Below are 47,026 nucleotides of genomic sequence, written 5' to 3' on the forward strand. Positions count from 1 at the left end.
CCAAGCTCGAACGGTGTCCCTTGCTCATCGATCCGACCGGCGTGTATTTCCGCCCGGAAGGAACGACCTACATTTGCGGGACCTCCCCGAGCGCCGATCACGATCCGGACGATCTGCCGCTCGACGAAGTCGACCACGCGCTGTTCGACGACGTGATCTGGCCGACGCTGGCGCATCGCGTGCCGCAATTCGAAGCGCTGCGCGTCGAGCATGCGTGGTCGGGCTATTACGAATACAACGTGTTCGATCACAACGCGATCATCGGCTACCACCCCGACATCGAGAACTGCGTGTTCGCGAATGGATTCAGCGGCCATGGATTGCAGCAAGGGCCCGCCACGGGACGTGGCGTGGCCGAGCTTATTCTGCAAGGGCGCTTCGCGTCGCTCGATCTGTCGCCGCTCGGTTTCGAGCGTGTGCTGGAAAACCGCCCGGTGGTCGAACGCAACGTTGTTTAATTTGCCAAGCGGCCAGGGCGATGCGCCGCCTTGGCGAGCAGCCAGCGGCGTAAGGCGTCGAGCGATTCGCACTTGCGCTATCGGCGCACCATACGTCGAAATGCGAATTCGAAGCAATCAGCGTGTCCTTAAATGAGGGCTTGCGTTTTGTATCCAATAAAAATAGCAGCCTACCTTAACGCCGCGCTGGAAGAGGGAGATGCCGATCTCCTCATGGCTGCGATTGCCGATGTCGCAAAGGCACGCGGCATCGCGAAAGTCGCATCCGATGCGGGTGTCGGCCGCGAAAGCTTGTATAAAACGCTTACACCCGGCTCTAAACCGAAGCTCGAAACGGTGTTCAAACTCATGCACGCGCTCGGCGTCAAACTGTCCGTCACGCCAGACAACGCCCACGCGTAAGCCGTTACCCCCAGTGACAAGCCGCCCCTAAGAACGGGGCGGTGGCTTCGCTCGCCCCACCCTGTCACGCCTCCGTCTTCTCAGCGTCACATTCCCGTCCCGCATGCGTCATCGTTGGCCGATATCCTGGCCAACGCAAAACGCTCGAACCAACCAGAAACAGATAAGGCGCGAAAGAGCGCCCCAACCACACCGCTACGCTTCGCTGTCCCCGCAGTCGGCTTCCAGTCAACGGAGATTTCAATGAAGCGAAACAAGAAAGCCAGAGGTGGTCCTGCTCTTACCCGCGCCGGTTTAACGATCGGCGCAGTTTCACTCGCGGCAATGGGCGCGTTGCTGCCCGCTATCGCCGAAAGCCAGCCGCAACCCGCGCCCGATCCGTCGATGGCAACCGTCACGCCGATCAAGCACGTGATCGTCATCGTCGGCGAAAACCGCACGTTCGACCAGGTATTCGGCGCCTTCAAACCGCGCGCCGGCCAAACGGTATCCAACCTGCTCTCGAAAGGCATCATCACCGCCGACGGCGCGCCGGGCCCGAACTTCGCGCTCGCCGCGCAAAACACCGCCCAGGCCGTCGATCCGGCTCGGTTCGAGATGAGCCCCGGCGGCAAGCAACCGTACAGCGTGTTGCCCGCCCCGAACACCGGCTCCGCACCGACGGCGGCGAGCGACACGAATCCGCCGCCGTTCGCCACGCTTGCCGCCGCGCAAGCCGCCGAAGGCGCTGTGCTCGAACCCCAAGACGTCCCGCAGCTGACGACGGGGGCCACCGGCCTGCCTCCCCATGTGCCGGATACGCGCTTCGGCGCAAACACGTTCACGCTGCCGAACGGGCCGTTCCAGATCTCGCGAGTGGGCCCGAACTACGATCAGTACATTGCAAGCCCCGTGCATCGCTTCTACCAGGCTTGGCAGCAGGCCGACTGCAGCGCGGCCCGCGCCAGTTGGAAAGACCCGAGCGGATGCGCGATGGACCTGTTCCCGTGGGTGGAAACGTCCATCGGCGCCGGCAGCAACGGTAAGCCCCAACCGCCCAACTTCACCGATCAGACAACCGGCGAAGGCTCGACCGCCCTCGGCTACTACAACGTGAACACGGGCGACATGCCGTACTTCAACGAGCTCGCGCGCAAGTACACGATCAGCGACAACTATCACCAGCCGGTGATGGGCGGCACGGGCGCGAACAGCATCATGATCGGCGCCGCGGACGCGTTCTACTACACCGACGGACAGGGCCACGCCGCCACGCCACCCTCGAATCAGATCGAAGATCCGCGCCCGCGCGCCGGCACGAACAACTGGTATGCGCAAGACGGCTACTCGGGCGGGTCGTACAGCAACTGCTCGGATACCTCGCAGCCGGGTGTCGGTGCGATTCGCAGCTATCTCGATGCGCTGCCGTACCATCCCAAGGCCAACTGCGCGCCCGGTGCGTACTACCTGCTCAATAACTACAACCCTGGCTACAACGGGGACGGCACCGTCAACACGAGTGCGTTCACGATCCCGCCGTCGCCGGTGCGCACGATCGCCGACACGCTGCTGGCCAAAGGCGTCTCGTGGAAGTACTACGGTGAAGGCTGGAATACGTTCGTTGCCCATTCGCCCACGAGCACGTATTGCAACATCTGCAATCCGTTCCTCTATGAAACGGCAATCATGACGAAGCCCGCCGTCGTCAAAGCGCACTTGCAAGATGCGACCGACTTGTACGCGGACCTCGCCAGCGGCAACCTGCCGGCCGTGTCGTTCGTGAAGCCAGGCGGGCTGCTCGATGGCCACCCTTCTTCGTCGAAGTACGGCTTGTTCGAAGCGTTCTCGCGCAAGGTCATCGATGCGGTACGTAGCAATCCGAAGCTGTGGGCGTCGACGGCGGTCTTCATCACGAACGATGAGGGCGGCGGCTACTATGATTCGGGCTACATTCAGCCCGTCGATTTCTTCGGCGATGGGCCGAGGATTCCGCTGATCATCGTGTCGCCGTATTCGCGCGGCGGCCGCGTCGTGCATCAGTACGGCGACCATGTTTCGCTCCTGAAATTTATCGAGCGCAACTGGCGGCTCGCACCGATCACGAACCGCAGCCGCGACAATCTGCCGAACCCGGTTCAACTGCGCTGGAATCCGTATGTGCCGGTGAACGCACCGGCCATCGGAGATTTGTTCGACGCATTCCGTTTCGATCACCGGCACCATGGTGACGGTGAGGGGGACAGCGACGACAACCAGGGCGATCAGGGCGGCGCCGGGTGGTCGCCGTTCTTCTGATGCACATCGAAGACGGGTCTGGCGATTCAAAGTAGACGGTAGACCCGCGAATGCGCGGCGTGAGGCGACTCGCGCCGCGCTGGATAGCTCGACGCCGAGCGGGCGGGTGATGTCCCGCTCGCCTCCTCGCCTCACAGCGTCAACGCACCGCACGCCCGGCACTCGCCCGCACGATGATTTGCGCCGACGTGTCGCGCTCGATGCGCAGGAGCGAACCGAGCATCGCGTCGAATCGCTTCGGCGTGCAAACCTGCGTGCCAAAATCCGCTCGCAGCCGGCGCGATATCTGAACGACACGCGAAACGGGATCGAATATATAGCGCGCCGCGTAATCGAGCGGGTCCGCATCGATCTCGACATCCGTCGGCAGATAGACGAGCTCGATATTGCGCGGCAATGTCACCGTCGCGTGTTCGACGAATGTGCCACCCACGCAAACGTACGATTGCGTCCTCACCGGCTCGGCCATCCAGTCCCCAACTTGCGAAGCAATGCCACCCGCGAGACTCGACCAGGCCGGAAGCGCCGTCATGCCGTCGGTCCACACGACATGCTCGAGCGAGCCTGTTACCGTGACGGCGAACGGGCCGCTCGTGGCGTTCACGTCGTCGGTCGCAATCGAAGCGGTCCCACGCAGGCCCGTGTGCCGCAACCGCTCACCGGCAATCTCCCTCGCTCGCGCCCGCGTGGCACGGCGAAACACGTTGCGTTCGAGCTCCGCAGTGAAACCATCGTCTTGCACGCGATAGCTGTAGTGTGCGCCGCCGCTTGCGTCGATCTCCATGTCCAGCCGCGCATCGCGCGTGCGCGCCTGCGCGGCCGGCGTGCGCGTCAGCGCCCCTTCGTCGACGAGCAAGGCCGGCCGGTCCATCGCGTCCGGCGGCAAGAACCCGAATGGCGTCCCGCCGCCCGCCGTCGTATCGGCGAACCGCTCCAGCACCGGAATCCAGACGATGATGTGGTTGATCGCCCCCGCGCCGTAGCCCGGCACGGACGGCAACGTGTAAACCGGACCGAGATTGAGCAGCGCGGGCTCGCTGCGGATGCCCACCGCGGCCAGCAAGGCGCCGTAGAGCGCCACATGATCTTTGCAGTCGCCATAACGGTTGCGCAGGATATCGGCCACACGATGCGGTTTAGCCGCCGTCTCGCCGAGAAACAGCGCCACATAGCGGATGTTGGCGCGTGTCCAATCGTAAAGACGGGCGGCCTTCGTCCAATCGTCGGGCGCATCGCGTGTCAGCGCCTGCGCCAAGGCGAGCACTTCGGGATCGCGCGCGGTCGGATCCACGGCATTGCGCCGGTATCTTTCCGCGAAGGCTGCATAGCTGGGCAACGTCGTCACCATCAAGCGATCGCCGTCGTTCGCCTCGCCCACCGCCCCATGCTCCCGGCGCGCGAAGGGGCCGTGGCGGTAGTCGAATTCGTAACGCATGCGTCCGTGGTCGAGCACGGGCTCGCGCGCCACATAGCCGCGCGCATCGGCATAAAGCGGCATGTCGGCCGGCAGATCGAAGATCAGACGCTGATCGAGCACGGGTTCGCTGGCCGGCTCCGCAAAGTACTCAAACATCCCGGCCTGTCCCGCCTTGCGCGATTTACGAAAAGTCAGATGCTCGCGCCATCCCGGCTCGATGCCAGGAAAAATGACCGTGCGCAATACGCCGTCCTCGAACGTCGGCGCGCCGGCCGCGCGAGGTTCTTCGATATCGCGGATCGCATCGGCGCCGACCGGGTGTGTGCCGCCTTGCGGATCGATCGATTCGGCCGATAGCGCGTCGATCCGCTCGATGTCCTTGTCGAACCAAACGTAACGTTGCGCGACTTCGTCTACGCCAGCTGCGGTATCGACGCGCAGCGTCGTATCGTCGTGCTCGACGATAGAACCGTCATGCGCCACCGTGAACACGTGCACATCGGATTCGATCGTGGCCGGGGCAGGATCGCCCGGTGCGAGCGCCGTCGCCGCCGCATGCGCGGACACGTCGGCTAACGCAATCGCGCAAACAAGCAAGCAGGCAGCCGCGCGATACACGATCGCACGATACCGGCCAAGGCGATTCGCACCGCGCGACATCGTCAAGCCCGCCAGGTTAGACGGTACGCGCGTGGATTGACGCCGAATTCGGCGCGGAACGCGCGATTGAAGTTCGATAGGTCGGCAAAGCCGCAATCGAGTGCGACGTCGATAATCTTCTCCGGAGCATCGGCGAGACGCTGCGCCGCAGCACGCAGCCGCGCGCGAAGAACGTACTGATGCGGTGTCACCCCGGTCGCGCGCTCGAACGTCCGCAAGAAATGATAGGGACTGAGGCCCGCCTGCCCGGCCAGCCTCTCGACGCCGAGTTCGGCATCGGGGGCCTCGTCGATCCACTGCAGCGTATCGATGACACGCTTTAGCGCTGCACGGGCAATGGGTCGGGCATCCGACGGCTGCGCACCCTCGACATGCCGCAGCACGCGGCTGGCGAGTGCCAGCGCCATCTCGTCCCATGCCATGCCGGACATACCGCGCCCAGTCGTCTCGCCCCTGGGAGCCGTGAACGTGTCATTGCACATCGTGGATACCTCAGTGCACGTCGCCGTCACGCGCGTGCACGCAGCCGCGACAAACGAGGCGAGCCCGCCAGACGGCGCGATCCGCGCGGCAGGAAACGAAGGGTTGCGGCCGACGCCGCCAACATCGGCAAACAGACGCTCGACATATTCCGGCCGATAGTGAAAGGCGACGCACCGATCGCCCGCTCGGTGCCGATGCCCGCACTCGAAACGTTCCCCGACGTTGCCGAGCATGACCGCGCCCGGCGTCATCAGCGCATGTCCCGTCTCCGACCGGTATTCGAAAGCACCGGCCACGACGAGCGCGATGCAAAACGCGTCATGGCGCTCTTCGAACGCGCGATCGCCGGGACCGCAGGTGCAGAGGACGTCGGCCACGCTCCATCCCTGGCCGCTGCCGAGCACACGGCGCGCCGTCGCACCCAAGGCCGCGTCTCGCGCACGCCGCGCCAGTGCATGTTCCAGATCGAGCGCAATTTTTGCCAAGATTCGCCTCGCTGCGGGCCGTATCGTCATCGGACCTCGCGGGTGTCTCGCTGTCTGCGATTCCCGCCATGACTTTTCACTCAGGAGACCCACGATGGCCCCGATCGAACATCGCGTGCCCCATGCCTTCCTATCCGCGCTCGCCACCACTGACCGCGCGCCGGACATCGACGAAGCCGACGATGTGTACGGCTGGCTGATCGGCAGTTGGTCCTTGCGGGTGCTGCACTACCGCGGATTCGATCTGCGCGGAGAGGGTTTGACCGGCGAGGTGCATGCCGGCTGGGTGCTCGAAGGACGGGCGATACAGGATGTCTGGATTATGCCCCGTCGTGAGGATCGACGCGCGGGCCGCTTCGCCCGCGATCCGCAAAACGATATGTACGGTACGACGCTACGCGCGTGGGACCCGGCATTACGCGCCTGGCGCATCACGTGGAACAACCCGGCGCGCGGCCATCGCGAAACGCAGATCGGCCGACGCATCGGCGAGGAGATTGTGCAAACGGGCGCGCGCGCCGACGGCCAGGCGACGCGCTGGCGCTTCACCGAAATCACCTCGAACGGCTTTCATTGGATCGGCGAAGCGCTGGATACGGACGGAAGAAGCTGGCGGCTCGAAGGCGAGTTCATTGCCGCACGGATCGATTCGTGATGCCCGGACGCTAAGCCGCACGCGCTGGGTCGAGCACCTTCGTTCCTTCGTCCAAGGCCCGGCGCAACGACAGCGCGATGGCCACCGCCGCCTGTTCGATCTGAGCCGGACTGGGACAGCTTGGCGCGATGCGCAGGTGCCGGTCGCGCGGATCGACCCGGTACGGAAACGCGGCACCGGCTGGCGTCAGCACGACGCCCGCCTGCGCCGCTAGTTCGACCGTCCGCCTGGCATAGCCGTCGGGGGTGAACAAGCTCACGAAATAACCGCCCTTCGGCCGGGTCCAGGAGACGTCCGGCACATCGCCCAACAACGCTCGCAGCACAGTATCGAGCGCGGCGAACTTCGGCTGCAAGATGGCGCGATGGCGCTCCATCAACTGCTCGAGCCCCGCTCGATCGCGAAGGTAGTGCACATGCCGCAGCTGATTGAGCTTGTCCGGCCCGATCGTCCGCACCGATACGCAACGCTGCCACCAATCGATGTTGCGCGGCGACGAGGCGAGCAAGGCAAAGCCCCCGCCCGCGAGCGTCACCTTCGAAGTCGAGGCGAATACGAGCGCGCGATCGGGGTGGCCGGCACGGGTGCACGCACCGACGATATCGGGCGACGCAGGGCGCTCGTCGGTCAGGTGGTGGAACCGGTAGGCGTCGTCCCAGAACAGACGGAAATCGGGCGCGGCCGCCGGCATGCGCGCGAGACGATGGACCGTCTCGGACGAGTAGATCGTGCCTGTCGGGTTGCTGTAGAGCGGCGTGCACCAGATGCCCTTGATCGTCGGGTCCGCCGCGACGAGCGCTTCCACGCGATCCATGTCTGGGCCGTCCTCGTGCATCGGCACGGCGATCATTCGAATCCCGAGCGCTTCGCAGATCGCGAAATGGCGATCGTAGCCGGGCACTGGACATAAAAACGCGACTTCTCCGCCTCGCGCCCACGGCTCGCCCTGTGGCATCCCATGCAGCATCGCGAACGCGAGTGCGTCGTGCATGAGCTCGAGGCTGGAATTGCCGCCGGCGACGACTTGGGCGGCAGGCAACCCGAGCCATTGCGCGCCCAGTTCGCGCGCCTCGGGCAAGCCCAGTACATGCCCGTAGTTGCGGCAATCGATGCCGTCGCGCGATAGATACCCGGCAGCGGCCGCATCGTCGATCAACGCCCGGGAAAGATCGAGCTGCTCGGGGGCAGGCTTGCCGCGCGTCATATCGATCGACAGACGCTGTGCCTTGAATTCGTCGTAAGTCATCGTCATCGTTGTTGTGCTCTCAGTGAATGGAATCAGCCCGGGCGTCATTGAGTATCGGCCTTATCGATCCTTCAGGCAAACGCGTTATATTGATTCTTATCTTCAGTTTTTCTGATCACCGGATCGCCGATGAAAACACTCGATTTGGATGTGCTGGCGATGGTCGTGGCTGTGGCCGATGCAGGCAGCTTCGTCCGCGGTGCCGCCCTCGTCCACCGCTCGCAATCCGCCGTCAGCATGCAGATCAAGGCGCTCGAGCAAGCGCTCGGCAAGCCGGTTTTCGAGCGGCGCGCGCGCAATGTCGTGCCGACACAGGAAGGGCTCGTGCTCGCCGATTACGCCCGCCGGATGCTCGCCCTGCGCGACGAAGCCTGGGCGGCGCTCGTCCATCCGGAGATCAAGGGGCGCGTGGTCATCGGCGTGCCCGACGATTACGCCTCGTCATTGCTGCCGCCCGTCCTGCGGAAGTTCTCGGCTACCTATCCGAAGGTGGAGATGCAAGTGATCGGGCTGCCGAGCCATGCGCTCGCCCCGCTCGTCAGAGACAACACGGTCGATCTGGCGTGCATGACCCGCGTCAAGGGCTTACGTGGCGAGCGCGTGCGGCTCGAGCCCACCGTGTGGGCCGGCGCGCCGCGCGGGCCGGCCGTCTGGCGCGAACGCCCGCTGCCGATCGCGGTGTTCGCGGCGGGCAGCGTCGCGAGAGAAAATGCGATTCGCGCGCTCAAACGCGCCCGGATCGCCTACCGCACCTCGTACGAAAGCCCGAGCCTGCTCGGCTTGTTCAGCATGGTCGAAGCCGGGCTCGCGGTGGCACCGGTGGCGCATTGCGCGCTGCCGGAACGTCTCGTCGAACTGGGACGCGCGCATGGGCTCCCCGCGCTGCCGCCGCTCGAGATCGTGCTCGCTCGCAGCGCACGGTCGAGCCGTCCCGAATGCGACTTTCTCGCCGAGCAAATCTTGCAGGAATTGAGGATTTGAAGGATGCGGGCCGATGGCGGCCGCATCCGATGCGGCGCGCCGGCGAGGCCCATCAAAACAGCGGACGCTGACGCTGCTGAGCCATGGAAACGACATCGAGCTCGTCCAGCCGCTTGCGCGCCTTGGCGAGATCGTGCACCAACTGACGTTGCAGCCACGTTTCCGCGCCGCCGCCGAACGCTTTGTCCAGACGTAGCGCCATCTCGGGCGAAATGCCCGCCTTGCCGCTGAGCAGGTTCGTCAGCGCCTGACGGCTCACGCCGAGCACCGCCGCACCTTCGGTCACGCTCAGGTTGAATCGCACGAGGCAAAGCTGACGCACGACGGCGCCAGGATGATTGTTGTCGGTATCGGCCATGGCCCGAAACCATAGCGGCGAAGCGTCAATCCGTCAATCGACAAGTGCCGATTGTCTATTCGACGCATCGCCTTATGTGGCGCCAAGTTGACAGATCGCAGGATTTCGAGGATCAGGCGAGCAAAGCCAGGTAAGACCGCCACGCGCCGTGCCGCCCGCCCCCTTCCCGGCTTCACTGACCTGCGCGCTCGTCGACGCGAGAAAGGACCGCGCTCCCGCGGGGGCCCTTCCACGTGGCTTTGGCTTATTCAACCTCGCGGCAGGCGTCCGAGCGCTTCGTCGATCAGGGCATCCAGCAGCGGCTCGACACGCGCAGCGAGCGCTTCGTCGTAGGCATACGGCCGAGTCTCCTGCATATAGGTAACTTGCGACAGTTCGAGCTGGACGGCATGTACGCCGTCGCGCGGCGCGCCGTAGTGCCGTGTGATGTACCCGCCCTTGAAGCGCCTGTTCGCCACAGCCGTGTAGCCGCCGTGGCGCCTCACGCACTCGGCGAGGGCCTCGGCGAGCCCGGATGCCGCGCTCGCACCGTTTGCCGTGCCGAAATTGAAATCGGGAAGCCGCCCTTCGAAAAAGCGCGGCACCTGCGAGCGAATCGAGTGCGCTTCCCACAGCAACACCGCGCCGTGCCGGGCTTTGAGTTCGGCCAAGTTCCTTGCCAGCGCGTCATGATACGGCTGCCAATACCGTACGACGCGGCGCGCCACTTCCGCTGCGGTCGGCTCGCCGCCAGGGTGATAAAGCGGGGTTTTATCGAACGTGTCGATGGGCAGCAGGCCCGTCGTGTCCTGCCCCGGGTACAGATTCGCGTTGTCGGGCGGACGATTCAGGTCGACGACATAACGCGCATACGAAGGAACAAGCAACCAAGCGCCGCGGCGGGCCGCGCATTCGTACAAGCGTTCAAGGTGCCAATCGCAGTCGTCGACATGACGGGCGACTTCCGTCATCGTCGCAGCGATGTCCCCGGGCACGCACGTGCCCACGTGCGGCATCGAGATCAACAGCGGCAAAGTACCGGGCCGGACGGAAAACACGGCGGGGTCGAGTGTAGCGTTCATCGGATCTTGCTCCGGCAAACCTCGGACGTCAGTCCGATGAGGAAAGGAGCGCCGCCGCGAGGCGGCATGCGTCGTAGGGAATCCTCCACCTTTCGGCAGACGAGGACGTCAACGTTCAGAATAACGCGCGCCGCGTTTCGCGTCATGCGCGCCCGCCTGGCAGGCCGCGGCCGCTCCGCACAGGCCGGGCGTCAGCCCAGCAAATGCGAGACGGCTTCACGATAATCGGCGTACGCCTGCGCTTCTTCTTCATGCCGTCCGTCACGCACCACGCAACGGCCGCCGGTGTGCACTTCGACGATCGGCGAGCCGCCGTGTTCGCCAAACACGACGCCCGCCAGCCAGTCGTCCGGTTTGCGCCCATCGATGCTCGGATGTGTGCCGTCAAGCACGAGCCAGTCGGCACGCTGCCCGGGGGCCAATGCGCCGACGGGCCGGCCGCTGGCACGTGCGCCGCCCGCAAGCGCCGCCGCGAACAAACGATCGGCCACCTGGGGCCGCGTCTCGGACGCGAGCACATTGCGCTGGCGCAGCGTAAGGCGTTGCCCGTATTCGAGCAGCCGCAACTCCGAGCGCCAATCGACGGCGATATGGCTATCCGAGCCCACGCCGATCCATCCGTTCGCGTCGAGATAGGGCCGCGCCGGAAAGAGACCGTCACCGAGATTCGCTTCCGTCGTCGGACACAGCCCCGCCACGGCACCGCTCGCAGCCAGCGCGGCCGTTTCGCCTTCGTCCACATGCGTTGCATGCACGAGGCACCAACGGGCGTCAACGTTGAAATGTTCGAGCAGCCACGCGACGGGCCGCGCGCCGGTCGCCGCCAGGCATTCCTCGACTTCCCCCGTCTGCTCGGCGATGTGGATGTGAACCGGCGCACCGGGAAGATGGGCATCGAGTCCGTCGAGCAGCGTATGCAACGACGCCGAAGAGACCGCCCGCAGCGAATGCGGCGCCACGCCGTACGTCAACGCGCCATGCCCGGGCCGGGCGCGGCGCAACGTCAGCAGCAGGTCCAGCAGCGATTCCGGCGTATTGAGGAAGCGCCGCTGATCGGGGCGCGGCTCGCGCTTGCCGAAGCCGCTGTATTGATAGAGCACCGGCAGCATCGTCATGCCGATACCCGCTTGCGACGCGGCATCGACCACACATTGACCCAGCTCAGCGGCGTTCCCATAGCGGCTGCCGTCTTGCGCATGATGCACGTAGTGGAATTCGCAGACGGACGTATAGCCCGCCTTGAGCATTTCGACGTAGAGCCATCGCGCGATCGCCGCCAGCCGCTCGGGCGTCATTCGGGCGGCGAACCGATACATCAGATCGCGCCAGCTCCAGAAATTGTCGCTCGATTGCGCGCGATATTCGGCCAGCCCGGCCATCGCGCGCTGAAACGCGTGCGAATGCAAGTTCGGCATCCCGGGGACGATCGGCCCGTTCGCCCGCGGCGTCCCCGCGGGCACAGGCGAACCGGGAGTGACGGCCACCAGCATGCCGTCCGCGTTCCATTCGAGCAGTACATCATGCCGCCAGCCTTGCGGCAAATAGGCGTGCGCGGCGAAGAGCACATGGCGGTCGGTCGTCACTGAGCGCTCCTTTGGAAGGCTTCGGCGCAGGTATCCAGGAAACGCCCCGTCCACGGCGAGACAGGAGCCGTATGCACCGTCGCACCCGCACGCACAACCCGTGCGGCGAGCGGACGGCCCATCCAGTAGGCGAGTTCGGCCAACGTGCTGACGGACCAGACGACGAAGTCGGCCGGCCGGCCCGGCGCCAGTTCGCCGTGACGATCGCCGCGGCCGAGCGCACGCGCGGCATGGCGCGTCACCCCTTGCAGCACTTCGGGGACGGTCAGCCGAAAGAGCGTGCAGCCCAGATTGAGCATTGCAAGCAAGGACGTGGCCGGCGAGGTACCGGGATTGCAGTCGGTTGCGAGTGCGATGGGCACATCGTAGCGGCGCAGCCATTCGATCGGCGGCAACTGCGTCTCGCGGATGAAGTAATAAGCACCCGGCAGCAGCACGGCAACGGCTCCCGCCTCTTTCATCGCCTGCACGCCGGCCTCGTCGAGAAACTCGAGGTGATCGGCCGACAACGCGCGATAGCGCGCGGCCAATGCCGTCCCACCCATCAGGCTCAATTGTTCGGCATGCATCTTCACGGGCAAGCCGCGGCGCTGTGCCGCTTCGAATACGCGCTCGCTTTGTGCCAGCGTGAACCCGATGCGTTCGCAAAAGACGTCGACGGCGTCGACGAGCCCTTCGTCGGCCAACGCCGGCAGCATCCGCTCGCACACTTCGTCGATATAGGCGTCAGCCCGCCCCGCGAACTCGGGCGGCAACGCATGCGCACCCAGGAACGTCGTATAGACGGACACCGGATAGCACCGCGAGAGTTCGCGCGCCACGCGCAGCATTTTGCGCTCGCTCTCGAGCTCAAGCCCGTAACCCGATTTGATTTCGATCGCCCCGACGCCCTCCGCGATCAGCGGCTCGAGACGCGCAGAGGCTGAAGCGAGCAACGCATCTTCATCGGCAGCGCGGGTCGCACGCACCGTCGACACGATGCCCCCGCCGCGCCGCGCGATTTCTTCGTAGCTCGCCCCACGCAGGCGCAATGCGAACTCGTCGGCGCGATGACCGCCGAACACCAGGTGGGTATGACAATCGACAAGACTCGGCGTGACCCACGCACCGCCAAGATTTGTGCTCGGCCACGCGTCGAACTCGCGCGGCAAGTCGCGCGCAGCGCCGAGCCATGCGATCGTGCCGTCGCGCACCGCCAACGCGGCATCCTCGATCGACGCATCGGGATCGCCGTTTGGACAAAGATTCAAATGGCGCCAAACGTGCTCGCTCATGATGACCTCGATAGATCGGCAAGAAACAGCGCCCGCATCGCGGGGCGCCTCACAGGTAATGCAAGAGCACGGCCAGCGCGGCACCCGCGCCCGTCACGTCGCAGGCAAGCGCACGCGGCGTGTCCAGCACGAGCGTATCCATCGTCGCCAGCGAGGCCACGGTCATCGCGGTCATCTCAGGCGTTTGTCCCGCCGAGGCACCGGCCGAACGTTGCGATGCGCTGTCGGAAAAACGAACGTCGAGCGCCCCGCGCGCGCAAAACAGGAGCGCAACATCGGCATCGAGCGTATGCCGGCCCGGGCCTTGCCACACGCGCAGTTCCGCACGCGCCCGATCGCGCCGCACCATGAGGTTGAAGTCACGCGTGGCACCACCGGCCAGCTGCGCGTCAAGCGCTACCTCGCCATCGAAGCGCGCCATCGAAAGCGGTTCAAACAGCGCGTGCGTCGTACCGTCCGGTTCGACCAGCCGCATCCCCTGCCCCGCCAGCAACACCAGCGTGCGGTCGACACCGGCGAACCGCGAAAATGGCCCTGGCCGTTCGACGTCGGCCACACTCACACGCCAGACAAAGGCATCCAGGCTCGCCCCCACCGGATAAGCGGCGACCTCCCGCGTCACGCCGCCGCCGTTCTTCCACGGCACCGCTTTCAAGGCATTCGCTCGAACGATCCGCAACGGCGCGGTCGACACACCAGACTCTGGCGCCCCCGGCGCTGTCGCGAACGCGGCTGGCTGCGCCGCAGGCGATGGCATGCTCATCCGCCTCAGCGTCCGAGCATCGGCAGCTTCAGGCCGACTTCGCGTGCCGTCTCGCGCGCCAGGTCGTAGCCGGCGTCGGCATGACGCATGATGCCGGTGGCCGGATCGTTGAACAGCACCCGCTCGATCCGGCGCGCCGCCGCATCGGTGCCGTCGCAGACGATCACCACGCCCGCATGCTGGCTGAAGCCCATGCCCACGCCGCCGCCATGGTGGATCGACACCCACGTCGCGCCGCCGGCCGTGTTCAGCAACGCATTGAGCAATGGCCAATCGGAGACGGCGTCGGAGCCATCTTTCATCGATTCCGTTTCGCGGTTGGGACTCGCAACCGAACCCGTATCGAGGTGATCGCGGCCGATCACGATCGGCGCCTTCAACTCGCCGCGCTTGACCATCTCGTTGAAGGCGAGGCCCAGACGGTAGCGATCCTTCACGCCGACCCAGCAAATGCGGGCGGGCAGCCCTTGGAATGCGATACGCTCGCGTGCCATGTCGAGCCAGTTGTGCAGATGCGGATCGTCGGGGATCAGCTCCTTGACCTTCGCATCCGTCTTGTAGATGTCTTCCGGATCGCCCGAGAGCGCGACCCAGCGGAACGGCCCCTTGCCTTCGCAAAACAGCGGACGGACATAGGCGGGCACGAAGCCGGGAAAATCGAACGCATGCTCGACGCCCATATCGAGCGCCATTTGCCGAATGTTGTTGCCGTAGTCAAGCGTGGCCGCGCCGCGTGCCTGCAGCGTCAGCATCGCCTGCACTTGCCGCGCCATCGACTGCTTCGCCGGCACGACGATGCTCTGCGGATCCGTCTTTTGGCGCTCGCGCCATTGCTCGACGTTCCATCCCTGCGGCAGATAACCGTTGATCGGATCGTGCGCGCTCGTTTGATCGGTTACGCAATCGGGCGTGATGCCGCGCGCGACGCACGCTTCGAAGACATCCGCCGCGTTGCCCACGAGGCCGACCGAAACCGGCTTGCCGCTCGCCTTCGCGGCTTCGATCATGGCCAACGCCTCATCGAGCGTCTTCGCCTTTTTATCGACGTAGCGCGTCTTCAAACGGAAATCGATGCGCGTCTCGTCGCATTCGACGGCGATCATCGAGAAACCCGCCATCGTCGCCGCGAGCGGCTGCGCGCCGCCCATCCCGCCGAGCCCGCCCGTCAGAATCCAGCGCCCTTGGGCGTCGCCGTTGAAATGCTGATTGGCCACGGCGTAAAACGTTTCGTACGTCCCTTGCACGATGCCTTGGCTGCCGATGTAGATCCAGCTGCCTGCTGTCATCTGGCCATACATCATGAGGCCCTTGCGGTCGAGCTCGTGGAAATGCTCCCACGTCGCCCAGTGCGGCACGAGGTTCGAGTTCGCGAGCAGCACGCGCGGCGCGTCGACATGCGTGCGAAATACACCCACCGGCTTGCCCGATTGAATCAGAAGCGTTTCGTCGTCTTCGAGATCCTTCAGCGACGCGAGGATTTGATCGAAACACTCCCAGTTGCGCGCGGCGCGGCCAATCCCGCCGTAGACGACGAGCGCATGCGGGTGCTCGGCCACCTCGGCATCGAGGTTGTTCTGGATCATGCGATAGGCGGCTTCCGTGAGCCAGCTCTTGCAGGTCTTTTCAGCGCCGCGCGGCGCGCGGATCGTGCGCGTCGGATCGAGGCGCGGATCGAAGGGTTTCGGATCGTTCATGGGGGTCCTCGGTGGTACGGCTCGGTTCGGTTCGGCTCAAAAATGTCCAGTGAAGCGATAACGGCTGCCCGGATGCCACAAGTCGACCACGGACGCCACCTGCTCGCGCGACCAGGTGCGCCGATGCAGCACGAGGCAAGGCTCGGTGTCGTCCATGTGGAGTGGAATACGCGTGTCGGGCTCGGGCTGCGCGGCTTCGATGCGGTACTCGACCCGCTGCAGCGGCGCGACGCGCGTCAGGTATTGATTCGGTGTGACCGCGGCGAAATCCTGCAGCGCGTACTCGGGTGCGACGGCCGGATTGACCCAGCGCGCCTCGAGCTGCACAGGCTCGTCGTTCTCGAGATGCAGCACGCGCGAATAAAACACGGGGCTGCCGGCCGCCACTTGCATCTCGTCGGCCAGCGCCTCGCTTGCAACCGCCGCGCCGAGTTCGAGCACCTTCGGCTGATAACGGTGGCCGCGAGCGGCGATTTCGTCGGAAATGCTGCGAATCGCCACGAGCGTGGATTCGTACTTGGGCCGGGCGACAAACGTGCCCGCACCATGCACGCGCGTGAGCACTTGCTCGGCCGTCAGCTCGCGCAGCGCACGGTTCACCGTCATCCGCGCCACCTTGAACTCGCGCGCGAGTTCGTTTTCGGACGGCACCTGATCGCCCTCGGCCCACTCGCCCGCGTGAATCCGCGCGAGGATGAAGTCCTTGATACCCTGATACGCGGGAGCATTCATGTCTTTGATGTCACGCATCGTTTATGCGTTGGCGCTCGCTTCCGACGCGAACGACAGCGGGCTGGCCTGAGCGATCGCGCCATCCGTGACGAGCCGCGCGATGCTGGCGATATCGGGAGCGAAGTAGCGGTCGAGGTCGTAGTGCGGCACGTGCGCGCGCAGCGTGTCCATCACGCGTTGCAGCGCGCCGCTCGTACGGTGCGGGGCACGCAGATCGACGCCTTGCGCCGCCGCCAGCAGTTCGATGGCGAGGATATTGGCGGTGTTTTCGGCGATATCGGCGAGCTTGCGCGCCGCGAAGGTCGCCATCGATACGTGATCTTCCTGATTCGCGGAAGTCGGCAGCGAATCGACCGACGCCGGATGGGCCAGCGTCTTGTTCTCCGAGGCCAGCGCGGCCGCCGTCACGTGCGCGATCATGAAGCCGGAGTTGACGCCGCCGTCCTTGACGAGGAACGGGGGCAGTCCGGACAGCGTCGCGTCGATCAGCAATGCGATGCGGCGTTCGGCCAGCGCGCCGATTTCCGCCGCGGCCAACGCGAGATTGTCGGCCGCGAACGCCACGGGCTCGGCGTGAAAGTTGCCGCCCGAGAGCACTTCGCCCGTATCCGGGAAGACGAGCGGATTGTCCGACACGGCGTTCGCTTCGATCAACAGGATATCCGCTGCATGCCGCATCTGGTCGAGACAAGCGCCCATGACTTGCGGCTGGCAGCGCAAGCTGTACGGATCTTGCACCTTGTCGCAATCGCGGTGCGAGAGATTGATCCCCGAGCCGTCCAGCAGCGTGCGATAGGCCGCGGCCGCGTCGATCTGACCGCGATGGCCGCGCAGCGCATGAATACGAGCGTCGAATGGCTTGACCGATCCCGCGGCCGCATCGACCGAGAGCGCACCCGCGACGAGCCCCGTGCGAAAGAGATCTTCGATCGCGAAGAGGTTGAAAAGTGCGAGAGCCGTCGACGCTTGCGTGCCGTTCAGCAGCGCAAGCCCCTCTTTCGCTTGCAGCGAGAGCGGTGCGAGGCCCGCAAGCTTCAGGCCCTCGGCGGCACTCATGCGCTCGCCGCGAGCGCTCACTTCGCCGATACCGAGCAGGGCGGCCGACATATGCGCGAGCGGAGACAAATCGCCCGACGCGCCCACCGAACCTTTCACGGGGATGATCGGCAGGATATCCGCGTTGAACAGCGTCACGAGCGCGTCCATCACCTCGCCGCGAATGCCGGAATGGCCGCGGCCGAGACTCGAGAGCTTCAGCGCGATCAGCAGGCGCACGACGGGCGCCGCCATCGGTTCGCCGACACCGACTGCGTGCGACAGCACGAGATTACGTTGCAACAACTCCAGCTGGTCGTGCGGAATGTGCGTGCTCGCCAGACGGCCGAAGCCGGTATTGATGCCATAGGCCGGTTCGCCCTTGGCGGCGATGTCGGCAACGGCCTTCGCGCCCGCATCGATGACGGCGCGGCTGGCGGGATCGAGCACGAGCGTCACGCGCTCGCGTGCAATACGGCGCAGTTGGGGAAGCGTCAAATGGCCCGGCGTGAGAATCATCATGAAGGCGTCCTGTCTTATGCGATTGATGCGGTTGGGTTCGCCAAGCGGCCATGGCGGCGGGCCGTTGCCCGCGCACTAGGCTCTGCGATCTGAAAGCGAGTCTAGTTCGCTCAGCTTGTATATACAAGTTGTTTCTGGCACCGAAAGATAAGGGATTTCCATTAGACGGTATGGCCCGATGCGACCGCCTTTTGGACGGGCCCTAATAGGCCCTAATAGGCGTGAACGCTCGATCAAGGGAGTTTGCCGTCACGGACGATGGATCGAGACCTGCTGTCGAGGGGCATCGTTGTTGTCTATACAAATCCGTCTATGCGCCGCCCGTGAGCGGCTTTTGCAATATCGGGCATGTCGATGTTCGGCGAAACCGGGCCCCTTGCCGCTCCCGCTGAGCGCAGGCCGCGCCGTTCAGGCTGCGGGGTACCGGGACGGCAATGAGGTGCGGCGTTCATCTTGGGTACGCGTCGTGCTTGAAGACGAGCGGGAGCGGGATCGGGCGCGAGCAGTTCGCACTCGGCGTGGGGCCGCGGCAGCCGGCGCGGCACGAACGCGAGTCCCGGCATCACCGATTCCTCGGACGACCATGAACAAGACACAAGGACAACACCAGCGGATGGACCTCATCGAGCTCGCACGCGAGTCGGGCATGGCAGTCCTGCTCGATGCGAAGATCGGCCGCGAACAGTACGTGAGTGTGAGCGGGTCGCTCGCCGCGCTCGCGAGGTTCGCGGACGCCGTCCGCAGCGAACCGGAGACCGACGGTTCCGACGATGGCGATCGCTGACGCACAGTGAAGGCGCGCGGGCACCACTTGCCGCGCTCCTTCGCCACCGCCGGGCCATCCACCGCGCGCCGCCTCCTCGAAGCGGGATGCTCGCTCCCTGCGCGAGCGAGCCGCTCAAGACGCATAGGACAGGCTGGCCCGTCGCGTCGCGCTAACCCACCGGGACCGCGCCGTGCCCTTGCCCAGCCGGGGCCGCAGGCAGACCACCCTCGTGGTGCCCCATGCGCCTACCAACTGTGCCAGTTACGGTTTCGCATAAGAGTCGCTTAAATCCGGCACGACCACCCGATGCGTTCCTGGCGAACGCATTTCCCGTAACTTCAGCATGAGGTAGACGCATGGCCACGCCTCTCGTTCGACTTGCACCGCTCGATCTGATCCGCGGGTTTGTCGCTGTCGGCCGCCGCATGAGCGTGACGCTCGCGGCGGAGGATCTATGTCTGACGCAATCGGCCGTCAGCCGGCAGATTCACTCGCTCGAAGACGCCCTCGGCGTCTCGCTGTTCCATCGCGGCTACCGCTCGATCTCGTTCACACCGGCCGGCGAGCGGCTGTTCCGCACCGCCGATGGTGTCGTGCGCCAGCTCCAGGACGCGTTCGAGACGATCACCCGTCCGCTCGAGCGGCAGCCCGTCACGATCACGGCCAGCATCGGCGTGACGGCACGCTGGCTGCTGCCGCGGCTATCCGAACTGCAGCGCCGCCACCCGGCGCTCGATGTGCGCGTCGCGGCCAACGACAAGCTGCTCGATTTGCGAGCCGAGGGAATCGATCTGGCCATTCGCTATACGGGTTTGAAGGACCCGGCGCCCGGCGCGACGCGCTTGTTCGACGACACGGCCTTGGCGCCAGACGGCGACAACAGCAAGACGGGCGGCAAGACGAGCGGTCACGCGTATTGGCTCGTGCAGGCCGATGCGTCGGCGCGGCAAGACGTGCGCGATGTCGCGCAATGGATTGTCGAGCAAGCGCAATCGGCCGCCGAGCCCGTTCCGGGTGCGAGCCTCGCGGCCCGCCCTGCACCCGCCGCCGTCGGCCCCTTGTCGCATTCGGCCGAGCCATCGCTGGCGCGGGACGAGACCGCCGCACTGTCGCTGGCGGAAGCCGCGACGACCCGGGAGCGGATCGAAGTTTCTTGACGCGAAAGGCATCCGGCCGGCGCCCCACCATTTGTGGTAGTTGCCGCCAACCGGCTCGGCAGGTGAAATCTACGGCGTTCGAGTGCGGCGTGCTACGTAGCGCGCCGCGCTCGTTTCCGGAGGTGACACCCGATGCGCATGCCTTTGCTGCAAATCGAATCGCTCGCCGCCGGTTACGGCAAGGGCGACGTTCTCGACGATGTTTCGTTCGCCCTCTCCGCCGGCAGCCTCGCCTATGTGCTTGGGCCAGGCGGCGCGGGCAAGACGACCTTATTCATGGCGATCGCGGGCCTCGTGCGTCCGAAGCGCGGCGTCATCCGCCTCGACGGCGAAGATATCCGCCGCAAACGGCCAACCGAACTCCTGGCGCGCGGCATCGCCTATGTGCCGCACAACCGTCTGCTGTTCAGCTCGCTATCGGTCCGGGACAATCTGCTTGCGGCGGTATGGCGCGACACGGATCGGCCGCGTATCGAGGAACGCCTCGATCGCCTGGCGCAGCGGCTTCCCTTTTTGAAAGCCTGTGAGCATCAAAGCGCCAGCCGCCTCACGAACGGCGAACGGCAACTGCTCGCGATCGCACGGGCGTTGATGTCGCAACCGCGCCTGCTGCTGCTCGACGATCCATTCGACGCTTTGGTGCCCGCCGAAGCCGAGCGCGTGGCCGTGCTCGGGGCGGAACTCGCCGGCGAGGGAACCGCTGTGGTAATCGCGCAACGAAGCGCGACGCAGAAGGGCTGCACCGACGTGCCGGCCTTCCTGCTCGACAGGGGGCGCTTAAGCCGCTCGGAGAAGCACGCTACGCCATGCGGGGCAAGGCGATCGGCGGCGTCGTGAATGTCGGCTCGACGATGCGCGGCGGTTGCGCACCGGGCACGCGTTCCGAGCGCTCGATTCGCGCCAATTCAGACGCGACGAGCCGTAAATGCCATAGGCAAATGGAGGGGAGCCGGTTACCGCCCAGCCCAGTTAATTGGAGCGTTGCAAGTTTTCACGCATTTAACTGAGCCCGGATACGGCAATACGATTGACGCATACTCGAGCGAGCGAATCAGGCCAGCCCGGCGGGTCGCGGAATGCGCGTTCGATATGCCCCGACAGGGCCGCGTCAATCAGACAGACGATTCATTGCAGCAAACCGAGCATGGCGGCTCGCACGACGGCTGCCGTCTTGTTCGTCGTTTTCAATTTCGTCACGGCATTCTTTACGTGAAAATTAACCGTATCGACCGAGATCACGAGGATTTTGGAAATTTCCCCCGACGTCTTGCCGTCAGCCGCCCATTTGAGCACTTCAACCTCGCGGTCAGTCAGCCCCCGCTCCGGGTCATCCATCAGCGCGGGCATCAGCACACGCTTGAGCGACAGGTGCGCCGTACTGACGAGCCAGCGCATTTTCACTTCGTTTTCGGACAGCTCTTGCGCCGTGAGCGGCCCCGCCGAGCGCGCGAGCGTCAGCATGCCGCCTACGCCGCAGCTGTCGAACGCCGACTGCGCCCAGCCGTGGCGCAGCCCGTGCGATTGCGCCTCGTGCCAGAATTCGGGCACACCGCTGAACAGCGCATCGCTCCAGACGATCGGCGACTGCGACCGGCGCGCGTGCTGAACCGTCGGGTCGATATCCAGGTAGCGCGCTTCCAGATAGCGCTTCTTCCATGCCTCCGGATAGTTGCTCATCCAACGCGTCTTCGGCTTGGACAGCGGCCACGGCGCCCGCAAACCATACGAGCAGAATTCGAAACCCAAACCCTTCGCGGCGCCCTCGATCTTGCTGAAAATCTCGGAATCGGAGCTCGTGCGATTCAATTCATGCAACAGTTCCTCGGCCCAGCTTTTCATTTATGCCTCCTTGTCGTCGCGCAGGCCCTCGCAGCGACTTGCGCGATACCGAAACGGCCACGCCCAGCGGCCGGAGCATCGACATCCCGGCACACGTCTCCCCCAGCCCGGCACGCGCCGGGCCACGGCTCTCGAACGAGACGCACGCCAAAGGCTCTTCTTTATTTCAACGCTGACACTTCGATTAGCAACGGCTTGATTTCCGCCATTTCACATCGTGCGGCGTTCACCGATCTCAACGCCACTGCCCCGATCGTAATGGTGGAAGAAAAGGCTGCACTTACCGCGGGCCAGTCACGCCAGCGATTATCTCCGCAGTGCGGATCGCATCCTGATGCTTAAACCTCGCTTCCGGCCTAGTCGACACTCGCCCGCGTCGATTTAAGCGAACGCAATCATCTCACATTTTCGGCGTTTGAAAATCGAACCAAAGCTCGGTTAACCGTTAAACATGTTTAGCGGGAAATTAATACCGAAAGGATTTTTCCGCATGCCAGCCTGAATGTCATATTTACGGACAATTGCGGTCCGGTTCATGCTAATGCACCTTCAATGCACCGTTGCGGCTTCGGGGTTTCGGTTCGAGGCATCCTAAGGGGGCGAGCGCCCCGCCGGGCGTGAGCGTTGCTCGGGCAGGCGACACAGAGACACCGTTTCCGCTGCACGGCTCGAACGCGAAAAAAGGCATACGTGCGGCGGAACACATCACGCAGCCTGCACAGGCGTTCGGTGCGTGATTAAACTAGTACGAGCGTCGTCAGCGCGGTGCGACGCCGCCCACGGAGCCTCATCATGAATCGGCCGCTCGCTCGTCTGCCCTTGCGCTACATCTCGACGATGTCGCTTGGCGCGCGATGGAAATGGCTCGCCTTCGTCGGCATCGCCGCGCTCGTCGGCGTTCTCGCCTACTTCGTCTCCCTCGAGATGCAAACGTCGCGGCTCCAAGCGCGCTACTTCTCGGGTTTGGGGCGGCAGGTATCGTTTTCAGTGCAAGCCGGGCCTAGCGACTCGATCCGCTTTCCCTCGCCGGGCGGTCCCTACGACTGGCGTCTGGGCTACGCGCGGTTGCCCGATTTCGAAGCGCGCCTGCGTGCGCGCGGCTATGTCGTGACCGATCAAGCCCGCGACTCGTCGATGATGACCTCGCTTGCCGATCGCGGTCTATTCATCCCGTACGCCGAAAAAGACCAAGCCGGGTTGCGCTTGTTCGACACGCAAGGCACGCCGCTATTCGGCGCCGAGTACCCTGCCTTGGCGTATGCCGACTTCGCGTCGATCCCCCCGATCGTCGTGAGCGCGCTGACTTTCATCGAAGATCGCTACCTGCTGGATTCGAGCGAACCCGATCGCAATCCGGCCATGGATTGGGGCCGATTTGGCCGCGCGCTGTGGGACCAGGCCCTGCGCTTCGTCAATCACCATCAATCCACCCCGGGCGGCAGTACACTCGCCACGCAAACAGAAAAATTCCGCCACTCGCCGGGCGGACGCACCGCGACCCCGCCCGAAAAGCTGCGTCAGATCGCGTCGGCGTCGGTTCGCGCCTACCTCCGCGGAGAAAACACCACAGCAGCGCGTCAGGATATCGTCGTGCATTACCTGAACACGGTGCCGCTCGCCGCGCGCGCCGGGGTGGGTGAAGTACAGGGCCTCGGAGATGGGATGACCGCGTGGTACGGACGCGATTTCGACGAGGTCAACCAACTGCTGTCGCAAATCACCGCCGAAACGGGCAACGGGGCCACCGCGCCGGGCGTGCTCGCCAACGAAGCGCTCGCCTTCAAGCAGGCGCTCTCGCTGTTGATCGCGCAGCGGGCGCCGTCGTACTACCTGGTGCGCAACCGTTCCGCGCTGGAACGGCTGACCGATAGCTATATCCGCGTGCTCGCGGCCAACGGCATCATCTCCGCCCCGCTGCGCGACGCAGCGCTCGCGGCCCCGCTCGATTCGCGCAAAGGCGCCCCGCCGCAGCCGGCGGCCTCCTTCGTCGCGCGCAAGGCCGTCACGCTCGTGCGTTCGCGGCTGCAGCAAGCGCTCGGCGTGGATAGCTTTTACGATCTCGATCGACTCGACGTGACCGTGCATTCGACCTTGAACGATGCGGTGGAGCGAGCCGTTGCCGAACGGCTTGCGCAGGCCGCCACCGTCGACGGCGCCAAGGCGGCGGGACTGTACGGCTTCGAGATGCTGCGCCCCGGCGACGATCCGTCGAAGATCTCATTCAGCTTCGCGCTGTTCGAACATGAGCCGAGTGGCCATGATGTCGTGCGCGTGCAAACGGACAGTGTCAATCAACCCTTCGACATCAACGGCGGCGCGCGCCTGAACCTCGGCTCGACCGCTAAGCTGCGAACGATCATCACCTATCTGCAGATCGTCTCGGCCTTGCACGCGCGTTACGCGCCTCTCAGTGCGGCGGAGCTCAAGCATGTTCAGCTCGACCCGTTCGATGGCCTCTCCCGCTGGGCCGTCGATTACCTTTCGCATACGAACGATCGGTCGCTGCCCGCCATGCTGGAGGCGGCCGTGGAACGCAAGTATTCGGCAAGCCCTGGCGAAACCTTCTATACCGGCGGCGGCGCGCAAGGCTTCTCGAACTTCGACAAGTCCGACAACGGCCGCATCCTCACCGTGCGCCAGGCGTTCCAGCACTCGGTCAATCTGGTGTTCGTGCGGCTCATGCGCGATATCGTCCACTATGAAATGGTGCAGACGTCCGGCCCGTCCGCGCACTGGTTCGACGATCCCGCACTGCGCCGCAGTTACCTCAACGCGTTCGCCGATCAGGAAAGCCTCGTCTATCTGCATCGGTTCTACGTGAAGTACCACGGAAAGCCCTCCGACGAAGCACTCGATATGCTCATCGCCGATATGCGCAAGAGCCCGCCCAAACTCGCCACGGCACTGCGCAGCGTCGCGCCCGATGCACCCTTCCCCTGGTTTGCGCAGCGCATGCGCGCGGCGCTCAAGAATACGGCGAGCGCTTCGATTTCCGATGACGATCTGGCCAAGCTCTACGCCAAATACGCCATCGACAAGTTCAACCTGAACGATCGCGGCTACATCTCGGGCGTGCACCCGATCGCGTTGTGGATGCTCGATTACTTACGCCAGCATCCGAACGCGACGGAAGAAGAACTCCGCAAGGCCAGCCGCGCGGCCCGCCTCACGTCGTATTCGTGGCTATTCAAGACGCATCACCATCTGACACAGGATCGACGCATCCGCCATATGGTCGAGTTGCAGGCTTACGACGCTATCGGCAAATCGTGGCGCGCGCTCGGCTATCCGTTCGAGACCATCACACCGTCGTTCGCCGCCGCCATCGGCGCGTCTGGCGACCGGCCCGATGCGCTGGCGCATCTGATCGGCATCATCGCCAACGACGGCAAGACGCACGCCGCGCAAAGCATCGACACACTCACGTTCGCCGCGGGGACACCGTTCGAAACACGGTTCGAACGCGCGCCGAGCCCGGGCCGTCAAAGCATCTCGCCCGAGATCGTCACGGTCGCACGCTCGATGCTGCACGACGTCGTCGCGGGGGGGACGGGCGCGCGTCTAGCGGCCGGACTGCCGCTTGGCGACGGACGGGCGCTCGACGTCTACGGCAAAACCGGGACCGGCGATCAGCGTTTCGGTGTCTATGCGCGCGGAGGACGGCTGATCGAATCGCGCAAGGTCAACCGCACCGCCGTGTTTGTGTTCGTCATCGGCAACCGCTTCTACGGCACGTTGACCGCCTACGCACACGAGCCTTATGCCGCGCGGTACGACTACACGAGCGCAATGGCCGTGCAATTGCTGAAATCGCTCGGGCCCTCGCTGGCACCGATCCTCGCGACGGCCGACGCACAAGCGAAGCCCCTGGCCGACGCAGCGAGTGCTCGCCGGGCAGCGGCCGCCGACAACACGCCGTCCTTCTGAGGAGTTCATCTCACAGCGCTCCGATCCAAGCTTTTGTCTTCCGTCCCTTTGGCGTACCCAGGGGACGGCGGGCACGGCCGTTGCGTCTATCTCGATGTCGCACGTGCGGCATACGTAAAAGGAGAGCTCAGATGAACAAGGACCAAGTGAAGGGCGTAGCGGAAAAGGCGAAGGGCAAGGTGAATCAAGCAGTCGGCAACGTGACGAACGATCCGGCTCGCCAGGCCAAGGGGGATCTCCAGGAAGCCGCGGGGGATGTTCGCAAGGGCTACGGTGACGCCAAGGAAGACGTGAAGGACGAGCTCAAGCGCGACCGCGACGTGAAAAAGCACCACTAAAGGTAAGGCGCGCTCGCGCGCTTAGCTTCCAGCGGGACGGCCCGGCAAAGCACCGCCAGTCCGTCCCGCTTTTTTGGCCTGTTCGAGAATGAAGTCGATGAATGTAGCCGCGGCGCGCGTTTGATGACGGTCTGGCATGTAAAGCAGATACATGTGCGTGCCGAAGATGCTGAGCCGCCACGCATCGAGCGTGGTGACGACTTCGCCCCTCCGAATATCGTCCTGCACCACGTAATCGGGTACGATCCCCACGCCCAGCCCAGCCAATACTGCCTGGCGCAAAAACAGAAAATTCTCCGAGATCAGCGTCGGCTCGAGCAGCACCTCATGCCGCTCGTCGCGCAAATAGGCCGCCACACGCAATTGCCGGCCGACGACGGTCGCCGTAATGAGCGGCGTCGTACGCAAGGCGTCGAGTTCCGTCGGCAGCCCATGTTCCTCGGCGTAGAGCTTGGAGGCGCAGGCGACATAACGCACTGCCCCCATATCGCGCGCGACCAGGTTCTGCGGAGGCTCCGACATGACGCGTACGGCGATATCGACTTCGTCGCGCAATAAATCTTCGACGCGGTTTTCGAACATGACGTCCAGCACGATGCCCGGATGCCGCCGCTTGAATTCGAGCAGCCAGTCGGCCATCACGAGTTGCCCGTAACCGCTGGGGACCGACAACCGAACGCGGCCCTGCGGCGTCCGGCCGAGCGTCTCGGCCGTTTCCTGGGCGGCTTCCAGCGCCCGCCGGATCGCGCGGCCATGCTCGACCAGACGCAACCCCGCCTCAGTCGGTTCGACGCGCCGCGTCGTGCGCCGCACGAGTTGCAGCCCGAGCGAGCGCTCGAACTGATTGAGGTGATAGCTGACGTTCGCGCGCGTCATCTTGAGCCGGCGCGCCGCCTCGCTCAGATTGCCCGCCTCCAGAATTTCGACAAGCAGCGAAAGCGAATTGAGATCCATAAGTCCGCCGCACGGCGAGGCCGCAGGCACTGTCAAGGCAATTTTTACAGTCTGTCAACTCAGGCTTCAATTGTCAATTGCGGCTATCCGCTCGACAATCGCACGATCGTCAACTTGCCGCGCGCCCGCTATGAATGCCTCCATGCCCCAATCTGTCGTTTCCCGATCGCTGCACGGCAATGTGCTGGTCGTCACGATCGATCACCCGCCTGTGAATGCGTTGAGCGTCGATGTGCGGCGCGGGCTCGTCGATGCGATCGAGGCCGCGGAACACGACGCGGCGGTCGCCGCTGTGTTGATCGTCGGCGCGGGACGCAATTTCATCGCCGGCGCCGACATCCGCGAATTCGGCAAGCCGCCGCTGCCACCGGCGCTGCCGATCGTCTGCAATCGCATCGAGTCGTGCGCGAAGCCCGTCGTCGCGGCCATTCACGGCGCGGCGCTCGGCGGCGGCCTGGAAGTCGCGCTGGCCGCACACTATCGGCTGGCCGTGCGCGGCGCCAAACTCGGCTTCCCCGAAGTCCAGCTGGGCTTGCTGCCCGGCGCCGGCGGCACGCAACGCGCACCGCGTCTCATCGGCGCCGCGCCCGCCCTCGATTTGATGCTCTCGGGCCGGCACGCGCGTGCGGAGGAAGCACGCTCGCTGGGCCTCGTCGATCGCCTCGGCGCGACAGATGACGTACTTGGCGAAGGGCTCGCCTACGCGCGCGAACTGGTAGCAGCAAAAGCCGGCGTGCGCCCCACGCGGGCAGCCAAGGCACTCGCCGATGCCGGTGCGAACCGCGCAGCCGTCGAGGCCGCGCGCAAGGACACGGCCGCGCGGGCGCGAGGGCTCTTCTCGCCCTTGAGGATCGTCGACGCAGTGGAAGCCGCACTGACGCTGCCGTTCGACGAAGGGCTCGCACTCGAACGCAAGCTGTTCCTCGAATGCCTCGACAGCCCGCAACGCGCGGGCCTCATCCATGCGTTCTTCGCCGAACGCGAAGTGGCAAAGGCGCCGGAAACGCAAGCCGCCAAGGCGCGTCCCATCGCAGCCATCGGCATCGTCGGCGGCGGCACGATGGGTGCCGGCATCGCCGTCGCGGTACTCGACGGCGGGCTGCCCGTCACGATGATCGAGCGCGACGAAGCGGCGCTCGCCCGCGGCCGCGCGCATATCGAGCGTGTCTACGACGGGCTCGTCGCCAAAGGACGCATGAAGGCCGAAGCCAAGGACGCCGCCCTCGCCTGCTTCACGGGCAGCACCTCGTACGACGCGCTGTCGAACGTCGACCTCGTGATCGAAGCGGTGTTCGAAGACATGGCCGTGAAAAAAGCCGTCTTCGCCGAACTCGACCGCGTGTGTCAACCCGGCGCGATCCTGGCGACGAACACCTCCTATCTCGACATCGACGAAATCGCCGGCGTGACCTCGCGCCCAGCCGACGTCATCGGTCTGCATTTCTTTTCGCCGGCCAACGTCATGAAGCTGCTCGAAATCGTCGTCCCTGCCCGCGTCAGTGCCGATGTGGTCGCGACCTCGTTCGAATTGGCCAAGCAACTGCGCAAGGTGCCGGTGCGCGCGGGCGTCTGCGACGGCTTTATCGGCAATCGCCTGCTCGCCGTCTATCGCACGGCGGCCGATTACTTGATGGAGGACGGTGCCTCCCCCTATCAAATCGACCGGGCCATGCGCGAATTCGGCTACCCCATGGGCCCGTATCAAGTCGTCGATCTCGCGGGGGGCGATATCGGCTGGGCGGCGCGCAAACGCCGCGCCCCGACACGCGATCCGCGCATGCGCTACGTCGAAATTGCCGATCGCCTCTGCGAGCGCGGCTGGTTCGGGCAAAAGACGGGGCGCGGCTTCTACCTCTACGAACAAGGCGCGCGCGTAGGCACGCCCGATCCTGAAGTGGAGGCCATCATCGAGAGCGAACGCTTGCGCGCGGGCGTCTCGCCGCGTAGTTTCACAGACGATGAGATCGTGCGCCGCCTCATGTGTGCCGTCATCAACGAAGCCGCGAACGTCGTGCGCGAAGGCATCGCGCTGCGCCCACTCGATGTCGATGTCGCGTTGATCTACGGCTACGGCTTTCCGCGCTACCGCGGTGGCCCGATGAAATATGCGGACATGCTCGGGCTGCCGAACGTGCTGTCCGAATTGGAACGCCTATCGCAGGAGGATGCGTTCTTCTGGAAGCCGTCGCCGCTGATCGTGGAGTTGGTTCAGCGCGGTGCCGATTTTGCGAGCCTGAACGGCACGCCATCGTAACGCGCCGTCTCGTGCGGTGTTCAGCGCGCACGGGTACGTGCGCCGCCGCACGTTCGCCCCGGACACCGCACGGGCCGCGCACACACGAATTCGACTACGAGCACGACACGAGGCGCGTCGCGTCGCGCCATCTCATCACTCGATCGTCTGACGAGAGGTAAGCGATGGATCTGAGTTTCACGGCTGAGGAAGAGGCATTTCGCGGCGAAGTTCGGCGCTTTCTCGACGAACGGCTGCCGGCGCGGACGGCGCATAAAGTCAAGCATGGGCTTCGGCTCACGCGCGCCGATATGGCCGAGTGGCACGCGATCCTGAATACACGCGGATGGTTGGCAAGCCACTGGCCACGCGAGCATGGCGGCACGGGTTGGAACGCCGTGCAGCGCTTCATCTTCGATAACGAATGCGCGCTCGCGGGGGCACCGCGCATCGTGCCGTTCGGTGTGAACATGCTCGGGCCGGTCCTGATCAAATACGGCAGCGAAGCGCACAAGCGCCACTGGCTGCCACGCATCCTGGACGGCAGCGACTGGTGGTGCCAAGGCTACTCCGAGCCTGGCGCCGGTTCCGATCTCGCCTCGCTCTCGACGCGCGCGATGCGCGGGACAGACGCAGGGGGAGAGCATTACATCGTGAACGGGCAAAAGACGTGGACCACGCTTGGCCACTACGCGAACATGATGTTCTGTCTCGTACGGACAGCCACCGACGTACGCAAGCAAGAAGGCATCAGCTTCCTGCTGATCGACATGCAGACGCCGGGCATCGAGGTGCGTCCCATCGTGACATTGGACGGCGAGCACGAAGTCAACGAAGTATTCTTCACCGACGTGCGCGTGCCGGTCGACAACCTTGTCGGCGAAGAAAACCGCGGCTGGACCTACGCCAAATATCTGCTCACCTACGAACGCACGAACATCGCGGGTGTTGGGTTCTCCGTGGCGGCGCTGGAGCGGCTTCGACACGCGGCGGCGAAGATCATGCAAGGCGGACGGCCGCTTGCCGACGATCCGCTATTTGCGGCCCGGATGGCGCGCGTCGCCATCGATCTCGAGAACATGAAGACGACGAACCTGCGCACGATTGCGGCGGCCGCGGGCAGCGGTGCGCCGGGCGTGCAAAGCTCGATGCTGAAGGTGCGTGGCACGCTGATCCGGCAAGAAATTGCGGCGTTGATGCGGCGAGCGTTGGGCCCTTATGCGCAGCCGTTTATCGATGAAGCCTTCAACGAGGGCTACGACGGCGCCCCGTTCGGCGCGTTCGATGCGCCGGATGCCGCCAAGAGCGATTTCAACAACTACAAGCTGTCGATCTTCGGCGGATCAAACGAGATCCAGAAGAACATCATCGCGAAGGCCATGCTTGAACTGTAGTGTGCGCCGTCGCGCGTTGTCCTTGTTGTTCTCTGTTGCTCTACGTCGTTGGCGTGTGGCATCACGTGAGCCGGGACGCTCGTATGCAATCAAAACCTGAGAGGAGCCGACGATGAACTTCGCGCTGACCGACGAGCAACGGATGCTCGCAGACACGCTTGCGCGCTTCGTTGCCGAGCAGTATGGATTCGCCACACGCGAGCGGATCGCAGGTTCGCCCGAAGGATTCGATCGCGCGATGTGGCGGCGCTTCGGCGAACTGGGCGCCATCGGCGCGTTGTTCGCCCCCGAGGACGGCGGCTACGGCGGTACCGGCGACGAGATTGCCGTCGTCTTCGAACAACTCGGGCGCGGCCTCGTCGTCGAGCCGTTCCTGGGCGCGCTCGTCGCCGGACGTGCGATTGCATTGGCGGGCGCGACGGAGCAACGCGCATGGCTGGCTCGCCTGATCGACGGCGAAGCGGTGGCCGCGTTCGCGCACGGCGAGCCTGAGTCGCGCTACGAGTTGGCGCGGGTCGCCACCACGGCCGCGCGCACGAGCGATGGCTGGCGCGTGAACGGAATCAAGGCCGTCGTGCTATGCGGCGAAGCCGCCGACGGTTTCGTCGTATCGGCGCGAACCAGCGGAGCCGTCGATGCTGAGCACGGTATTTCGCTGTTTTGGGTACCTCGCGACACGCCTGGGCTCGCGCTGCGTGGCTATCCGTTGATCGACGGCGGGCGCGGCGCGGAACTGTTTCTGCGCGACGCGGCGTTGCCAGATAGTGCGCTCATCGGCCTGCGGGACGACGGCTTCCCTACGCTCGAGGCGGCGCTCGGCCTCGGCGTGCTTGCGCTGTCAGCCGAAGCATTAGGCGCGATGGAGACGGCGTTTGCCGCGACGCTCGAATACTTGCGCACGCGCCGTCAGTTCGGTGTGCCGATCGGCAGCTTTCAGGCATTGCAGCATCGCATGGCCGATCTCGCCATTGACCTCGAACAGACACGCTCGGCCGTCATTAATGCGGCCGCAGGGCTCGAAGGTCCACGCCTCGAACGCGAGCGTGCGCTGTCCGCGGCCAAGTACACGGTCGGGCAGGTCGGCACACGCCTTTCACGCGAAGCGGTGCAATTGCACGGCGGTATCGGCATGACATGGGAGTTGCCGCTGTCCCATTACGCGAAGCGGCTCGTCATGATCGATCATCAACTCGGGGACGAAGACTATCATTTGGCGCGATATATCGCACTCGGCCGCACACCGGCCGATGAAATCGAATCGAGCACGACCGCGGCACGCTGAGCAACTGCACCCATTGCTCGTCTACTGCTCGATCTTCGGCCACCGCAGCGGCGGACCCGAAGCAGCGTGCCCAGGTGACGACATCGTCATTCGTGGCAGATTCGTTCGGCGAGGCACGATGGCGAGTTTGACCGCTATCTTGGCGGTGCCAGCGGTAGAGCCAATTCATCGCATAAATTAGTCTGTGCCCGATGCCATTCGCCGAATGGTTGCCAGGGCTCATACCTGAGATATGAGCCCTGCTTCTTTTGGACACGGAGTGTCTGCAATGAATCAGGCAGCAACAGAGAGCGACCCGAGCCGCTTGTGTCGTTCGATGCCTCCGGCGCTGACGCCGATCGTTCTTGCGCTATCGCTCGCCGTGCCGATACTGGCTCAAGCGGCCGGACCGTTGCCGAGCGGTGGGCATTTCGTCGCCGGCGCAGGGTCGATCGCAGGCAACGGCACCACCTCGCTCACGATCAACCAAACATCCGGTCGCGGCGTCATCGACTGGGACAGCTTCTCGATCGGTAGCGGCAACCATGTCAACATCGACAATGGCACCGGCGCCACGCTGAACCGCGTCACCGGCGCGAATCCTTCGTCGATTCTCGGCTCGCTCTCGGCAACAGGGAGCGTCTACTTGATCAACCCGCAAGGCATCGTCGTCGGCCGAAGCGGTGTCGTCTCCACCGGCGGGCGCTTCGTCGCTTCCACGCTCGATACCGACAATACGGCGTTCATGAACGGCGGCGCGCTCGCGTTCGTGGGCGCGTCGAACGGCACCGTCGTTAATCTCGGCAACATTGCCTCGAGCGGTGGCGACGTGTTCCTCATCGCCAGCAAGGAAGTCGATAACGTCGGCACGCTCAGCGCATCGAAGGGAACAGCAGAGGTCGCGGCCGTTCAACAGGTCCTGTTGAACGATTCCGCGGCGGGCCAGCAGCTATTCGTCCAGACCGCCAGCGACGGAAAGATCGTCAATCGCGGCACCATCGAAGCGGCGCAGATCAGCCTGCAAGCGGCCGACGGCAATATCTTCGCGTTGGCCGGCACGCATTCCGTATTGCGTGCGACGGGCACCGCCACGCGCGATGCTCATGTCTGGCTCGTCGCCGATACGGGCCGAGTCTGGCTCGACGGCACCGTGCAAGCGAGCAACGCAAACGGCAGCGGCGGTACCGTCGATACCGAGGCTAAGACGTTACGAATCGCCGGGCGCCCCACCGTGCTGGCGAGCCAGTGGAACATCACCACGCCGAGCTTCACCGTCGACGGATTGGCCGCCCCCGTCTTCCAAAGTAATCTCGACCGTGGCACGTCGATCAATCTTCAAACAACGGGCACGGGCGGTGCAAGCGGCGACATCGATGTCGCGTCGAGCATTCGTTGGAGCGGCGCGGCATCGCTTACGCTCGGTGCTTATCGTTCGCTCACGATCGATACGGCCGCGCATTTGAAGAACAGCGGCGATGGTAATTTGACGTTGCGTGCCGATTCGCAAGCGATCGATAACGGCGGCAGCATCGCCAACAAGGGGACGGTGGATTGGTCAACGAGCCGAGGCATCGTCAGCTTGTTCTACGACATGAACGGCATGTACCGCCCGGGCAATCTGCTCACCAATCAATCGTGGACCTCACCGACCGACAGCGGTCTCGTTACGCAAATCACCAGCTATAAGCTCGTCAATTCGTTGGCGGACCTGGAACAGGTCAATGCCGATCTCGCCGGCAACTACGCACTCGGCAAGGACATCGATGCCAGTGCGACGAGCAACGGTTCGTACGCTATGCTAGCTGGGGGTACGGCAGCCTTCACTGGGCAATTCTACGGCCAGGGCCACGCGATCAACTCGCTGACCTTGCAAACGACGGGCCTATCCTTGGGTATGTTCGGAACGATCGGTGCAAGCGCTGTCGTACGCGACGTCAATATCAGCGGTACTTCATCGATCAACGCAGATCAAGCTGACCAGGTCGACGGTTGGGAGGGACTCTTGGCCGCCGAGAATGACGGGACTGTTTTGCGCGTGAACACGTCCGGTACCATCTCAAACGGCTCCGGCAAGAACGACAGCGTGGGAGCCGGTGGTCTGGTTGGCCTGAACCGCGGCACGATTATCCGCTCGAGCAGTTCCGTGGACGTTACCTCGGGGGGGGACGGCGGGCTCGTTGGCGTCAACCGCGGCCTCATCGAACAGTCCCATGCGACGGGGCAAGTCAACGGAGCGAGCACGTTCAACAGCTGGGGAGCGCCGGGCGGTCTCGTCGGTAGCAACTACGGAACGATCAGTCAATCGTATGCGACCGGGGCGGTAACGGGCGGGTGCTCCGCAGACATATGTGGGGATGCCGGGGGGCTCGTTAATTACAATGCCGGCACGATCACTCAGTCTTATGCGACAGGCACCGTAGCGGCAGGATGCCAGGGAACACCGGACACGTGCGGGAGCACGGGAGGATTGGTGGATACCAACGCCGGCACGATCAGCCAGTCGTTCGCAACCGGCAAGCAGTCCGGCACCGACACCACCAACTCGTTCGGACAGGTGGTCGGGCCCTACGGCATTGCCTCGTTCAATAGTGGCAAGATCGCAGGCGACGTCTATTGGAATACGGACGCGAGCCCCTTCCCCGGCGTTGGAGACGAGCGCGCGCAGTCGGGCGCCAGTGGACTGACGACTGCCCAAATGGGCACGGCCTCGTCCTTCGTCGGCTACGACTTTGGGTCCAATGGCGTCTGGGCGATGCCGGCCGGCGCGACGCATCCGGTGTTGCAGTGGCAGTTGGAATCGACAACGGGCGGTTGAGATCTTCGTGCGATAGGAGCCGGGGCATCCATCGGGCATCACCGTCACGCTCGACCATAGCTACATGACCGCCGGCGTACCCGTCATCAACTCACGCCCAATACGACGAACCCGGCTCACACCGGGTTCGTCTTTATCAGCTCGAGTCAATAAAACCAGCTTTGCGAAGGTGCTTCGGAAGCACTCGGATATGCAGAATCAAGAGTATGGCGAACAACGGCAAGCCTATCCAAAGGAACGCCGAATTCTCGTTCACATTGAGAGCCAAACGAAACACACTCGCGATCACAAAGGTATAGATTCCGCTCGAAGCAAGCGAAATACTTCCAACGATCGTTATCGTGCGTTCCGCCGCAAGAATTCTTCGCATGCTCATTTTTTGTCTCCCGCATTACGAATGTCGTCCGTAACGGCCACTCCCTTTGAACCGATGCCGTACAACAGAATGCCTTTCGTCGTACCGTGTGGCAGTGCTTGATTCACGAACGGTACCAACGTCGGGTTATTGATCCGAGGCACTGTCACACCGAACATAGAACCGGGACGGTTTAGACCATCTGCGACCCCCATCTTCAAGGGTACTTCGGCTCGCAATGCTCCAAGAGCAAAAAGAAGGCTCGCACCATCGTATGCCGTATCCCCCCACGTCGGAGACAGTTGATTTAGCCCAGAGCGCAATGGATTCAGCCCGGGAGAAGCGATCCCACTGTACCGGTTATACAGTCCGCCCGCACCCTCAGCCATATCGCTCAAACCGAAGAGCACCATTCCACCCCCACCAAGAGAACAGCCCACTCCGGTAGCAGTGCAAATCGTTGCACCAGTCTTCACCGCCACACCACCCACCGCGACTTTGAACGCGTCCTTCGCTACGCCCATCGGATCACGTTGAATCGCGTCACCAACCTTCTGAAGCGGCGTGTAATCGAACAGCCCCGCCTGTTTCTGATCCTCGACCCAATCAAACTCTGCCTGCAATTGCGACGCCTCGAGCTGACTCACATAATTCGCCGTGTACTCCGCACTACCGGGCTTGTACTGCGCCCAGCATTTCACCTCATAGCAGGCTGCTCTCGTCAGCCGCTTCTCGAAATCCTTGTCATCACCCGCGCCCTTCTTAATGGCCTTCTTCTCGTCGGGACTCAACTGCCGATTAAACCGATCCGTAACCGCCCCCGCCAACGCGCCCGTCGATTCGCCAGCCGCTGCGCCCACGCCACCCGCCAACACATTCGATATCACATTCCCGACCAACTGATCCACGTCCCCATTGCCAGTCGGTCCCGCATCCCTGACCGCCTGCGCGACTTCCTTCAACTGCGGCGCAAGCTTCGCCGACAACCCGGCTCCCACCGCCCCTCCGACCGCACCGCCCCCGCCTCCCGTCAATCCCCCGGTGAGCGCACCGCCGGCAATGTGCAATCCGGCGCGATAGTCACCGCCCTCGCCCCAATCCTTCGCCGCTTGCCAATAACGCTCTAGAAGGTTCGGATCGGTCTCCCGCTCCGCGGCCTCTAGCGCCTCGCGTTGCTTCTTGTCCGCATACGCTCCGATCTGCTTCGCAACCGTCTCCGCCGCCGCTCCCGCCGCATCGATCAAATCCGATTGATTGGCGAGCACACTCTGCAAATCCGGCAGATTGTCCACCGTGCCGTTCAAATTCGATGTATCGCGGCTCAGCATCGCGACATCCTGCTTCTGATTCGCCTCGTCGACGATCGTGATACTGCCTGCGCTAACCGCACTCTTCGTGAGCGCTTCACTGCTTCCGCTGTCATTCACAGCCATCGGCAGCGCGCCCCCTGCGTTTTTACCCCTCGTCGGCCCGTGCGTCGCGTAGTTATTGCCGCCATCGCCGACGCTGCCGCCCGCACTCACCCCGACGCTGTTGGCGTCGTATGCCGACCCGTTGCGGATATCCGAGAACGAAAGCGTTCCCGTCGTTAGCTGGTTTTTCTCCGGCTCAGCATCACTCGCGATATACGCGCCCTTTAAATCCGTATTGCCCTTGACCTTGATATCGAATCCGCCCTCTCCGGCCTGAATGCCCGACTGCTCGCTCACACCCGCGTACTTACCGCTCGCGCGGCCATTCTGCATGCTGAAGCTCGCACTCCCACCTCCCTGACTGATGCTGAAGCCGCCACCAACACTTCGCTGTTGCGCGACGCTATGAACCGTGTCTTGCACCGACGCAATATTCAAATTCCCACCGATGTCCGCTATCACCTTTCTCGCGCTGACGTTCGCACCCATGATGTCCGTGTCACCACCGCTCACGATCGTGACCGTGTTGCTCGCGGCGATATGCGTGTTGTTGCGCATCGTCGCATCCGAATTCGCGTACCCCTGCGCTCGAGACATAGCGGCCGAGACACCCCAGCCGTTCGAACCAAACGATACGCCCACGCTCCCGCTCTGCGACTCGTTCGTGCTGCGCACGCGTTCGGTATCCGTGCTGCTCGCTAGATTGACCTTGTTAGTTGCGCTTAGCACGACGTCTTTGGCCATCACATCGGAACCCTCGATCGTCACGTTCCCTTGACCCGCTTCCTTGTCGCCCGTCGCCACGAACGCAACCCTTCCGCCCGCCTTTACATGGCTGCCATTACTGAGCGTACTGTCCTGCGTGTACGTCGTCTTGCTACGCGACGAACCGAAGCTCAACTCGATCTTCCCCTCCGGTTTCCCACCCTGGGCGAGTGAACTCGCCATGTCGGCCCCCGCGCCGACCAGATCCGCCACCCCGCCCGCTGCTGCAATGCCATGCAGCGCGGCGGCCCGACCATCCTGACTCTGGCCCGCCCCTCGCGCCTGCTGATTAACGTTCTGCATCGCATCGGTCACCGATGACTTGGCCGCCAAAGTGAAACCCGAACTCTTTACCTCATGCGTTTCGTGGCGATGCCGATCCGTCTGCGACGCGTCGACCTTGACCTCCTTCGCGACTCCCGTCACATTTCCCGCCGCGAGGACATCCGATCCCGTAACACGAAGCTTGTTGCCCGCACGCATTGAAACGTTGCCGTCGAGACTGCCGATCAAGCTGCCGCGCGAGCCCTTCTCTCTGTCCAAGCTCGTATCGATCGTCTGGTTCGTGCCGTATGAAATGCCCGCGCCAGCCGTTCCGAGTCCCGACTTTTTTACGTCTTTGAAGTGGTATTCGCTCGACAAGGTATCCGCCGTCGTGATCGACAGGTCATTCCCCGCGTTCAACCTCACATCACGCGTACCTGCAATCGTCGCCGCCCTTGCAGTTAGATCGTTGCCCGCCATGACTTGCACCGTGTCACCTGACAACAGGGTGCCGATCGCATCCGTATAGCGACTCGCGTCGATCGTATGCGTCGACTTCGACGACAACATCCCGCTCTCCTTCACGTGATGCTCGTCGTATGCACTGGCGCTGCGCTCGCCGGCGTAAAGGTGAACGTCGCGCCCTGCCACAGCGTTGACATCGCCTTGCGCGACGACGCCTGCCGCGGTCGCATTGAAATCGCGCCCAGACACGATGCCGATATTCCCCCCGGATTGGATAGCCGTCCCGATATCGATCGACGCGCTATGTTCCGCCCGGTTCTTGTCGTCCCACCGTACATGATCGTCATTGCGCTCTCGAAGCGCGGACAAATTCACATCGCGCTGGGCCGCCAGCGATACATCGCCAGACGACACCACCTGCGCTGCGTCGGCATTGAGGTCGCGCCCCGCTCGCACCGTCAGTGTGCCCGCATTGATTTGCGACGTGCGATCGATTGCCGTAGCCGATCCGTTTGCCGTTGTAGCCGATTGCGTGGTGCTGGCAAGGCTCACATCACGGCCGGCCGAAAGCCCGATCGTATTTCCCTGGATCAATCCGCCCAGGTTGACGAGGTCTTGCCTCGCCTCGGCTTGTACGGTCTGTCCCGCCACGACACCGACGTTCGTGATCGAATCCGCCGTAACGATCGTCATGGTTCGGCTCGCGATCGTGCCTGAGTTCGCAAGCGTCCCCTTGTTGTTCAAGACCACACCCTTGCCGGCGATGATCGATCCGGTACCGGTCACATCCGCCGCATTCGCACGCAAATAGACCTGCGGCACCAAGACTGTCTGCTCAGTCCCGTCCGGCAATGCGACCGTTCGATTCACGAGCCAGACGATATCGTCGGTTAGCGCCGCCATCTGTGCATCGGTCAAAGCGGTGCCCACATTCATGTCGAACTGCTGCGCCGCTTTCACTCCATTGGCCATGAGCGCCTGATAGGCCGCTTGGTTGTCGGCATAGTCGCCGATAAATCGCTGCCCTGTCGCCTGGATGATCTGTTGCTGAATCAATTGCTGCTCATAGAACCCATCGCCCAGACGTTTCTGCACCGAACTTGGATCGACACTGAGCGCCGCGATCATCTTCTCGCTCGATAGCCATGCTTTCTCGTTCGTAAAGCGCGGATCGGTTTCGACCAAATGTCGGCTGCCGGGATCTGGGACAACCTTGTACAAAGCGTTGTTGGGTAGCTTGATGTTAGGCTCGACGGTGCGAATTTCGATCGGCCCGAGCTTCGCTTGCGCGTCAGGGGTGAGCGCCACCCCCTTCGTTCTGAACAAATCGCCGGACGCGGCGATCGTCCGCCCCGTATCGCTGCCGATACGCTCGGCTAAATTAGCCGCAATACGCTTGACCGGTTCGCGATCCCGCGTAGCAATCGCGATCGGCAGATCGATTTCTCTCGGCGGAAGCGGCGCCGCGAAGTCCCGAGCGGCGAGTTTGCGTTCATCGCCGCGGAATGCGCCACCTGATCCCACCCAGGTGTGGATAGCCTTTCCCAAAGCATCGAACGTCTCCTTGCCTTTGGGTTGACTGTTGTCTTGAATCGCATCGTTCACGTAGGCGACGCCGCCGGCCAACATCTGACTCTTATCGTTGATGCCGGAGCGCGCCGAAATATTCATCCCGCGTCCGGCCGTGATCATTCCCGGCTGCGTTGAGGTCACGATGTCTTTCGTCGATTTCACGTTGACGTCGTAGATGGTCCAACTCTGAACGCTCCGGCTCTCCACATTTCGGTTGTAGTCATAGACCGCGCGGTTCAAAGCCGAGTACGACTGAGTCAAGCTGTCGTACCACTGCTTGAAAGGCCCGCAACGATCGGCCGCCGCGGTCAGACAGGATTGCATTTCCGGCAACGGCGAACCGGCTTGCTGAGACTGCACGACCGGTACGTTCGGGGTGTACCAATCCGCTCCCAAACGACGCTGCTGCCCCCAGGCACTCACGAACAAGTCGCCCGATTTGACATAGGAAGAGTCTGGCGGCGGCGGAGGTGGCTCGATACCAAATTTCGCCCACATTTCAGCGGGTACCGTGCGAAATACACCAACGGACTCCGCGGTGTTCGCTGCCTCACCGGGATACGCCAGAGTCGACGGATGACTGGGGTAATGAACGCTGTCGATCTTTCCAGCTACGCCGTTGATCGTGTACTTGGCGTACTCATCGAACGGATATTGGTTCGAAGCACGGAGCAGCATTTTTTGATCGTCATCGAGGGCCCATTGAGAATCGGTTCCGGGCCTCACTTCATGCGAATTACGCTGATAAAAATAGATGGACGACGGATCGATCCGTTCCGTGGAACCGGGAAGTGTGTACCAAAGCTGCCGGCCCAAATCAGTCGTTATCTGTTCCGTCTGGAAGTTCGCGTTGAGATTTTCGAAGCGAGTCGCGGCGATTTTGACGTGGCCGGCCGCATCGACCACCGAACCGGTGTTCGTCAATCGATCTGCCCAAGCATCCGAGGCCTTGCCGTCCGCGTCCAGACTTCCGGCTACTCGCAGGTCGTTCGATGCATAGATCAGACTGCCACCCGCATTCTCGGTCACCTTCGCCCCGATATGGATGTCGCTACGCGATGCGATCGTCCCCGCTAGGCCTTGCGAGTTAGCATCGTTACGCACGGTCCTTGCACCAATCGATACGGAATCGCCGTAGATCCGGCCGCGGTTGTCCACGACCTCTTTCCCGTCGACATGTGTGCGGCCGCCATCGATCAGCCCTTCGTTCGACAGCGACTCCTTGGCGTGAACGTGGGTCCTCGCGTTGCCTGCGATTTCCGCGACGGCTGCATTGTCGATGCGACGGCCGGACACGTTACCGGTGCCGCGGGCTGTCATCGAGCCGTGGTTGGTCACGTTGCCGTCCGAGGTGGCGTTGAGATCACCCCGTGCGCGAATCCGTCCTGAATTGGCTAGACCGTTGCGCGCTGTGATGTTGACGTCGCCGTCCGACTCAATGTCGCCACCGTTATTCAGGGCTACGCCCGACATCGTCAACGCCACACCGTTGACAAACACGCTCCCGCGAACTGTGCTCCCTTTTGCAAGACCGTTATCAAATGCTCCAGAATGCGTATCGAGTTCCGCCGACGCACCCGCGCGAATCAACCCTGAGCGATTGTCGAACGTGCCCGACTCGCTTTCGAGACGGCCAGTCGCCAGGATCGCTCCCTCTGCGTTCACAATGTTTGCATGACCCGTACCCAGGCTAACGTCGCCACCGAACACGATACCTTTGGTGTTGATGAAACCCTCGCTTGCCATTAACTTGACACCGCCGCCGGCCAGCATCTCGCCTTGCGTGTTATCGATGGCGTCCGACACCGAGGCGGTCAGTGCTCCGTTGAGCGCCCCGATCCAGCCCTCTCGATTCGATGCTGATCGCGCCACGATGTGCGCATCGTGCAACGCAGCGACCACGCCTTCATCGTTGGTTAATGTGCCTTTGGATTTCAATGCTGCATTGACCGCGCGCGCGGTTGTCCCGCGAGTCGTCAGGCTATCATCGCCGTTCACGTTGAGCGCGCTTGCCGCGAATACGTTGCCGCCATCGAGCGACACAGCCGTTCCGGTCACGTTGATGTTGTCACCCGCCGCAAGCGTGCCGTTGCTCAACACGTTTCCGCCGGTAAGGGATACGCTTCCCGGCCCCGACAACGCGCCACTCGCCTCCACACCCGCGAAAATTTGGCCCGCATTGGTGACGTCAGACGCCGCGAGATCGACGTTCGATTGCGCAGCGACCGTTCCTTCATTCCGAAGGGCTCCCCTCGCATCCAGGCGAACAGATTGGCTGGCGACGATCACCCCCTGGTTCGCCAGGTTCGGCGCATCGATACGCGCGTCGTCGGCCGCCTGGATGCGCCCACCGGACTGAATCGTGACATCGCCCTTCGCCGACAGAACAATGTCGCCGGTCAACGAATCGATGACACCCGAGCTGCGCACGCCAACGCCCGCCTCCGTACCGATAAGACGCACGCTATTGGCATACATGCCGCCGAGCGCTTGGACATCGATAGCAAAAGCCGGGGCCTCCCCTTCACCGGCTCGGACCGCAGTAGTGCCGTCCGCATAGCTGACTTGGTTCGCACCCGCAGTTGTTCGAATGGCATCCGCCCAAACTTGGCCGTTGATCTGCATCGCACGTGCGATCAGATCGATCGCACTGCCCCGGGCATCGAGTCCCGCACCGTCGATGCCAAGCCGGCCTTTTGTCACGTCGAATCCCGCGAGCGATCCGTCCGAATTGAAAGCCGGCCGCCCGGTTGTCAGTGATATCCGCGGAATATTGATGAAGCCACAGCCTGCGCACGTGATGCCCGCGGGATTCGCGATGATTACATTGGCGCGATGACCTGCAACCTCAGTGATCCCCAGTAACCGCGTAGGATTGCCCGTCGTCACTTGGTTGATGACCAACCGCGCGGGCGAATTGCCCATCAAAGGATTGCCCTGCACCCAACCAGCGATTTGTGTCTGCGCGCTTCTCGGCGTATTGACGATCACCGCGCCTTGGGCGCCGACGTTGTAATGCGCAAAGTTGTTCAACGATACGCCGGCTCGATTGGGAGCGACGATATTGATCAACGGCACGCCCGACGCGGAGACGCCCACCACTGGATGGCTCGCGCTGCTGCGATCGGGAACAATCGGCAACGTGGCTTGTGCCTCGACAAGAACAGGTTGCATCCCAAACGCGCAGAGCGCCGCGAAGGCACTCGCGCGAGCGGTGAACCAGAGCGGGATGGCGTGCCGGGTCGATACGTTTCGACCCGCGCTCCGCATACAGGCGCGCTTCGCACGCCGACACGCCGACGCGAATTCATCGGCCGGCACCCACATGCCGCGCACGCAGTTGAATACCAGTCGATAGATGCCGGAATTCATGGTTCGTGGTTTTGATCGCCAGACATAATGGGAGGAGCAGCCGAGCAACAACGGGCAGTTCCTCCCTCCCGTGCCGGAATTACGAGCAGTTCAATACCGCGAGACCATTGATCAGCCCCACCGTCGGTGAGTGAACGCCATAGGAGACGACAAGGTAGGGCTTGGATGCATCGGGACCCAGGAAGGCCGTATACAACGACGACAAAGTGCCGCGGGACGTCGACATCGAGCCCACCGGCGCGGCGGCAGTAAACTTCTGATCAAGATCCTTGCCAATCGAATATTGCAGCGACACATCCACTACGTTTTCGACGGCCCCTAGCGAATTGATGACGCCCGCCACGGTAGCCGTCGCGCTTCTCAACAAGCCGGGCACAGTATTACCGTCGCTCGCAGTTGGACGCGTCGCGGCCACCAACGCACAGCTCATCCCGGCCTTCGGCAGCTTGACGTTTACCGGTGCACCGACCGCCCAGACCCGGCCTTGCTTCGCATTGAACGATTGCCCCACCGAATCGCTGCCTGCCGTCCAACGGCCGATCGCGAAATGGCCATCGCCAGCCATGTCGGTCACCGTCCCGGCCGATAAGCTCAGCCCGTCGTCGCCCCAAGGCAGCGTTGTATAGGCACCCGGCGCATGTGCTTTGAGCGTAGAGACAGGCACATCACGCTTGGAAAGCCGAACCGTGCCTTGCGGAAACCCGCCATCGGGCGCCCACGTCACCGGCGGCGTAACGACGTTGACCGTCTCGATATCATTCGAAAGCGAAGTTGACTGTCCCTCGACCTTGATCGCCGCGGAGCCGCTGTCAGCGCCCGCCACGTTCGCCACCGCATCAGGCTCTGCCGCGCCGCCTTTGCCGCCGCCCCCGCAGGCACTCAACCCCACCGCGGCAAGCATGGCTACGGTCGCCGCCAATGTCTTCCTACTCCCGTGACGCCCAATCCAGTTTTCCATACTTCAATTACCCTCATGCAATGTTGTCAATCATTGAAAATGACGCGGAAGTCCGCGCCGCTTGCGAAAATCCGCCGACTCAAAACAGCGCGCTGATTTGAAAAAGAAACGTTGGAGAACCGCTGATCCCAGCCGGCCTCGACAACGGCCAGCCCACCGACGCGTCGTAAATCAAACCCGCTCCCAGGACGCTTCTGGGCGCAACCTGCCCTCTTGCACCGAGCACTGCGCCCATCAAGGTCTGACCGGTCAGGAAATCGGCGGCGCGCCCTCGGACCCGCCCCAGATCGACACCGCCATAAATGGACTGCGTTCCGATCGCCGTCGGCAGATACCAGTTCAGTTCGTTGGAAATTGCCCATCCGCTCTCTGCGGCGAGCGTGACCTGCTGATTGAACCCCCGTACCGAATAGCGCGTGCCGATCGTGAAATAGTCGGCAGGCGCCAGCGGCGTGCGCGCGTGTTGGGTGTTCCAATCGAATTGATACGAAAACGATTGGCCACCGAGTGTGAAAGGAAGCTGCGCACCGACACTCGCCAACGCGATGGCTGTTTTGCCGTCGAATTCCGGTTCGTCCAGCACCATGCCCGGTGTATTCGACAACCGGGGCAGCAACGCCCGCCACGCGATTGCGGCGTTGAGCACGACGTTGCCGACGTACTGCCGATGCGCCAGGCCCAGCTCGTATCCGATGACGTCGCGCGTTTGAGCAGGCAGGTCGACGCCGTCGTAGGTGTTGCGATTGATTCGGTGGTAGAGATCGCCGCGCGCTTCCGTCCGCGCGCTCGCGTTTCGGAAAATGACGCCCGAGAGGCCGGCCCGAAGTTCGGATTGCACGCCGCTGTATTGAACGGGCCCGTCGAACGCTGGAACGGTTTGCTTGTACCGCGATCGATTTACGCCCAGCGAAAACATCCCATAGCCGATCGGTACGCTGTAGTTCGCAGCGATCGACTGGGCTCCCTCGCCCGGCGCACCGAAGTTTGCGTTGGTCGCACCGGCAACCTGCAGTTGGTCATACAGATGCAAAGGGGAATCGTAGGTCAGCGATCCTGACAATCCCGTCTTTCCGGTCGAGTTCAAACCCGCGTTATCGACACCCAAGACGATGTGCCAGCGCTTTCCTTCGCTAGGATGAAGTACGAGTTCGGAATCGCCCAGGTTCGCGCCCGGGGCAATGTCGAACGTCGCATCCGACTGAGACCGCAGGCGCCGAAGATTTTCGAGTGCTTGATCGATATCGCGCTGGTTTAGCAACCTACCCGGCGACGTAGGGAGCGCCGTGCGCAGCCAGCCGATCGTCGGCGCATCGGCTCGTATTTCAGCGATGCGCCCAGGTACGACCGCAAGCGTCAGCGTTCCGGATTGCAGGGATTGGCTCGGCACCCACACACGCGAAGTGATGTACCCGCGTGCGATCAAGGCGTTGTTGGCTGCGTCCTGAATTTGCTTCAGCGCTGTCTTGCCGACACACTGGCCGACAAGCGGCTGCAAGAATCGCGCGAGCCATTCGAATGTGCTGTCATCGAGAACGAGCCGTTCGATGGTGAAACACGGGGTGTCGGCGGGCAAGTGTGCAACGCTGGTTGCGATGGGTGCCTCGCCGACGGGCGAAAGCACCGTGGGCTGTGCATTCAACGCCTTCGTCGCTTCGAGTTGCTGTTGCTGCTGGCGCTGGATTTGGGCACCGGGTGCGATTTCTGACGACGGAGCCGCTTGCGCCAACGGAGACGCGCTCAGCATGGCCGAGGCCCAGGCGATCGCCATCTCCCAAGCCCTCTTCGACGTCAACGGCGCAACGATGGCATCGTCGTCTCGCGGCCGACCGCGATATCCGTCGACGCGCGGACGGACATCGCGTATAGCGCGCTCGCACCGCACGACGCACGTTCGGCTGAACGCTCGGGCATCCCCGCCATTTCGGCTCGCTGACATCGACGACACGCTGCCGCCCTCGCTCTTCAAAAGCCGCCAATCTACATTCGGAGCTTTTGGGTGAAAGCGGCGAGGTCACAAAATCAGACGCAGTGAAGCTCCCGGGGCGAAGCCATGGCATTGTTCCTGGATGCCATGCCTCATGCAGGGTGACGAGAGAGAAGAAAGCGACGCGCGGCTGCTCGGCCGTACCACCCCATCCAGGGCCAGCCCGAGCAGCGCCGTATCCACGATCGCAAGAGAACGCGTTTCCGCGGCGGCTGCACAATGTGCTGCCGCCGCGGCATCAATCAATCGCCAACCGCGATCTTCCGGGTCTCTTTAATCTCTTCCATGACGACGTAGCTCTTCGACTGCACGGCCCCAGGCAGTTGAAGCAGGATGTCGCCAAGCAGCTTACGGTAATCGGCCATCTCGCCTATGCGAGCCTTGATGAGGTAGTCGAAATCGCCCGATACGAGATGGCATTCGAGCACTTCCGGGATCTTCTGCACCTCGCGCCGGAACTGATCGAACATGTTCCCGGACTTGTTGCCGAGCGTGATTTCGACGAACACGAGCAGCGCCGCACCCAGTTGTGCCGGATCCACGCGTGCGTAGTAGCCCGTGATCACCTGATCGCGTTCCATGCGTTTCACGCGCTCGATGCAAGGGGTGACGGTCAGCCCGACGCGTTCCGCAAGGTCCTTCATGGCGATCCGGCCATCTTCCTGCAGCGCCTTGAGTATCTTTCGATCGAGCTTGTCGAGCTTACGGATCGGCTGACGTTCCGTTCTCATTGTGTTTTCACCAAAAATCCAAAAACAACAGGAACAAAAACTGCTTTTGTCGCAATAGTATAGCACCAGAAACTGGTTAGATCGGTCTTTGGGAGCAACTATGCGAGTCGTCGTTTTGGGCAGTGGGGTTGTCGGTGTGACGAGTGCGTATTATCTGGCGCGCGCGGGGCACGAAGTCACGGTGATCGATCGTGAAGCCGGCCCGGCACTCGAAACGAGCTTCGCGAACGCCGGGCAAATCTCGCCCGGCTATGCGGCGCCGTGGGCCGCTCCCGGCGTACCGATCAAAGCAGTGAAGTGGATGTTCCAGAAGCACGCGCCTCTCGCAATCCGTCTGGACGGCACGCAGTTTCAATTGCGCTGGATGTGGCAGATGCTGCA

The 47,026-nt window shown here is 63.4% G+C and carries 32 protein-coding genes and 1 pseudogene; 15 read left to right on the forward strand and 18 right to left on the reverse strand.

Annotation, left to right across the window (positions count from 1 at the left end):
- The 3 genes from ACTHL0_RS07975 to ACTHL0_RS07985 all read left to right on the forward strand — a co-directional run.
- Window positions 1-458 (forward strand): NAD(P)/FAD-dependent oxidoreductase (locus ACTHL0_RS07975; RefSeq protein WP_440566176.1); only part of this gene is annotated, 458 nt, incomplete at its 5' end.
- 132 nt (window positions 459-590) lie between these two features.
- Window positions 591-860: an addiction module antidote protein gene (locus tag ACTHL0_RS07980; RefSeq protein WP_440566177.1), complete on the forward strand. Its 270-nt coding sequence runs from the start codon at window positions 591-593 to the stop codon at window positions 858-860.
- A 243-nt stretch (window positions 861-1,103) separates the two neighbouring features.
- Window positions 1,104-3,134, forward strand: a complete 2,031-nt coding sequence (locus tag ACTHL0_RS07985) for an alkaline phosphatase family protein (protein WP_440566178.1) — start codon at window positions 1,104-1,106, stop codon at window positions 3,132-3,134.
- A gap of 139 nt (window positions 3,135-3,273) precedes the next feature.
- On the opposite strand, the gene ACTHL0_RS07990 is transcribed toward ACTHL0_RS07985, so the two are convergent.
- Both ACTHL0_RS07990 and ACTHL0_RS07995 read right to left on the reverse strand, forming a co-directional pair.
- Window positions 3,274-5,211 carry a DUF3857 domain-containing transglutaminase family protein gene (locus tag ACTHL0_RS07990; RefSeq protein WP_440566179.1) on the reverse strand — a complete coding sequence of 646 codons (1,938 nt, stop codon included), beginning with the start codon at window positions 5,209-5,211 and terminating at the stop codon, window positions 3,274-3,276.
- A 2-nt stretch (window positions 5,212-5,213) separates the two neighbouring features.
- The gene (locus tag ACTHL0_RS07995) at window positions 5,214-6,179 is read right to left on the reverse strand and encodes a helix-turn-helix transcriptional regulator (RefSeq protein ID WP_440566180.1); all 966 of its coding nucleotides are present in this window, start codon (window positions 6,177-6,179) and stop codon (window positions 5,214-5,216) included.
- Window positions 6,180-6,273: 94 nt separating this feature from the next.
- On the opposite strand from ACTHL0_RS07995, the gene ACTHL0_RS08000 reads away from it, so the two are divergent.
- Window positions 6,274-6,834 (forward strand): hypothetical protein, encoded by a 561-nt coding sequence (locus tag ACTHL0_RS08000; RefSeq protein WP_440566181.1) that lies wholly within the window; start codon window positions 6,274-6,276, stop codon window positions 6,832-6,834.
- Window positions 6,835-6,844: 10 nt separating this feature from the next.
- Here the strand turns inward: ACTHL0_RS08000 and ACTHL0_RS08005 are convergent, their stop codons facing one another.
- Window positions 6,845-8,086 carry an aminotransferase class I/II-fold pyridoxal phosphate-dependent enzyme gene (locus ACTHL0_RS08005; RefSeq protein WP_440566182.1) on the reverse strand — a complete coding sequence of 414 codons (1,242 nt, stop codon included), beginning with the start codon at window positions 8,084-8,086 and terminating at the stop codon, window positions 6,845-6,847.
- 123 nt (window positions 8,087-8,209) lie between these two features.
- Between ACTHL0_RS08005 and ACTHL0_RS08010 the strand changes: the two genes are divergently transcribed.
- On the forward strand, window positions 8,210-9,061 hold the full coding sequence (locus ACTHL0_RS08010; RefSeq protein ID WP_440566183.1) for a LysR substrate-binding domain-containing protein: 852 nt from the start codon (window positions 8,210-8,212) through the stop codon (window positions 9,059-9,061).
- A 52-nt stretch (window positions 9,062-9,113) separates the two neighbouring features.
- On the opposite strand, the gene ACTHL0_RS08015 is transcribed toward ACTHL0_RS08010, so the two are convergent.
- The 8 genes from ACTHL0_RS08015 to hutH form a co-directional block, all read right to left on the reverse strand.
- Window positions 9,114-9,419: a HigA family addiction module antitoxin gene (locus ACTHL0_RS08015; protein WP_440566184.1), complete on the reverse strand. Its 306-nt coding sequence runs from the start codon at window positions 9,417-9,419 to the stop codon at window positions 9,114-9,116.
- 248 nt (window positions 9,420-9,667) lie between these two features.
- Window positions 9,668-10,480, reverse strand: a complete 813-nt coding sequence (hutG, locus tag ACTHL0_RS08020) for an N-formylglutamate deformylase (RefSeq protein ID WP_440566185.1) — start codon at window positions 10,478-10,480, stop codon at window positions 9,668-9,670.
- Window positions 10,481-10,671: 191 nt separating this feature from the next.
- A complete protein-coding gene (locus ACTHL0_RS08025) occupies window positions 10,672-12,063 on the reverse strand; it encodes a formimidoylglutamate deiminase (protein WP_440566186.1) in 1,392 nt (463 codons plus the stop codon).
- Window positions 12,060-13,337 (reverse strand): imidazolonepropionase, encoded by a 1,278-nt coding sequence (gene hutI / locus ACTHL0_RS08030; RefSeq protein ID WP_440566187.1) that lies wholly within the window; start codon window positions 13,335-13,337, stop codon window positions 12,060-12,062. The genes ACTHL0_RS08025 and hutI overlap by 4 nt, the downstream gene beginning before the upstream one ends.
- Window positions 13,338-13,386: 49 nt before the next feature.
- The gene (locus ACTHL0_RS08035; protein WP_440566188.1) at window positions 13,387-14,094 is read right to left on the reverse strand and encodes a HutD/Ves family protein; all 708 of its coding nucleotides are present in this window, start codon (window positions 14,092-14,094) and stop codon (window positions 13,387-13,389) included.
- Between the two features lie 11 nt (window positions 14,095-14,105).
- Complete coding sequence (hutU, locus tag ACTHL0_RS08040; protein ID WP_440566189.1) at window positions 14,106-15,794, reverse strand: urocanate hydratase; 1,689 nt, start codon at window positions 15,792-15,794, stop codon at window positions 14,106-14,108.
- A 36-nt stretch (window positions 15,795-15,830) separates the two neighbouring features.
- Window positions 15,831-16,526: a histidine utilization repressor gene (gene hutC / locus ACTHL0_RS08045; protein WP_440566206.1), complete on the reverse strand. Its 696-nt coding sequence runs from the start codon at window positions 16,524-16,526 to the stop codon at window positions 15,831-15,833.
- A gap of 21 nt (window positions 16,527-16,547) precedes the next feature.
- Window positions 16,548-18,083 carry a histidine ammonia-lyase gene (hutH, locus tag ACTHL0_RS08050; protein ID WP_440566190.1) on the reverse strand — a complete coding sequence of 512 codons (1,536 nt, stop codon included), beginning with the start codon at window positions 18,081-18,083 and terminating at the stop codon, window positions 16,548-16,550.
- A gap of 583 nt (window positions 18,084-18,666) precedes the next feature.
- Between hutH and ACTHL0_RS08055 the strand changes: the two genes are divergently transcribed.
- The 3 genes from ACTHL0_RS08055 to ACTHL0_RS08065 all read left to right on the forward strand — a co-directional run bounded on the left by ACTHL0_RS08055 (window position 18,667) and on the right by ACTHL0_RS08065 (window position 20,843).
- Complete coding sequence (locus ACTHL0_RS08055; RefSeq protein ID WP_440566191.1) at window positions 18,667-18,867, forward strand: hypothetical protein; 201 nt, start codon at window positions 18,667-18,669, stop codon at window positions 18,865-18,867.
- Between the two features lie 338 nt (window positions 18,868-19,205).
- Window positions 19,206-20,006 carry a LysR family transcriptional regulator gene (locus ACTHL0_RS08060; protein ID WP_440566192.1) on the forward strand — a complete coding sequence of 267 codons (801 nt, stop codon included), beginning with the start codon at window positions 19,206-19,208 and terminating at the stop codon, window positions 20,004-20,006.
- Between the two features lie 132 nt (window positions 20,007-20,138).
- Window positions 20,139-20,843 carry an ABC transporter ATP-binding protein gene (locus ACTHL0_RS08065; RefSeq protein ID WP_440566193.1) on the forward strand — a complete coding sequence of 235 codons (705 nt, stop codon included), beginning with the start codon at window positions 20,139-20,141 and terminating at the stop codon, window positions 20,841-20,843.
- A gap of 288 nt (window positions 20,844-21,131) precedes the next feature.
- Here ACTHL0_RS08065 and ACTHL0_RS08070 read toward each other — a convergent pair whose 3' ends face one another.
- Window positions 21,132-21,845, reverse strand: coding sequence for an autoinducer binding domain-containing protein (locus ACTHL0_RS08070; protein ID WP_440566194.1), 714 nt, complete (start codon window positions 21,843-21,845; stop codon window positions 21,132-21,134).
- A gap of 792 nt (window positions 21,846-22,637) precedes the next feature.
- On the opposite strand from ACTHL0_RS08070, the gene ACTHL0_RS08075 reads away from it, so the two are divergent.
- Entirely contained in the window at window positions 22,638-25,772 is a 3,135-nt protein-coding gene (locus ACTHL0_RS08075) for a transglycosylase domain-containing protein (protein ID WP_440566195.1), read from the forward strand.
- A gap of 131 nt (window positions 25,773-25,903) precedes the next feature.
- A complete protein-coding gene (locus ACTHL0_RS08080) occupies window positions 25,904-26,110 on the forward strand; it encodes a CsbD family protein (protein WP_440566196.1) in 207 nt (68 codons plus the stop codon).
- 21 nt (window positions 26,111-26,131) lie between these two features.
- On the opposite strand, the gene ACTHL0_RS08085 is transcribed toward ACTHL0_RS08080, so the two are convergent.
- Window positions 26,132-27,064 carry a LysR family transcriptional regulator gene (locus ACTHL0_RS08085; RefSeq protein ID WP_440566197.1) on the reverse strand — a complete coding sequence of 311 codons (933 nt, stop codon included), beginning with the start codon at window positions 27,062-27,064 and terminating at the stop codon, window positions 26,132-26,134.
- Between the two features lie 142 nt (window positions 27,065-27,206).
- Here ACTHL0_RS08085 and ACTHL0_RS08090 point away from each other — a divergent pair, with 142 nt between their 5' ends.
- From ACTHL0_RS08090 to ACTHL0_RS08105, 4 genes are all read left to right on the forward strand, one after another.
- On the forward strand, window positions 27,207-29,318 hold the full coding sequence (locus tag ACTHL0_RS08090; protein WP_440566198.1) for a 3-hydroxyacyl-CoA dehydrogenase NAD-binding domain-containing protein: 2,112 nt from the start codon (window positions 27,207-27,209) through the stop codon (window positions 29,316-29,318).
- Window positions 29,319-29,482: 164 nt separating this feature from the next.
- Entirely contained in the window at window positions 29,483-30,691 is a 1,209-nt protein-coding gene (locus tag ACTHL0_RS08095; protein WP_440566199.1) for an acyl-CoA dehydrogenase family protein, read from the forward strand.
- Window positions 30,692-30,803: 112 nt separating this feature from the next.
- Entirely contained in the window at window positions 30,804-31,973 is a 1,170-nt protein-coding gene (locus tag ACTHL0_RS08100) for an acyl-CoA dehydrogenase family protein (protein ID WP_440566200.1), read from the forward strand.
- A 268-nt stretch (window positions 31,974-32,241) separates the two neighbouring features.
- A complete protein-coding gene (locus ACTHL0_RS08105; RefSeq protein ID WP_440566201.1) occupies window positions 32,242-34,767 on the forward strand; it encodes a two-partner secretion domain-containing protein in 2,526 nt (841 codons plus the stop codon).
- 372 nt (window positions 34,768-35,139) lie between these two features.
- Here ACTHL0_RS08105 and ACTHL0_RS08110 read toward each other — a convergent pair whose 3' ends face one another.
- From ACTHL0_RS08110 to ACTHL0_RS08130, 5 genes and pseudogenes are all read right to left on the reverse strand, one after another.
- Window positions 35,140-42,774, reverse strand: coding sequence for a two-partner secretion domain-containing protein (locus ACTHL0_RS08110; RefSeq protein WP_440566207.1), 7,635 nt, complete (start codon window positions 42,772-42,774; stop codon window positions 35,140-35,142).
- Window positions 42,775-42,861: 87 nt separating this feature from the next.
- A pseudogene (locus ACTHL0_RS08115) lies at window positions 42,862-42,972 on the reverse strand (ESPR-type extended signal peptide-containing protein); the annotation flags it as partial.
- A 79-nt stretch (window positions 42,973-43,051) separates the two neighbouring features.
- The gene (locus ACTHL0_RS08120; protein ID WP_440566202.1) at window positions 43,052-43,930 is read right to left on the reverse strand and encodes a hypothetical protein; all 879 of its coding nucleotides are present in this window, start codon (window positions 43,928-43,930) and stop codon (window positions 43,052-43,054) included.
- Window positions 43,931-44,009: 79 nt separating this feature from the next.
- Window positions 44,010-45,698: a ShlB/FhaC/HecB family hemolysin secretion/activation protein gene (locus tag ACTHL0_RS08125; protein ID WP_440566203.1), complete on the reverse strand. Its 1,689-nt coding sequence runs from the start codon at window positions 45,696-45,698 to the stop codon at window positions 44,010-44,012.
- 458 nt (window positions 45,699-46,156) lie between these two features.
- Window positions 46,157-46,645 carry an Lrp/AsnC ligand binding domain-containing protein gene (locus ACTHL0_RS08130; RefSeq protein ID WP_440566204.1) on the reverse strand — a complete coding sequence of 163 codons (489 nt, stop codon included), beginning with the start codon at window positions 46,643-46,645 and terminating at the stop codon, window positions 46,157-46,159.
- Between the two features lie 100 nt (window positions 46,646-46,745).
- Between ACTHL0_RS08130 and ACTHL0_RS08135 the strand changes: the two genes are divergently transcribed.
- Window positions 46,746-47,026 (forward strand): FAD-dependent oxidoreductase (locus tag ACTHL0_RS08135; protein WP_440566205.1); only part of this gene is annotated, 281 nt, incomplete at its 3' end.

Origin of the sequence: Trinickia sp., assembly GCF_051961175.1 — a bacterium.
Classification (GTDB): domain Bacteria; phylum Pseudomonadota; class Gammaproteobacteria; order Burkholderiales; family Burkholderiaceae; genus Trinickia.

Bases quoted from the DNA above. Each gene is read 5' to 3' on its own strand.
- ACTHL0_RS07980 (WP_440566177.1), top strand. From the start codon at position 591: ATGAGGGCTTGCGTTTTGTATCCAATAAAAATAGCAGCCTACCTTAAC.
- ACTHL0_RS07985 (WP_440566178.1), top strand. From the start codon at position 1,104: ATGAAGCGAAACAAGAAAGCCAGAGGTGGTCCTGCTCTTACCCGCGCC.
- ACTHL0_RS07990 (WP_440566179.1), bottom strand. From the start codon at position 5,211: ATGTCGCGCGGTGCGAATCGCCTTGGCCGGTATCGTGCGATCGTGTAT.
- ACTHL0_RS08000 (WP_440566181.1), top strand. From the start codon at position 6,274: ATGGCCCCGATCGAACATCGCGTGCCCCATGCCTTCCTATCCGCGCTC.
- ACTHL0_RS08005 (WP_440566182.1), bottom strand. From the start codon at position 8,086: ATGACGATGACTTACGACGAATTCAAGGCACAGCGTCTGTCGATCGAT.
- ACTHL0_RS08010 (WP_440566183.1), top strand. From the start codon at position 8,210: ATGAAAACACTCGATTTGGATGTGCTGGCGATGGTCGTGGCTGTGGCC.
- ACTHL0_RS08015 (WP_440566184.1), bottom strand. From the start codon at position 9,419: ATGGCCGATACCGACAACAATCATCCTGGCGCCGTCGTGCGTCAGCTT.
- hutG (WP_440566185.1), bottom strand. From the start codon at position 10,480: ATGAACGCTACACTCGACCCCGCCGTGTTTTCCGTCCGGCCCGGTACT.
- hutI (WP_440566187.1), bottom strand. From the start codon at position 13,337: ATGAGCGAGCACGTTTGGCGCCATTTGAATCTTTGTCCAAACGGCGAT.
- ACTHL0_RS08035 (WP_440566188.1), bottom strand. From the start codon at position 14,094: ATGCCATCGCCTGCGGCGCAGCCAGCCGCGTTCGCGACAGCGCCGGGG.
- hutU (WP_440566189.1), bottom strand. From the start codon at position 15,794: ATGAACGATCCGAAACCCTTCGATCCGCGCCTCGATCCGACGCGCACG.
- hutC (WP_440566206.1), bottom strand. From the start codon at position 16,526: ATGAATGCTCCCGCGTATCAGGGTATCAAGGACTTCATCCTCGCGCGG.
- hutH (WP_440566190.1), bottom strand. From the start codon at position 18,083: ATGATGATTCTCACGCCGGGCCATTTGACGCTTCCCCAACTGCGCCGT.
- ACTHL0_RS08055 (WP_440566191.1), top strand. From the start codon at position 18,667: ATGAACAAGACACAAGGACAACACCAGCGGATGGACCTCATCGAGCTC.
- ACTHL0_RS08060 (WP_440566192.1), top strand. From the start codon at position 19,206: ATGGCCACGCCTCTCGTTCGACTTGCACCGCTCGATCTGATCCGCGGG.
- ACTHL0_RS08065 (WP_440566193.1), top strand. From the start codon at position 20,139: ATGCGCATGCCTTTGCTGCAAATCGAATCGCTCGCCGCCGGTTACGGC.
- ACTHL0_RS08070 (WP_440566194.1), bottom strand. From the start codon at position 21,845: ATGAAAAGCTGGGCCGAGGAACTGTTGCATGAATTGAATCGCACGAGC.
- ACTHL0_RS08075 (WP_440566195.1), top strand. From the start codon at position 22,638: ATGAATCGGCCGCTCGCTCGTCTGCCCTTGCGCTACATCTCGACGATG.
- ACTHL0_RS08080 (WP_440566196.1), top strand. From the start codon at position 25,904: ATGAACAAGGACCAAGTGAAGGGCGTAGCGGAAAAGGCGAAGGGCAAG.
- ACTHL0_RS08085 (WP_440566197.1), bottom strand. From the start codon at position 27,064: ATGGATCTCAATTCGCTTTCGCTGCTTGTCGAAATTCTGGAGGCGGGC.
- ACTHL0_RS08090 (WP_440566198.1), top strand. From the start codon at position 27,207: ATGCCCCAATCTGTCGTTTCCCGATCGCTGCACGGCAATGTGCTGGTC.
- ACTHL0_RS08095 (WP_440566199.1), top strand. From the start codon at position 29,483: ATGGATCTGAGTTTCACGGCTGAGGAAGAGGCATTTCGCGGCGAAGTT.
- ACTHL0_RS08100 (WP_440566200.1), top strand. From the start codon at position 30,804: ATGAACTTCGCGCTGACCGACGAGCAACGGATGCTCGCAGACACGCTT.
- ACTHL0_RS08105 (WP_440566201.1), top strand. From the start codon at position 32,242: ATGAATCAGGCAGCAACAGAGAGCGACCCGAGCCGCTTGTGTCGTTCG.
- ACTHL0_RS08110 (WP_440566207.1), bottom strand. From the start codon at position 42,774: ATGCAACCTGTTCTTGTCGAGGCACAAGCCACGTTGCCGATTGTTCCC.
- ACTHL0_RS08120 (WP_440566202.1), bottom strand. From the start codon at position 43,930: ATGGAAAACTGGATTGGGCGTCACGGGAGTAGGAAGACATTGGCGGCG.
- ACTHL0_RS08125 (WP_440566203.1), bottom strand. From the start codon at position 45,698: ATGGCGATCGCCTGGGCCTCGGCCATGCTGAGCGCGTCTCCGTTGGCG.
- ACTHL0_RS08130 (WP_440566204.1), bottom strand. From the start codon at position 46,645: ATGAGAACGGAACGTCAGCCGATCCGTAAGCTCGACAAGCTCGATCGA.